The sequence below is a fragment of the Pseudomonas sp. TH04 genome, assembly GCF_016651355.1.
GTDB lineage: Bacteria > Pseudomonadota > Gammaproteobacteria > Pseudomonadales > Pseudomonadaceae > Aquipseudomonas > Aquipseudomonas fluorescens.
Map to the genome: position 1 here is coordinate 3,785,996 of NZ_JAEKEA010000001.1, position 55,837 is coordinate 3,841,832.

Here is a 55,837-nt window from a genome sequence, read left to right on the forward strand (position 1 = left end):
GCAGGCGCGTGATTTCGGCGAGGATCAGGTCGATTTCATCGCGCAGCCACAGGCGAATATCGGTGGCCACCTGGTCGTTACGGCTGCGACCGGTATGCAGTTTTTTGCCGGTCACACCAATACGATCGGTGAGGCGGGCCTCGATGTTCATGTGCACGTCTTCCAGGTCGACGCGCCAGTCGAACGTGCCGGCCTCGATCTCACCGCGAATGGTGGTCAGGCCATCGATGATGCTGTCGCGCTCGGCGTCGGTCAGCACGCCGACCTTGGCCAGCATCGTGGCGTGGGCGATCGAGCCCATGATGTCGTGGCGGTACAGGCGCTGGTCGAAGGTGACGGAGGCGGTGAAGCGGGCGACGAAGGCGTCGACGGGTTCACTGAAGCGGCCGCCCCAGGACTGGTTGGTCTTGTCGGTGCTCATGGATTCGCTCGTGATCTGCTTAAAAGAGGCGTGGAGGTGTGCCGCCGATAATAACAGGGTTGCCCGTGGAGGCGGTGCTGCGGGTGGTCGGCATTTTTATTTGTGCGAAGGATGGCTAAGTGCCTTGCCGCCGAACGCATCCGGGACGAGACTGAAGGCAGGCGTTAATTGAAAGGATATTTGACGATCGAACAATATCGTCTCAGCGAGCGTCTACAGTTGCACTGATAGAGCATGAATGCACCAAAGTTTGGTGATGTGGTCATATCCCAGACTATCCATTAAAAAAGGGGGGTATTCGGATTGTGTATCAGCAAACCCTACGGCAATGCCCATAGGCAGCAGGTTTTGGGCGCAACTGAACAGGTCCGGGTGAATTTGGGTGCCGCTCTCGGGGCACTTTTTACCGCTCGCGCTAGTCTTAGCGTGGATCGCTGTGACGCAAGTCACCGCACCTGTCTACGCTATCCTTGTGCGAGACTCACGCAGGAATCCAGCGCAATATGAATGTCCTGATCGTTGATGACGAACCCCAAGCCCGCGAGCGACTGAGCCGTTTGGTCAATGAGCTCGAGGGTTATACAGTCCTTGAACCGAGCGCCACCAGTGGTGAGGAGGCGTTGACGCTGATCGACAGCCTCAAGCCTGACGTGGTGCTGCTCGATATCCGCATGCCGGGCCTTGATGGCCTGCAAGTCGCCGCCCGCCTGAGTGAGCGAGAATCGCCGCCTGCCGTGGTGTTGTGTGCTGCGCAGGAAGAGTTTTCTGCGGAAACGCTGGAAGCCAGTGGTGTCAGTTTTCTCGCCAAGCCGGCGACTGGCGAAGCGTTGCTCAAGGCCCTGAAAAAGGCCGAGCGCCCCAACCGCGTCCAACTGGCTGCGCTGACCCAGCCAGCTGCCCAGAGCGGCAATGGGCCGCGCAGCCACATCAGCGCGCGGACCCGCAAAGGCATTGAGCTGATACCGCTGGGCCAGGTGGTCTATTTTATTGCCGACCACAAGTACGTGACCCTGCGTCACGAGGCAGGCGAAGTATTGCTCGATGAACCGCTCAAGGCGTTGGAGGATGAGTTTGGCGACCGCTTCGTGCGCATTCACCGCAACGCACTGGTGGCTCGCGAGCGAATTGAGCGTTTGCAGCGCACGCCGCTGGGCCATTTTCAGCTATTCCTGAAAGGGCTCAATGGCGATGCCTTGATCGTCAGCCGCCGTCATGTCGCTGGCGTACGCAAGATGATGCAGCAGCTGTAGCCCGAGGGCTGTGGCGAGGTCTGCAGACCTTATCCCGGTGCGATGTGGCCAGGGAGGCCCCGCACTTGCTGATTCAAATCAAAGCGTGTTTGCCTGAGCTGTTATTATCTGCCGTATCTATTCAGTACGGATTGATCCATGTCCTCTCGCGAAATCCGCATCGCCACCCGTAAAAGCGCCTTGGCCTTGTGGCAGGCCGAATACGTCAAAGCACGCCTTGAGCTGGCCCACCCGGGCCTCAAAGTGACCCTCGTGCCCATGGTCAGTCGCGGCGACAAGCTGCTGGACTCGCCACTGTCGAAGATCGGCGGCAAGGGCTTGTTCGTCAAAGAGCTGGAAACCGCGCTGCTGGAAAACGAAGCCGACATCGCCGTGCACTCGATGAAAGACGTGCCGATGGACTTTCCTGAAGGCCTCGGCCTGTATTGCATCTGCGAGCGTGAAGACCCGCGCGATGCCTTCGTTTCCAACACCTACGCGTCCCTGGATGATTTGCCACTGGGCAGTGTCGTCGGCACCTCCAGCCTGCGTCGTCAGGCGCAGTTGCTGACTCGGCGCCCGGATCTGCAGATCCGTTTCCTGCGTGGCAACGTCAACACGCGTCTGGCCAAGCTGGATGCCGGTGACTATGACGCGATCATTCTCGCAGCGGCCGGTCTGATCCGGCTCGGTTTCGAAGACCGTATCACCTCGGCCATCAGCGTCGAAGACAGCTTGCCCGCAGGCGGGCAGGGCGCAGTGGGCATCGAATGCCGCACGGCCGACAGTGAAATTCACGCCTTGCTCAAACCTTTGGATCACCCTGACACCGAAGTGCGTGTCACCGCCGAGCGCGCGCTGAACAAGCACCTCAACGGTGGCTGCCAGGTGCCAATTGCCTGCTACGCCGTGCTTGAAGGTGAAAACCTTTGGCTGCGTGGCCTGGTAGGCGATCCTGAAGGCGGTACGCTGCTCACTGCCGACGTGCGTGGGCCACAGCGTGATGCGACCGCCTTGGGTATCCAGGTCGCTGAAGAGCTGCTGGGCAAGGGCGCCGGCGCCATTCTGGAAAAAGTCTACGGCGAGGCCGGTCCGCAGTGACTGGCTGGCGTTTGCTGCTGACGCGGCCTGCCGAAGAGTCGGCTGCCCTGGCGGCATCGCTGTCTGACGCCGGCATTTTCAGCAGCAGCCTGCCTTTGCTCGACATCGAAGCCCTGCCGGTAACGCCTGAGCAACAGTCTGTGCTGCGTGACCTGGGCCGTTATTGCGCGGTGATTGTGGTCAGCAAACCGGCTGCACGCCTTGCTGTGCAGCAGTTGAATCAGCCTTGGCCGCAGTTGCCCTGGTTCAGCGTCGGGGCTGCCACTGCGCAGGTACTGGCCGATCACGGGCTCAACGTTCACTATCCGCAAACCGGCGACGACAGCGAAGCCTTGCTTGAATTGCCCGCCTTGCGCGAGGCTATCGCACGGCCCGATGCCCGGGTACTGATCCTGCGTGGCGAGGGTGGGCGCGAGTTGCTGGCTGAGCGTTTGCGTGAGCAAGGTGCTAGTGTCGATTATCTGGAGTTGTATCGCCGCTTGCTCCCGGCTTACGAGGCCGGGGTGTTGACGCAGCGCATCCAGTTGGAACGCTTGAACGGCCTGGTGGTCAGCAGTGGGCAGGGTTTTTTGCACCTGCAAGCCCTGGCCGGCCTCGATTGGCCGAAAGTGGCGCAGCTGCCGTTGTTCGTGCCCAGCCCGCGCGTTTATGAAATGGCGCGGGCCGCTGGCGCAGAAAAAGTTGTGGATTGTCGCGGCGCGAGTGCCGCGGCTTTGTTAGTGGCGTTGCGCAGCGCTGCCTCGTGAGGCATGCGGCGCCCACTCTCTGATACGCAAAGGACGGATACGTGAGCGAAACAGCCTTGCCTAAAGATGAAGCCCAGCCAGCACTTGATGCGCCGGTTGCACCGGCCACCGCGCCACGCCGCGGCAATGGCCTGGCTATTGTGGCCCTGTTGCTCGGTGCCGCAGGTGTTGCCGCCGGCGGTTGGGGGATATGGCAGGTCCGTGCCCTGCAAGCCAGTAGCCAGCAACAGCTGGGCCAGGTGCAGACCCTTGATGACCAATCCCAATCACTCAAGCAGAGTCAGCAGCAGCTGGCTGCGCGCCTGGCACAATTGCCAGCAGCCGATGAGCTGGAAGAGCGCCGCCGCCTGGTCTCGCAGTTGCAGGGTGATCAGCAGCGCTTGAGCCAACGTCTGGAAACCGTGCTGGGTGCCAGCCGCCAGGACTGGCGCCTGGCCGAAGCCGAGCACCTGATCCGTCTGGCCAGCTTGCGCTTGTCTGCCCTGCAGGACATCAACAGTGCCCAGTCGCTGGTCCAGGGCGCTGACGAAATTCTTCGCGAACAGAGCGATCCAGGTGCCTACGCTGCCCGTGAGCAATTGGCCAAAAGCCTGACCGCGCTGCGCAGCACTGAACAGCCAGACCGCACCGGGCTTTACCTGCAACTGGCGGCCCTGCGTGACCAGGTCGTGCAACTGGCGGCTATTGCCCCTGAATATCAACTCACCGAGCCCACTTCCGAGGGGCGCCCGACGACCGACACGGAAGGTCGCCTGCGCCAGTGGTGGGAGCAGATATCGCGTTACTTCCGCATCGACTTCAACCCGGATGACAACATTCGTCCGTTGCTGGCCGGTCAAGGTTTGAACCAGGTGCGCCTGGCACTGAGCCTGGCCCTGGAGCAGGCACAATGGGCCGCGCTCAACGGTGAGACGGCGGTGTACAGCCGCTCCCTGGGTGAAGCACGCAGCGTGCTGCAGGACAACTTCAACCAGGACAACCCGCAGAGCAAAGCGATGCTGGCACGTATTGCCGAACTCGAGCCCAAGGCCGTCTCCGTGGTGACCCCGGACCTGGCCGCCAGCCTGGCTGCCGTGCAGGCTTATCTTGAACGCCGCCATCTGTCTGCCGGTGAAGCCAAGGCGGCGGCGGGCACGCCGGCCAAGCAGGAGTAGAGCCGATGAAGCGTTTCTATGTGATCCTGGTACTGGCGATTGCAATTGCCTTGGCACTGGGTGTGGGTATTTCGAAACACACCGGCTACGTGCTGATTACCTATCCTCATCTGCTGCACTACGAGTCGAGCCTGTGGGCCACGCTGGTGGCAGTGTTTGTCGTCGGCCTGGCGATCTACCTGGTTCGCGTGCTGCTGAGCCTGATCACTACCTCCGGCGGTGTGGTCAACCCGTGGTCGCGACGCAACCGCAGCCGCCGCATACAGATTGCGATTGAGCAGGGCCAGTTGGACCTCGCCGAGGGCCGCTGGGCCAGCGCCGAACGCCACCTGCACCGTGCCGCCGAGGCCGAGCGCCAACCTTTGCTGTATTACCTTGGGGCTGCCCGTGCCGCCAATGAGCAGGGCCGTTATGAAGAGTCCGACGGCCTGCTGGAGCGCGCCATGGAGCGCCAGCCACAGGCAGAACTTGCCGTCGCCTTGAGCCACGCGCAGTTGCAGATGGATCGCGGCGATACTGAGGGGGCGCTGGTTACCTTGCAGGCGATGTACGAGCGCCATCCCCATAACGCACAGGTCTTGCGCCAGTTGCAGCGCTTGCATCAGCAGCGAGGCGATTGGGCATCGGTGATTCGCTTGTTGCCGGAACTGCGCAAAGACAAAGTGCTTCCTGCCTCCGAATTGGCAGAGCTTGAGCGACGCGCATGGGGCGAGAACCTTGGCCTTGCCGTGCAGCGTGAAGAGCAAGGCGAAGCGGGCTTGCAATCATTGGAGCGCGCGTGGGAGCAACTGACTTCAGCCCAGCGCCAGGAGCCGCAACTGGTCTTGGCTTATGCTGAGCAACTGCGTCGGCTGGGTGCTGATGCCAAGGCTGAGGAAGTGCTGCGCGGCGCCATCAAGCGCGGCTATGACAGCCATCTGATCCGGCTTTATGGGTTGCTGCGCGGCAGCGATCCAGGCCGACAGTTGAAGTTTGCTGAAGGTTGGCTCAAGGATCATCCCGGTGACGCCAGCCTGCTGCTGACCCTGGGCCGCCTGTGTCTGCAAAACAGCTTGTGGGGCAAGGCGCGGGACTATTTGGAAAGCAGTCTGCAGGTACAGCGAAACCCCGAAGCCTGTGCTGAGCTGGCACGTTTACTGGCCCAGTTGGGTGACACCGAGCGCAGTAACCAATTGTTCCAGGAAGGCCTGGGCCTGTTGGACAGCCGTTTGCTGGCCTCACCGTTGCCAGTGCCTGCGCGGATTTGAAGTAGGAAAGAGTGAGAGGGTTGGCTCAGAAGTTTCTTAGGGCCAACCCTTTTTTATCGTGTAAAGGCTGGGTCTAAAGCGCGATGTAGCAAATTCCTACCGCTAACAGCTTGAAGTCATCCAGGTTCTGACGGTATATCCCCAGGCTCTCGCAGAATTGTCTGCTCTAGCACGTATTGAAAGGGGTCAGGCCTTTACTCTACCGTAACGACCTATCTTTTGCGGTACGGATAACAATGTCTTTGGCCTCTTCACGCTCCTTGTTTCTCCTGGCGTTCATGGCTGGTGCGATGACGTTGGGTGCGTCGTTCTATCTTGAGTTCGGCGCGCTTTTGCGGCCTTGCTTCCTTTGCCAGGTGCAACGCATCTTTTTGGCCGCCTTTACGCTGATCAATCTGGTTGCCGTGATTCACGGCCCAAGCCGCTTTGCGGCTTATCTTTACGGGTTGGCCAGCATGGGGTGCGCGTTGCTGGGCGCTATCACCGCCGTGCGCCAAGTACTGCTACAAAATGCCGCACTGGAGCAGGCCAGCGATTGCTGGCCCAGTCTGCAATACATGATTGAGAACCTGTCGCTTTGGCAATCACTGCAATTGACGATCAGAGGCACCGTCGATTGTGTGGAACTCAACTGGACGCTGTTCGACCTGAGCCTGCCCGAGTGGAGTTTGCTGTTCTTCGTGGCGATGCTGGTCCTGGGCATCATGCAGTTTTCGCGGCTGCTACTGAGCCGTCGTGTGGACCTTGTGAGGTACTGAAGGGCAGTCGCAGTTTGTACGACGGGATTAAACACTTGTATGAACTTTCTCTCCTGCGTACCTTGAAGCCATAGTCATGCGGGCATAATCTGGCCCGCATGCATTACTGAAACCGTTTGTCAGATGCGGCCTTGTCCGGCTGCCGCTTTTATCCTTGAAGTGTTGCGCGGGCACAGAGCGGCAGCGCCCCCTATAGGGAAGAGAGATCACCATGCTGGAAAGTTGTCAGAATGCTCAGGAACGCTGGGGTGGGGTGCACAAGCTGATCGACAGCTGGTTGAAAGCACGTCACGAACTGGTTCGGGCCTTTGATGCTCTTGGCGCCAAGCCCGAAGCATTGGCTCAGAATTGCGAGTCGCTGCAAGATTTCTGCGGTGTATTGGTGGACTATGTTTCTACCGGTCATTTCGAGATCTACGAGCAACTGACCAGCGAGGCGAAAGCGTTTAACGATAAGCGTGGTCTGGAGCTGGCCGAGACTATTTACCCGCGCATCGACGTCATCACTGAAAAGCTGCTGGCCTTTAACGACCTGTGTGACGCCGGCAAGTGTGTTGCTGAAAAATTTAAAGAGTTGGGTGGTCTGCTCCACGAGCGTTTCGAGCTGGAAGACTGCTTGATCGAAGTGTTGCACAACGCCCATAAGGAAGAGCCTGTCGCGCAGGTTTGATCCTGGGTGATACGTAAAAAACGGTGCGCATGGCGCACCGTTTTTTATTGGGTCAGTGGCGAGTACCGAGCAACTCGATCTCAAATACCAGCGGTGTATACGGCGGTATCAACTCGCCGGCACCGTCGGCGCCATAGGCCTGGGCCGATGGAATCACCAGGCGCCATTTTGCACCTGTCGGCATCTGTTGAAGTGCTTTGCTCCAGCCGCTGATCACACTGTCCAGACGAAACCATTGGGGCTGTGTGCTCTGATCGAAGATTGTCCCGTCGGGCAACTTCCCGATGTATTTCACCTGCACCTCATCACTGGCCAACGGCTTGCTGCCAGTACCAGGCTTCAGCTCGGTGAGCAGAATGCCATCCGACAATTCACGCACGCCGCTTGAAGTTTTTTCCTGGGTTAAAAACTGCTGTTCGGCAGCGAGCGCTTTTTCGCTTTTTGGCGCCTCAGCGTCGGCCGCACTCTGTGCTTCGTGTTGGGCGAGGATCTGTTCGATACGAGCATTGTCCAGCGCCAGTGGTTTGCCTTGGTAGGCTTGCTTGAGGCCGTCAACCAGCGCCTGGATCTGCAGGTCGGGGACTTCCTGGCGCAAGCGCTCGCCGAGGCTTGCGCCCAAGCTGTACGCGAGATCGTGCGGGTCTTGAGCAGTGCTGCTGGACGGCGATTGCTCACCTGCATTGGCCACGCCAATCGCCAAGCCAAGCACTAAAAAAAGGTAACGCGACATGGGGTAGTCTCCCGCCGAAAGTGCGACGGATTATGCCAGCCTGAATGCGTAAAAAGTGCCGTGGTTTTTTGTTATATCGATAAGAATTTTCTCACCGTGCAACGCAAGGCCAACGATACTGTCAACATGCCCTAGCGGCGGTAAGAGCAGAGGGCTAGTATGAGCCGCACCCACGTCAGCCAGGAGGTAAACCATGTCGGCCAAACAGAAGCCTGTAAATACCCCGTTGCACTTACTCCAACAACTTTCGGGCAGCCTGCTCGAACATCTGGAAAGCGCATGTTCCCAAGCCTTGGCTGATGCAGAAAAACTGCTCGCCAAACTGGAAAAACAACGCGGTAAAGCGCAAGAGAAGCTGCACAAGTCCCGCACCAAACTGCAAGACGCCGCGACTGCCGGCAAGGCCAAGGCACAAGCCAAAGCCAAAGACGCTGTTAAAGAACTTGAGGACCTGCTGGATGCCCTCAAGGATCGCCAAGCTGAAACCCGCACTTACATTTCCCAACTCAAGCGCGATGCCCAGGAAAGCCTGAAGCTGGCCCAGGGCGTAGGTCGTGTGAAAGAAGCCGTGGCCAAAGTGCTGGGCGCTCGCACACCAGCAAAAGCTGTTGCGTCGAAAGCTTCGGCTAAGACTGCTGCCAAGCCAGCGGCTAAAACCGCTGCTGCAAAACCAGCCGCCAAGCCAGTTGCTAAAACCGCTGCTGCGAAACCAGCCGCCAAGCCAGCGGCTAAAACCGCTGCTGCGAAACCAGCCGCCAAGCCAGCGGCTAAAACCGCCGCTGCGAAACCAGCCGCCAAGCCAGCGGCTAAAACCGCTGCTGCGAAACCAGCCGCCAAGCCAGTTGCTAAAACGGCTGCTGCAAAACCGGCCGCCAAGCCAGCGGCTAAAACCGCTGCTGCGAAACCAGCCGCCAAGCCAGCTGCTAAAACGGCTGCTGCAAAACCGGCCGCCAAGCCAGTTGCTAAAACTGCCGCTGCAAAACCAGCCGCCAAGCCAGCGGCTAAAACCGCTGCTGCAAAACCGGCCGCCAAGCCAGCAGCTAAAACCGCTGCTGCGAAACCAGCCGCTAAGCCAGCTGCTAAAGCGGCTGCTGCAAAACCGGCCGCCAAGCCGGTTGCTAAAACTGCCGCTGCAAAACCAGCCGCTAAGCCAGCTGCCAAGCCTGCTGCTGCGAAACCAGCCGCTAAGCCAGCCGCAAAACCTGCTGCTGCCAAACCTGCACCGGCCAAGCCAACTGCCCCGGCAGCTTCGCCTGCTACGCCGACGGCGTCCGCCGCGCCAACGGCATCGGCCAGCAGCACGTCTGCACCCGTAGCGCCAAGCACTACCCCAACCAGCGCTTCCTAAGTGCCGGAGGCCACGACGCGCAACTGCTGCAGCGCGTCGTGGTCAAGGTTGGCGGCTCCGGCCGCCAAGCTTTCAAGCCATCCCCGTTGATCCCCTTCTTCAGTCGGCCATGCCTGCGTCAACACTTCCAGGCGCGCCAACAGCTCCCGTTCGGCTTCCAGTTCCAGGGTTTTGACCCGCTCGCGTAACGCCGCCAAAGGCAAATCCAGTTGAGCCATGGCTCGCCATTGCAGGCGCACCTGTCGCAACGGTTCGACCACGTTTTTTTGCCAGGGCAGGGCAACCTGCTGCAGCGCATGAATGCGCTCGGGCGCAAGCGCCACACCTCGCCGCTCCAGCCAGGCAGCGCAGAGCAACAGGCACACATCCGCGCCTTGCTCCTGCAAGCGCAGGCAGGCGGCTTGGACGCCCGGTCGGGCGTAAGTCGAGAGGGCAAAGCTCCACAGGTCAGCGCACATATTCACACCCAAGCCAGCGGGCAACGAAGCTGGTAGACTCCGCCGCCATTATGATCCGACTTCAAAGCCTAACATTACAGCGTGGCCCGCAACGTCTTCTCGAAGACGCCGAGCTGACCCTGCACGCCGGTCACAAAGCCGGCCTGATCGGTGCCAACGGTGCCGGTAAATCCACGTTGTTCGCCCTGTTGCTGGGTGAGCTGACCCCGGATTCCGGGGACTGCTTGCTGCCGGCCGACTGGCGCATCGCCCATATGCGCCAGGAGATCGACACCCTCGACCGCATTGCGATCGACTACGTGCTCGATGGCGACCTGCGCCTGCGCCAGGTGCAACACGACCTGGCCGAGGCCGAGAAAGCCCAGGACGGTGCGGCTCAGGCCCGCCTGCACTCGGAACTCGACAGCGCCGACGGCTACACCGCCGACGCCCGTGCCCGCAAGATGCTGGCCGGTCTCGGCTTTACCAATGAGCAGATGGACCGCCCGGTCGCCGACTTCTCCGGTGGTTGGCGCATGCGCCTGAACCTGGCTCAGGCGCTGATGTGCCCGTCGGACCTGTTACTGCTCGACGAACCGACCAACCACTTGGACCTCGATGCGATCCTGTGGCTGGAAGACTTCCTCAAGAGCTACCCAGGTACTTTGCTGCTGATTTCCCACGACCGGGATTTCCTCGATGCCGTGGTCGACAACATCGCCCACGTCGAACAGAAGAAAATCACCCTCTACCGTGGCGGCTACACCGCGTTCGAACGCGCGCGTGCCGAGCGTTTGGCGCAGCAGCAGCAAGCTTTCGAGAAGCAGCAGGTGCAACGCGCGCACATGGAAAGCTACATCGCCCGGTTCAAGGCCCAGGCCACCAAGGCCCGTCAGGCCCAGAGCCGGATCAAGGCGCTGGAGCGCATGGAAGAGCTGTCGGCGGCCCATGTTGATTCGCCGTTCGACTTCGTATTTCGTGAGTCGGTGAAGATCTCCAGCCCGTTGCTGGACCTGTCGGATGCGCGTCTGGGGTATGGCGACAAAACCATTCTGGAGAAGGTCAAGCTGCAGCTCACGCCGGGCGCACGTATTGGTTTGCTCGGCCCTAACGGCGCCGGCAAGTCGACACTGATCAAGAACCTGTCGGGTGAACTGCAACCGCTGGCCGGCCGTCTGACCCGTGGCGAGAACCTGGTGGTGGGCTACTTTGCCCAGCATCAGCTGGACTCCCTCGATTCCAAGGCCAGCCCGTTGCTGCACCTGCAGCGTCTGGCGCCGACCGAGCGTGAGCAGACCCTGCGCGACTTCCTCGGTGGCTTTGACTTCCGTGGTGCGCGCATCGATGAGCCGGTATTGAATTTCTCCGGTGGCGAAAAAGCGCGTCTGGCCCTGGCATTGATCGCCTGGGACCGACCGAACCTGTTGCTGCTCGACGAACCCACCAACCACCTGGACCTGGAAATGCGCCTGGCGCTGACCATGGCTCTGCAGGAGTTCAGTGGTGCGGTATTGGTGGTGTCTCACGATCGCCACTTGCTCAAGAGCACCACCGACAACTTCCTGCTGGTGGCGGATGGCAAAGTCGAAGAGTTCGACGGCGATCTGGATGACTACGCACGCTGGCTGACGGATTATCGTCTGCGCAACGCGCCGGTCAGCAACACGCCGGTCAACCCGGATAAAACCGACAAAAAAGCCCAGCGCCAGGCCGCCGCCGCACTGCGTCAGCAGTTGGCGCCGCACAAGCGTGAAGCCGACAAGCTGGAAGCCGAGTTGGGCAAGGTGCATGAGCGCCTGGCCAAGATCGAAACCAGCCTGGGCGACAGCGCCGTCTACGAGGCGGCGCGCAAGGACGAGCTGCGCGACCTGCTGGCCGAACAGGCCAAGCTCAAGGTGCGTGAAGGGCAGTTGGAGGAAACCTGGATGGAGGCCCTCGAGCTGCTGGAAAGTCTGCAAGCGGAGCTGGAGGCGCTGTCCTGATGGAAGCGTTGCACCTGCCGTTACCGACGCAATGGGTGGAACCGGCCTGGATTGGCGTGCAAATCCTGCTGATTCTACTGGCCGGTTATCTGGCCCAGCGTTTTGTTGCCAAAGGTCTCACCCGCTTGGGTGAGCGCTACCCGTTCCCGCCGCAATTGCTGATGCCTCTACGTGGCTGCCTGCGCTGGCTGATCATGGGCAGTGCGTTGATTTTCGTGCTGGGCCGCCTGGGCGTGTCCGCCACGGTGTTGTGGACGGCGCTGTCAGGGTTTGTCGCGGTTGCCGCTGTGGCGTTCTTCGCCATGTGGTCGGTATTGTCCAACCTGCTGTGCGCTATCTTGATATTCACCGTCGGGCCGTTCCGCCTCGGTGATATCGTCGAGTTGGTGGACACCGTCGATAAGCCCGGCGTGAAGGGTCGGGTAGTGGCGATCAACCTGCTCTACACCACGCTGATCGAAGTGGAAGATGCCGGTACCGGCAGCGCGATGGTCCAAGTGCCTAACAGCTTGTTCTTCCAGCGCTCTGTGCGGCGTTGGCCGGGCACTCATGTGTTCCCGGGCGACCGCTAGCGCTCAGATCTTTTAAAAATCTATAGCCAGCCTCCGGTCGGCGGAGTTAGCTTAAGGCCTGACCGCAAACTCCCTTCTGAGGTGTGTAATGGCACTCGATACATGGCTGGCCTTTTTCCTGGCCAGTTGGATCATCTCCCTTTCCCCCGGTGCTGGCGCAATCGCGTCGATGTCCAGCGGCTTGCAATACGGTTTCCTGCGCGGGTACTGGAATGCCATTGGCCTGCAACTGGGCCTGGCGATGCAGATTGCCGTGGTAGCGGGCGGGCTGGGTGCCATTCTTGCGGCGTCTTCCACTGCGTTCTATGCGATCAAATGGTTTGGTGTGGCGTACCTGGTGTACCTGGCCATCAAGCAATGGCGTGCCCTGCCCATGGACATGAGTGATGACGCGGCGATACGCCCGATCGGCAAGCCGATGGCGATGATGTTCCGTGGGTTTCTGGTCAACGCGAGCAACCCCAAGGCCCTGGTGTTCATGCTGGCGGTGCTGCCGCAGTTCGTGAACCCGCAGGCGCCTTTGCTGATCCAGTATCTGATCCTCGGCGCGACCATGATCAGCGTCGATATGATTGTGATGGCGGGTTATACGGGGTTGGCGTCGAAAGTCTTGCGTGTGTTGCGCACGCCCAAGCAGCAAAAACGCATGAACCGCACGTTTGCCGGGTTATTCGTGGGGGCTGCGGGGTTCTTGGCCAGCTTGCATCGCGCAACGGCGTAAGGGAAGAAACGCAATTACAACGGTGGGAGCAGCAAACCTGCTCCCACATGGTTTATGGGTTGGCTTTGAAGTGGGGGCTCAGCGCAGAATCTTTGGCGCTTCATCCCTTGGCAGGTTATTGCGCAACGCAGGCTTGCCCGGGTCTTGATGCCCGCCGCCCAACTGTTCCGCCAACTGTCTGGCCACATCCTCACCCAGTGCTTTCGAGACTTCCTTCACCACACGTGGCCGGTTCAGGCTGACGCGTACGTCACGGCTGTTCACCAGCTTGGTGTCCTGGCCTTCACCCATGGCGGTAAATGCCGAGGTGATTTCGAAAGTTCGGGTGTTGATCAGGCTGAAATCGGCCACCAGCGTCAGGCCCAGCACCGCCGAATAGCTGTTGGTGTGGTCCAGGGCATTGATGTCCTGGGTGAAGTCGATGTCTGACAGTGTGCCGAACAGCACGTAGTCAGCCCCCTTGAAGTTACCGGCCTTGATGCGTTTGATCACGTCATAGACGTCGCCCTTGGCGTCGGCGGTGTAGGGCGTTCCCTGTACCAGTTGGAACTGGTGCGACTTGAGGATTTCGCCCTTGATATCACCGCTGAATTTACGCAGTTCGGTCTGTTCGATGTAGCTGGTACGGCTCTCGTACTCGCTGTAGTTCGACGCACCGCTGGCCTGATACGCGCTGGCCTGGAAGTTATTGCTGGCCGACACCGCGTGGATGTACTCCTCGACCCGCGCCTCGTAGGCCAGGTCGGTTACCGCGATCTTCGGGGCGGCCGAGGCGCCAAAGGCGCACAGCAGGCCGATCATGCCGATCCATGCACGCATTGTTCAGCGCTCCGTGGTTTTGCGGATTTCTTTTTCGTCCATCCATTCGGCCAGGCCGCTCTCGACGTCGATCAACTGCAGGCTGAACTTGTAGAACACGTCCTTGTAGTCCGAGCTGCGCTTGACGATGGAGCTGATGGAGCCTTCCAGGCGGTACTTGGCGGCCACCATATTGCCGGTCTTGCTCACTGTGGATTTTTTATACAGGCCGCTCTGGTTCTGCAGCTTGAGCTGGTCGACCTGGCTTTGCATTTCAGTGTTGTCGCTGGCGAAGCGCGCGGTGCCGGTCTTCATCAACTGGGTCTTGATCGACGTGGTGATCTCGCGGGTATCGATGTACTCGCTGGTCTTGTTCTTCACGTCATACACCTGCACCACCGGACGGCCTTGCAGAATGCCGGACTGCGCCAGAGAGCGGGTCATGCTTTCGGCGATCATCTGCAGGTCGGTGGAGCCGAACTCGTTGGTCACCAATTCCACGGCCTTGGTGTCGCCGTAGCTGATGTTCTTGCCGCCGAGTACCGGCGAGGTGTTGGAGCAACCGCTGGCCAGCAGGGCGACCACGGCGAGGAGCGAGAAGCGTACGAACATGGGGAAATCTCTCTGAAACAGGCTGTTAAGTTGAAGAGCAGGGGCGCGACTTAAGGCGTCTTCACTTCAAGACGGAAGTCCGCGGCCTGGGGCAAATTGGCAATGGCGGGCAGGAAGGTCGCCTGGTTGGCGTACAGGTTCAGCACTTTCCAGGTTTCTTCATCGCCCACGGGGAAGCCGTCGGCGCCCAGCCAGGCAAAGCGGTAATACATCATCTGGTTGCTGCTGGTGATGTTGCTCAGTTGCACCTTGGCCGTGAGGAAGCCGTTTTCACGGGCAACGCGAATGGCACCGACGGCGATGCCTTTGAATTTACCCATCACGACGATTTTGCTGGCGGCGCTGCCGGGCTCTGGTGGCGGTGGCGTGGCGCAGCCGGCGAGCAGGATCAGCGCGAGGGCGCCGAGGATGAAATGACGCATAACGTGCTCCTTAAGGTTGTTTGAGGGCGATGGCCTGGGTGGAGGTGCCTGGCACCACATGCGCGGCAAGGCCGCCGGCGAACACCTGGTTGCCGACTACGCGCAGAGTGATCACCTGATAGCGCTGGTCGGCCTTGACCGTCACCAGCGTCCCACCCAAGGCGTTGGGCAGGCTGACGTGGTGTTCGCCATGCTTGAGGCGCAGGCGCGTCACTTGGGTCATGTCCGGCAGGGTGCGCCAGGTGCGAGTGTCGGCGCCTTCGGTCACCGCCGAGGCGATGCCCAGCACCAGGCCTGCCATGGGGTTGGTCTTGTTCAGATTGTTTTGCGTCACGCCGCGGCTGACTGCACGCACGGTGGTGCGCAGGATGATCCCCGGCATGTCGTCACGCAGGGCGCGGCGGGACATGGCGGTGGTGCTATTGAGTGCGGTGAGGTTCTGCTGCTTGCCGTCGACGCCGATCTGGCCGAAGGTCGCGGTCGAGGTGTCTGCCTTGATGACCGGGAAGGACAACGGGGTGATGACCAAGTGGCCGTCGATCGGGATCGGCAGCGGTAGGCGGATCGAGTCACGCGCCGGGGCCAGGCCGCTCTGCACCACGATCAGCACATCGGTCTCGTCGGCGCCGACCCTGGATTTGTCCAGGTCCATCAACGCTTGCTCCAGCAACGGCGTGTTGGGGCGCAACTCGGCGGCTTTGCGATAACCCGGTGCGGCCAGGTCTTTCTCTCCCAGGGCCTCGTAGACAAAGCCTGCCAGGTAGTGGCTGAACGCACTCTGGTAGCTGTTCTTCAGGCCGACCACCTCCGGTGCGTCCAGTGCCTCTACCGGGTAGCCGCGCAGGTCTTTGATCTGGGTGGTTACGCCCTGGCGCTCGGCCTCGTTTTCGCGCTTGAGGTATTCCTTGTCGCGCAGGTCGGCGATAACGGCTTCGCGCTCGTGGGTCTTCTTGATTTCGGTGCGGGCGCCGTCGAAGTCATTCACGGCCAGCAGGTTCAGGGCCATCTGGGTGGTCAGCATGACCTTTTCGTAGTCGTAGCCTTCGTAGCGGCGCACCTTGTCGTTGACCAGGAAGCTGCCGAACTGGGCAAGGTACTTTTCGCTGTCGAACTTGACCGACTCTTCCCACTTGTAGACCTGCAGGTCGGCGCTGCGCCAGGCGGTCTGGCTGCCGGTGAGGTCACCCTTGGCGCGCAACAGCTCACCCTTTTCGAAGAAGTAGAGCAGGTCCTTGTCTTCGCCGGCATTGTTCTTTTCCAGCAGGGTCAGGGCGCCGTCGACGTTACCGGTGGCCAACTGCTGGTTAGTGGCTTGCAGCTCAGTGTCGTAGCTGCGAAACATCGAACAACCCGAGAGCAAGGTAACCGCCGCCAGCGTGAGCGGGGTCAAGGCGCGAAATGCCATGCAAACTTCTTCCTTGAAAGTGATAAGCAGATGTGCAAATTCCTCATAAAAACGAGGAAATAAATACCCTTTAGAAATAACAGGGCGCGGCATTATAGGCGCCATTACTGGCAAAACAATGGCTTTTTGTTATGGCTTTAAGCGCTGAATGCCATCAATCCGCGGGTGGTTTCCTAGCGCCAGATCACGAACGCCTTGAGTCAGAGCCTTTAAAGTTAAACAATGTGTTACTTCGTATTTACCTTTGAGATTCATTCATGATTGCCCCCATCCGTTTTCTCGCCTGGCTGGTGTTGCCGGCCTTGATGTCGTGCAGCTTCAATCTGCTGGCCGCGAATGCCGAGGGCGCCCCACAAGCCTTGCATTTGCTGGACTACATTGGCGCTGATTACCCACCGACGGTGGAGGCGGGCAAGGTTATCGATGAATCCGAATATCGCGAACAACTAGAGTTCCTCGGCGTGTTGCAAGGCCTGGTGGCTGAACTGCCGCAAAGGCCCGAGCGCGCGGAGTTGGTCAAAGGCGTCGACGAATTGCTAGCGGCCGTGACCGCCCACCAGGACGGCGCAGCTGTCGCTCGCCTGGCCCGTCAATTGGGCGCCAAGTTGGCGGTGGCGTATGAAGTCAGCCAAGCCCCGGTCATCACTCCCGACCCCGCGCGTGGCGCACCGCTTTACGCCCAGCATTGCTCGGTATGCCACGGCACTGCCGGTGCGGGTGATGGCCCAGCCAGTACGGGAATGACGCCGCCACCGGCCAACCTGCGAGATGCGGTGCGCCTGGACCGCCTGAGCCTCTATGCGATCTACAATACCCTCGGCCTGGGTGTTGAAGGCACTGACATGCCGTCCTTTGCCGATCAACTGGATGACCGTCAGCGCTGGGACCTGGCCACTTACATCGCGGGCTTCACGGCAGACCCGGCTGCGGCAAAAAGTGAACAACCCTTCAACCTCGCCGACCTGGCCCGCCAAACGCCTAATGAAGTGCTGGCTGCCAACGGTCCAGGCGCCGCCGCGACTTTCCGGGCCCAGCGCGCACAACCGCCACAGGTCAAGCGTGGCCCGGCACAGTTGCTCGATTACACCGCCACCACCCTGGACAAGAGCCTCGCCGCATTCCGTAACGGTGACCACGAGCAGGCTTATGACCTGTCGGTCGCCGCTTACCTTGAGGGCTTCGAGCTGGTGGAAAGCTCCCTCGATAACGTTGACGCCAACGTGCGCAAGGACACCGAGAAAGCGCTGATGGCCTACCGGCAGTCGTTGCAGGACGGCCTGCCGCTTGAGCAAGTGCAGCAGCGTCTGGACGTCGCCAAAGGCAAGCTCACCGAATCAGCTGGCTTGTTGGGCAGCGATGGCTTGAGCTGGTCGCTGAGCTATATCTCCGGGCTGTTGATTCTGTTGCGTGAAGGCCTGGAAGCCATCCTGGTGCTGGCGGCGATCCTGGCGTTCCTGCGTAACACTGGCCAGCAATCGGCGGTGCGCAGTGTGAACGTCGGCTGGGGCCTGGCGCTGTTGGCCGGTCTGGCAACGTGGGCGTTGGCGGCGTATGTGATTGACGTCAGCGGTGCCCAGCGCGAATTGCTGGAAGGCTGCACGGCGCTGTTCGCCAGTGTGATGGTGCTGTGGCTTGGCGTGTGGATGCATGACCGGCGCCATGCGGCAGCCTGGCAGGATTACATCAAGAGCAGCCTGGTCGGCGGCGGAGGGCGCTTTGGTTTTGCGCTGCTGGCGTTTTTCTCGGTATACCGTGAGCTATTCGAAGTGATCCTGTTCTACGAAACCCTGTGGCTGCAAGCCGGCCCGGCCGGGCACAACGCCGTACTGGCGGGTGGTGCTACGGCGCTGGTGCTGCTGGTGGGTCTGGCGTGGGTGATCCTGCGGGGTTCGGCGAAGCTGCCGTTGGCGCTGTTCTTCGGCATCAACGCGGCGTTGCTGTGTGCACTGTCGGTGGTGTTCGCCGGGCACGGCGTGAAGGCGTTGCAGGAAGCCGGCGTCTTCGGTACGCGGCCGGTGGCGTTTTTTGACTTCGACTGGCTGGGCATCCATGCCGATGCGTACTCGTTGAGTGCGCAGGCGTTGGCGGTGCTGGCGATTGTGGTGCTGTACGGCCGCAGCCGGCTGGCCGAAAAACGCCGTGTGGTCGCCTGATCGTGCGCGTCTGGATTGATGCAGACGCCTGCCCGCGGGCGGCCAAGGACCAAGTGGTGAAGTTCGCCCTCAAGCGCCAGTTCGAAGTGGTGCTGGTGGCAGGGCAGAGCCAGATCAAGCCGAGCTTTGCCTGTGTGAAGCTGATCGTTGTACCCAGCGGCCCGGATGCAGCGGATGACTACCTGGTGGAGCACGCGGTGCCCGGCGAGCTGGTGATCTGCAGCGATGTACCGTTGGCCGATCGCCTGGTGAAGAAGGGCGTCACCGCCCTCGACCCGCGGGGCAAGGAGTTCAGCCCGGCGAACATGAGTGAGCGGCTGGCGGTGCGCAACCTGTTCACGGATCTGCGCGAACAAGGCCAAATGGGCGGCGGCCCGCCGCCCCACGGTGATAAGGAAAAGCAGGCGTTCGCCAACTCGCTGGATCGCATCCTCACGCGGTTGATGCGAGCGGGTTAGTCGTTCTCGTGGGTCAGTTCCAGCACGCGATCCACGAGTTTGTTGATGCCTGAGGCGACCTCGCTGATGCTTTTGCCGAGCATGTAGGCAGGGGTGCTCACCAGCTTGCGAGCCTTGTCCTCGACGATATCCTCCACCGCGCAGTCGCGGTGGGTGGCGCCCATTTTATCCAGGGCGGCAGCGGTGGCGGCGTCGTTGCCGATGGTGCAGGTAACGCCGGGGCCATAGATCTTCGCGGCCAGGGCCGGCGAGATACAGATCAGACCCACCGGTTTGCCCGCTTCGGCAAAGGCTTCGGCCAGCGCCAGAACCTGCGGGTTGATGCTGCAACCGGCGCCTTCCACGGCAAAGGTCGAGAGGTTCTTCGCCGCGCCAAAACCGCCGGGAACGATCAGTGCGTCGAAGTCTTCGGCATTGGCCTCACGGATGTCCTTCACTTCACCCCGGGCGATACGCGCCGACTCCACCAGCACATTGCGCGACTCAGGCATCTCTTCGCCGGTGAGGTGGTTGATCACGTGATGTTGCGCGATATCGGGTGCAAAACATTGGACCTGAGCGCCACGCTGGTCCAGGCGCAGCAAAGTGATGACGCTTTCGTGGATTTCTGCACCGTCGTACACGCCACAGCCCGAAAGGATCACTGCAATCTTTTTGCTCATGAGTATTTCTCCCTATTTCGTGGCGTTAAATGTCTACTAATTTGTCACCTGTTGCCAATGGGATCTGGCGTTGCTACACCTAATCTTGATGTAACAAAAATAGACCGGACTAGCCCATGGACTTCGTGCCTTACGCGGTACCGTTTTTCATTGCCTTGATCGTGGTTGAGCTGTTGGCCGATCACTGGCGCGGCGAGCGCAACTATCGAGTGGCAGATGCCATCAACAGCCTCAGCACGGGTGTGCTGTCCACGACTACGGGGCTGTTGACCAAAGGCGTGGGGTTGCTGACCTACGCGTTTGCGCTCAAGCACTTGGCCCTGATCGAACTGTCGGCCCAGAGTGTCTGGACCTGGGTGTTCGCCTTTGTGTTTTATGACTTCTGCTACTACTGGCTGCATCGCTGCGGGCATGAGCGCAACATCCTGTGGGCCGCGCACTCGGTGCATCATCAAAGCGAGGACTACAACCTCACCACCGCCCTGCGCCAGACCAGTACCGGCTTTCTGCTGAGCTGGATCTTCTACCTGCCCCTGGCCGTGCTGGGCGTGCCGCTGGTGGTGTTTATCAGCGTGGCCTCGCTCAATCTTCTGTATCAATTCTGGGTGCACACCCGCCACGTGCCCAAGCTCGGCTGGGTCGAGTGGTTCTTCGTTACACCGTCCAATCATCGGGCCCACCATGCACAGAACGCTCTCTACATGGATCGCAACTACGGCGGGGTGTTCATTATTTGGGACCGGCTGTTCGGCAGCTTCCAGGAAGAAGACGACAACGAGCCGGTGATTTTTGGCGTGACCACGCCTTTGGCCAGCTGGAACCCGCTATGGGCCAACCTGCAGTTTTATGCGCAGCTGTGGAATGACGCACGACGTACCGAAAGCGGGTGGGACAAGCTGCGCATCTGGTTCATGCGCACCGGCTGGCGCCCGGCGGACGTGAAGGCCAAGTACCCGATGGCCAAACCCGATTTGAGCCAGTTCCGCAAATTCGACGTGCCGCTGGATGCGCGTCAGCAGGTCTATATCTCGCTGCAATTTGCCGCGTATGTGGGCTTTGGCAGCTATTTGATGAATTTCGCCGAGGGGCTGCCCACGGCGGCGCTGATCCTGGGATGGAGTGCGATGGCGGTGGGGCTGTTTACGTTGGGCGTCGCCCTGGAGAATCGCCCGTGGGCGCTGAAAGCTGAGCTGGTACGCCTGGGGCTGAATGTGCCACTGGTGTGGCTGGCGCCGCTGGTCGGGTTATGGCCGGCCAGCAGTTTGGGCTGGCTGGGTCTGTTGAGTTACAGCTTGCTCAGCGTGATCGGCCTCTACTGTTGCAGAAGCCGGCTTACTCGGCTGGTGTCTTAGGCGTGTCGACGGGAGCCGGCTCGGCGGCGAGCCGGGCCCTTGCGTCCTCGCAGGCCTGGCGGGCAATACGGGCGTTCTTGAAGCGGCGGCGCAACCACAGGCCGAAGCCCAATAGCACCAACGCGCCCAGCACCCACAGCTCGTATTTCTTGACGCTGCCGAGCATGCCTTCCAGCACCGCGCCGAAGTGGTAAGCCGCAGCGCCCAGGGCTGCCGCCCAGACTGCAGCGCCAATCCCGTTAAGAATCAGGTAGCGCGCCGGCGGGTAGCCTGACAAACCAATCGCCACGGGCATCACAGTGCGCAGGCCGTAGACAAACCGGAAGCTCAGCACCCAGATATCCGGATGCTTACGGATATGTTCCAGGGCCTTGTCGCCCATCAATTGCCAGCGCGGCTTGCGCGCCAACAGTTTGCGGCCGTGCTTGCGCCCCAGGAAGTACCACAGCTGGTCGCCGGCGTAGCTGCCAAAGAAGGCAACGACCACCACCAGGTTGATATCCATGTAGCCACGGAACGCCAGGAAGCCTGCGAGAACCAAGATGGTCTCGCCTTCGAAGAACGTGCCTAGGAAGAGGGCAAAGTAGCCGAAGTCATGCAGAAATTGTTGAAGCATGGTCTGGGGTGCTGGCGAAATGAACGCGCAGCCTACGCCTTCGTGAACATTCATGAAAGTATCGAGATGTGTCACGAAGTGAACAATTCCTACATAAACGACGAATGCGACTGCAGGTCGCATCGATAAGCACAACTGTCATTCCTTCGTCATAATGGCCGCTTATAACTGCAACGCTCGCCCGTAAACGCGGGCTCAGGAGTCTGTCGTGAGCTTTACCCCTGCCAATCGCCTGTTCCCCGCCACTCGCCTGCGTCGCAATCGTCGTGATGATTTTTCTCGCCGCCTGGTGCGTGAAAACGTGCTGACGACGAACGATCTGATCCTGCCGGTGTTTGTGCTGGACGGTGAAAATCGCCGGGAAGCGGTGGCGTCGATGCCGGGTGTGGAGCGCTTGACCATTGATTTGCTGCTCGAAGAAGCGGCCAATTGGGTTGAGCTGGGGATTCCGGCGCTGGCGCTGTTTCCCGTGACACCCTCCGAACTCAAGTCGCTCGACGCTGCCGAAGCCTGGAACCCGCAAGGGATCGCCCAGCGCGCCACCCGTGCCCTGCGCGAGCGTTTCCCGCAGCTGGGTGTGATCACCGACGTGGCGCTGGACCCGTTCACCACCCACGGCCAGGATGGCATTCTCGACGAAGACGGCTATGTGCAGAACGACATCACCGTCGATGCACTGGTCAAGCAGGCGTTGTCCCACGCGGCAGCGGGTGCCCAGGTCGTGGCGCCGTCGGACATGATGGACGGCCGCATCCAGGCGATTCGCGAAGCCCTGGAGCTGGCGGGCCACGTCAATGTGCGGATCATGGCCTATTCGGCCAAGTACGCCAGCGCCTATTACGGCCCGTTCCGCGATGCGGTCGGTTCGGCGCTGAACCTGGGCAAGGCCAACAAGGCTTCCTATCAGATGGACCCGGCCAACAGCCATGAAGCCCTGCACGAAGTGGCGGCCGACCTGGCCGAAGGCGCCGACATGGTGATGGTCAAACCCGGGATGCCGTACCTGGACATCCTTTACCGGGTCAAAGAGGAATTCAAGGTGCCGACCTTTGTCTATCAGGTCAGCGGTGAATACGCCATGCACATGGCCGCGATCCAGAATGGTTGGTTGAGTGAAGGGGTGATCCTCGAATCCCTGACAGCCTTTAAACGTGCAGGCGCTGATGGCATTCTGACCTACTTCGCCGCCCGCGCTGCCCAATTGCTTAGAGAGCAACAATAGCCCTCACAGGAACACTCGATGAATACCGAAGGACTCTCAGAAGTTGCCGTAAAAGACGCTCACCCGGTGGTCGAACAAGTCACCGAGACCCCGCCGGAAATGGAGCCGGCTCCACCTGTCGTGGTGGCCGAGACGCCTGCGCCGGCCCCGGTGGCGGCGGTGACCAACCTGGATGACAGCAGCCTGTACATCCACCGCGAGCTGTCACAACTGCAATTCAACATCCGCGTGCTGGAGCAGGCGCTGGACGAGTCCTATCCGCTGCTGGAGCGGCTCAAGTTCCTGCTGATTTTCTCCAGCAACCTGGACGAGTTCTTCGAGATCCGCGTCGCCGGCCTCAAGAAGCAAATTACCTTCGCCCGCGAACAAGCCGGTGCCGACGGTCTGCAGCCGCATCAGGCCCTGGCGCGTATCAGTGAGCTGGTGCATGGCCACGTGGACCGCCAATACGCGATCCTCAACGATATTCTGTTGCCGGAGCTGGAAAAACATCAGGTCCGCTTCATTCGTCGCCGCCACTGGACCACCAAGATCAAGACCTGGGTGCGCCGGTACTTCCGTGACGAGATTTCACCGATCATCACCCCGATCGGCCTCGACCCTACGCACCCGTTCCCGCTGCTGGTAAACAAGAGCCTGAACTTCATCGTTGAACTGGAAGGTATCGACGCCTTCGGTCGCGATTCTGGCCTGGCCATCATCCCGGCACCGCGTCTGTTGCCACGGATCATCAAGGTACCGGAAGAGGTGGGGGGCGCTGGCGACAATTATGTATTCCTCTCGTCTATGATCCACGCGCATGCCGACGACCTGTTCCAGGGCATGAAGGTAAAAGGCTGCTACCAGTTCCGCCTGACCCGTAACGCCGACCTGGCGCTGGATTCCGAAGACGTCGAAGACTTGGCCCGAGCCCTGCGCGGCGAGCTGTTCTCGCGTCGCTACGGTGACGCGGTGCGCCTGGAAGTGGCTGATACTTGCCCGAAACACCTGTCGGACTACCTGCTCAAGCAGTTCAACCTCAGCGAGAGCGAGCTGTATCAGGTCAATGGCCCGGTGAACCTGACGCGCCTGTTCAGTATCACCGGCCTGGACAGCCATCCGGAGCTGCAATACACGCCGTTCACGCCGCAGATCCCGAAGTTGCTGCAAAACAGCGAGAACATCTTCAGTGTGGTGAGCAAGCAGGACATTCTGCTGCTGCACCCGTTCGAGTCCTTTACCCCGGTGGTCGACCTGCTGCGCCAGGCCGCCAAGGACCCGCATGTATTGGCGGTGCGCCAGACCCTGTACCGCAGCGGCGCCAACTCGGAAATCGTCGATGCGCTGGTAGACGCCGCGCGTAACGGCAAGGAAGTCACCGCGGTGATCGAGCTGCGTGCGCGGTTCGATGAAGAGTCCAACCTGCAACTGGCGAGCCGCCTGCAAGCGGCCGGTGCGGTGGTGATCTACGGCGTGGTGGGCTTCAAAACTCACGCCAAGATGATGCTGATCCTGCGCCGCGAAGCTGGCGAGATTGTGCGCTACGCCCACCTGGGCACCGGTAACTACCACGCCGGCAACGCCAAGCTCTACACCGACTACAGCTTGCTGACGTCCGACGACGCCTTGTGTGAAGACGTCGGCAAATTGTTCAGCCAGTTGATCGGCATGGGCAAGACCTTGCGCATGAAGAAGCTGCTGCACGCGCCGTTCACCCTGAAGAAGGGCATGCTCGACATGATTGCCCGGGAGACCCAGTTCGCCCTCGACGGCAAGCCGGCGCACATCATTGCCAAGTTCAACTCGCTGACTGATCCGAAGATCATCCGCGCGCTGTACAAGGCCAGCCAGTCCGGTGTGCGCATCGACCTGGTGGTGCGTGGCATGTGCTGCCTGCGTCCGGGCATTGTCGGCGTGTCGCATAACATCCATGTGCGCTCGATCATCGGCCGCTTCCTGGAGCACACGCGGGTGTTCTACTTCCTCAACGGCGGCGAGGAGCAGATGTTCCTTTCCAGTGCGGACTGGATGGAGCGCAACCTCGACAAGCGTGTGGAGACCTGCTTCCCGGTGGAAGGCAAGAAGCTGATCATGCGGGTCAAGAAGGAGCTGGAAAGCTACCTCACCGACAACACTCACAGCTGGAGCCTGCAGTCGGACGGCCGATACGTGCGCAACACGCCGACCGGCAACCAGAACCCGCGCAGCGCGCAGGCGACGTTGCTGGAGAAGCTGGGTAGCCCGATTCTGGCGGTGAATTAATAGTCAATACGGACTAACAATGTGGGAGGGGGCTTGCTCCCGATTGCAGTGGGTCAGTTGATGAATAGGTCAACTGACACTTCGCTATCGGGAGCAAGAAGCCCCCTCCCACATTTGTTTTGCAGTGCGCTTTAGCGCAGGTTCAGGCTGAACCCAACCCGCGTCAGCCACTCCGCTTCCTGGGCGAAGTCCGCCTGGGTCAGCTGGTTTTCGTCCAGCCAGCCTTTGGGGAACACCACGTCGAGGCTGTCGCCGTTGGCGCGCAGGGTGACCTGGGGCATTTCCTGTGTGCCACGGATGTGGTGGAACAGGATCGCAAAGCGCAGCAGCACGCACAGGCGGATCAGCTTGATGCCTTCATCGCCGAACTCGGCAAACTTGTCCTTTGGAATGTTGCGGCGATGGCCACGCACCAGCAGCGCGAGCATCTGTTGGTCTTCGCGGGAGAAACCGGCGAGGTCCGAGTGCTCGATCAGGTAGGCGCCATGTTTGTGGTAATGGTAGTGGGCGATGTCCAGGCCCACTTCATGCACCTTGGCTGCCCAGCCGAGCAGTTCGCGCCAGACGCCGTCTTCCAGGTCCCAGTCCTCGGCCACCTGGTCGAAGGCGTGCAGCGCTTTGCGCTCCACGCGGGCTGCCTGTTCCAGATCGACGTGATAACGCTCCATCAATGAGGTAAGGGTGCGCTCACGCACGTCTTCGTGATGATGGCGGCCCAGCAGGTCGTACAGCACGCCTTCACGCAGGGCGCCATCGCAGTGGTCCATGCGTTGCAGTTCGAGGGCGTCGAAGATCGCTTCGAGAATCGCCAGGCCTGCCGGGAAGATGGTGCGGCGATCAGGCTTGATGCCATCGAAGTCGATTTTCTCGGCATCGCCCAGTTTGAACAGCTTGCGCTTGAGCCACGCGAGACCTTCGGCGTTGACCTCGCCGGTGCCATGGCCGCCGGCCTTCAGCGCCAGGCCGATGGCACGGATGGTGCCGGATGAGCCGATGGCCTCATCCCAGGTCAGGCGGTGCAGGGCGTGCTCGATGCTCATGATCTCCAGTCGCGCGGCCGTGTAGGCCTGGGCATAGCGTGCCGGAGTGATCTTGCCGTCCTTGAAATAGCGCTGGGTAAAGCTGACGCAGCCCATTTGCAGGCTCTCGCGCAGCAGCGGCTCGAAACGCTGGCCGATAATGAACTCGGTACTGCCACCGCCGATATCCGCCACCAGGCGCTTGCCAGGCGTGTCAGCCAGGGTGTGGGAGACACCCAGGTAGATCAGGCGTGCTTCTTCACGGCCGGAAATGACTTCTACCGGGTGGCCGAGGATTTCCTCGGCGCGGCGGATGAATTCACCGCGGTTGCGCGCTTCACGCAGGGCGTTGGTCCCAACGATTCGCACGGCGCCCAAAGGCATGCCATTGATCAGCTGGGCAAAGCGCTTGAGGCAATCGAGCCCGCGTTGCATGGATTCTTCATTGAGCTGGCGCTCGTCGTCGATCCCGGCAGCCAGTTGTACTTTTTCGCCGAGCCGCTCGAGGATGCGGATTTCGCCGTTCTGGGCCTTGGCCACGACCATGTGAAAGCTGTTGGAGCCCAGGTCGATGGCGGCGATCAGGGACAGATTCTTGGCTTGGGATTGCGGCATGGTTTGGGGGTCTCGGTCGATAACCTCACCATCGTGCCACGATCGACCGCTGGCGCCAACGCGTTGTGCTTCAGTAATTTTCCTGAGGCTGTCTGTGGGGAATTCCTTTAGTAAAGGTAGGGCGGTTTTATAAGTGCGTGCCGACTAAGTTCTTCGACGTTGTAGTCGTGTTTTTATTATCGGCGGTCATAAGGTGGTTTGTGAAATTTCCGACAGTGAGCGATTCGATATCTCCTTCGTTATTTTATTTGGAACTACATTGTGGTCGGTCTAATGGAAGGTGTTTGTTTTTATCATTCCCACAGTTATTGTCGTGTTATCTGATTCTTTAATGAAGTGCCAAAGCGACACACTGTCATCCGGCAATTCTGCCGAGGTGGCATTTATTTATCGTTGTGCACGTCCCGGAAGATAAATCGTTGGGCGATGGAGTCGCCAAGGCACAAATAAAGAACACCTGATAACTTTTTAGTGACAGGATGAACATGAAAAAAATTGTTGGTTTGACTCTCGGTATTGCGTGCCTGGCTGCGGCCTTAACTGCCCAGGCGACTACCAATACCAGCGCCCAGCTGGTCGTCAGGGGGACGATCACACCGGCAGCCTGTAACCTCAGCCTGGCCGGCAGCGGTATCATCGATTACGGCACGATTCGTTCGGGCGAATTGTCCCAGACTGCATTCAATCCGCGCGAAGAGAGGAGCACTTCCCTGATCGTCAATTGTGGCACGACGCCCGCCAGGTTCGGCATCACCTTTACCGATCTGCAAGCAGGCAGCAAAGTGCCGGGCATCCTGGGTGCCGGCTTTACTGAAGCGCAGAATTTCGGGTTGGGGGCTGTAGGCGCCCGTCGCACCGGTGGCTATTCGGTCACCCTCAGGGATCTGCGGTCGTCCAGCATAGCGCTGTATCCGATCATGCGTATCGGCGCTGGCGCCTGGAATAACAGCGATGGCAAGGTTGCCCAATCGCCCGCCCAGTACTCCTGGCGCAACGGCGCTACCTTTACACCCACCGCCGTTAACCAATTGACGGGCACACTTGCAGTCAAGGCTGTCATCAACCGAGCCCAGGACCTGGACCTGAGTCGAGACGTCTCTATTGATGGGCGCGCCACGCTTGTATTGAGTTACATCTAAGTAACGTTAAACAGCCAGCCAAGAAGCTTATTGTTTCTTGTTGGCTGTTTTTCTGTGGGCGCTTGACGGCCAATGGTCAACTTTATTAGTTGCGGGGAATATAGAGTGCGTGGTTTTTTAGTGATGTGCAGTGCGCTATTGCGGGGTGCAAGCATTTGCCTGTTGTTTACCACTGCTGCTGTGGCGGATGGCATGTATCCGGAAACAACTGTGGTGGTGCTTTATGAGGAAGACGGCGAAGCCACAATCAACATCAAAAATACCGATGCAGGGCCGGCGCTGCTTCATTCGGTCGTGGAGAACGTGCCGGAGGACCTGGAGCCGCTATTGATCGTCACACCGCCCATCGCTCGTGTGGAGGCGGGCGACACGCAACTGGTGCGGTTCATCGCCACCTTGAAGGCGCCGCTTAAGACCCAACGGCTCAAGCGCGTGTCCTTCGAAGGTATTCCCCAAGCGCGCGCGGCGCAGGGGGCGACCATCGGTATCACCCTTCGACAGAATTTGCCGCTGATCCTGCACCCACAAGGCTTGCCTCGGCACCACACGCCTTGGGAATTGCTGAAGTGGAAGCGGGCGGGAGAACGTCTCACCGTCCATAACGACAGTGCCTATGTCGTGCGTCTGGCGCCGGATGTGCAAGTGTTTCCACAGGGTGTTCCGGCCATATTGCCGCGCACCTACATATTGCCGGGTGAGGTGCTGGCGGCAGAGGTCGGCAGTCCCTTGGGCAGCGTGACCGAGGTCGAGATACAGCCGGCGACGGTCTACGGGTTTACGGTCGACCACTACCGGGCTCCGATCGTTACCGACGGGGGGTGACCGACTCATGTCGAACCCTTCGAGTCAAAGCATCGCAGCGTATTTTTGGCCCTGCAGACCCACCCTGATCATAGGGTTTGCGACCCTGTGGAGTCTGCCCGTTCTTGTGTCGGCACTGGAGCTCGGGGAGGGTTTCGACCTCGCGTCACTCACCGCCCACGGTATCGACCCGAAGGTCTCCGACTACTTTCGCAACGCGGCGCGCTTTCGCGAAGGCGTCCAGGTGGTGGGGTTGCGGGTCAATGGAAACCCGCTGGGGCTGGTGGATGCACGCTTCGATCACGAGGGCCGCTTGTGCTTCACCCCGGGGTTACTGGAGAAAGCGGGGTTAGTGACGCCCGGCACCATCATTCAGGAAGGCGCTACGCCCGACCAGTCTTGCCATGATTTCTTGGGGGCATTTCCGACGACGATGGTGAAGCTGCGTCCCGGCACGGACGAGGTGACGCTGGTGGTGCCCACCCAGTCATTGCGTGATCCCCAGTGGGACGCCGGGCATTTTTCCAAAGGCGGGGCAGCGGCGTTGTTCAACTACGACGTGCTGGGTTTCGACAGCCGTTCGCGCAGCGCGCCCAGCCGGTTCGTTTCGGCTTATACCGAGGCAGGCTTCAACCTTGAGGACTGGATTGTTCGCAGTCGTCAATTCTATGTGTCCGATAACGGCAAGGCCCGTACCGAGCATGTATACGCCTATGCACAGCGGGACATTGCCGCGCTGCAATCGACTTTCCAGGTGGGGCAGATATCCAGCCATAACCCGCTGTTTGGTGGCGTCCAGTTATCTGGCCTGCAGTTTTTCCCCGATGGTCAATCACGCGTCGCTGTGGGCAGCAACAATGCCGTGGTCGAAGGGCTTGCCCAGAGCCAATCACGGATCGAAGTTCGCCAGTCCGGCGTGTTGATTCACAGCACGCTGGTGCCGGAAGGTCCCTTCCGGCTAACGGGATTGCCATTGCTCAATGGCACCAGTGACCTGGAGGTCAGCGTGATCGACGTGCGGGGTGCCAGGCGCAGCTTTGTGGTGCCGGCGGCCTCGTTTGCGGGGGCTGCCCCGGCGGCTCCGGGTTACTATTTCTCGGTTGGCAAGCTGCGCAAGAGTGCGGGTGAAGAGGGGCCGTCACCGGTGGTCGCCATGGGGAGCGGCACCTGGGGTTTGGGGCGCAACTCGTCTGCGGGCTTTGGCTTGTTGAGTACGGATGAATACTGGTCGGCAGGTGGCACCCTGAGCAGTGTGTTTTTTCAGCGAGTTTCTGTGGCTGCGCGGCAAAACCTTTCTCGAGACGGCAAAAGTGCAGTGTCCGGGGCGCGCAGCAGCGTGTCTGTCAGCAGCCCGGTCTACGCCAATATCGACGTCAACCTCAGCGCAACCAGCCAAACCCGGGAGTATCGTGAGGTGCTTGAGGCCGGCCGCTCATACACGGCCGATGAATTGGGTTCGCGCTTCAAAAACCAATACACGGCAAGCCTGAGCTGGGCCGATCCCACGCTGGGCGTATTTTCTGCGGGCTATACCCACGGGTCTCAATTTGACGGCCGAACGACCGAGCATGTGTCTGCCTCCTGGAACAAGTCATTCAGCCACGCCGATGTCGCGTTGATTGCGGATTCGCAGGTGGGCGGTTCTCGGATGGGCCGTGATGCCACGCTTGCCGGCGAGCGAAATGAAAGAGCTGTGGAGCATGACCTGTCCTTGCGTCTGCAGGTCAGTGTGCCCCTTGGGCGAGATCGTCGGCTTAATAGCTACGCCAGCCGGCGCGGGGACCGATTCACCGCTGGCACAGCGCTTAGCGAGCGGGTCAACGAGTCTGTGAATTACGAAGTGGGGGTCGAGCGCGACCTCAATGCCCGAGAGCAATCGGTGCGTGGCAATGTGGATCTATTGCCGCGTTATACCCGCGTTGGCCTGGGTGTCAGCCGTGACCCCCTGGGCACCAGCTACACAGGGCAGTTGCAGGGCGGCGTGGTGGCTCACGCGGGTGGCCTGACGTTCTCACCGTATGCCGTGCAAGACACGTTCGGCATCGTCTCGGTAGGGCAGATCGGCGCGGCAAAAGTCGAGACGCCCCAAGGCCCTGTGTGGACGGACTACCGCGGGCAAGCGGTGATCGCAGGCTTGCCGGCCTACACCAACAGCCGAGTCGAGGTGCAAACCCAGTCCTTGCCCAAACGCGTCGACCTGAAAAACGGCACCCAGATGCTCACCGCAGGCCGTGGGTCCTTCAATGCCGTGAATTTCGATGTGGTGAACGTGCGCCGCATGTTGCTTACCGCGCATGATCAGCACGGCCGGCCATTGCCTCAAGGCGCCACGGTATTCGGCAAGGGTGATCGCTTCCTGACCAGCGTGGTGGGTGACGGCATGATTTTCCTCAACGACGTCGATGAGGCGCAAAGCCTGCGGGTTTCATTGCCTGACTCTTCCAGCTGCGTGTTGCGTATTGATCTTGAGACCCAACCAGACAATGACAAATTCTATACAACGACCTCGGCGGTGTGCCATGGTCGTTAAGTTTGAAAGGCTGCGTTTGGTGTTGCTCTGCACGGTACTGGCAGCACCTGACGTCCTGGCCGACAACTGTCGGTTATCGGTGAGCCAGCCACGCATCGACTATGGCGCCATCCGCACAGAGGCGCGTGTTGAAAGGGCCGCCTTGGTGCTTGCGACGCGTAGGTTGCGCGTGAACGTTTTTTGCACTGAGCCTGCAGCAATGGCATTGCGGTTTGTTGGTGTTGCAGCAGATGGGCAGGGGTTTGTGTTGGGTCGCCAAGGGCGATTTCGCTTGAGCCTCAAACACGCCCAAGTGGATGGGCGGGCTGTGGAGTGGGCGGCGAGCGACTTGGCCGGCGAGCCTGCCAGCGGGCAATTGCTGCCCGGCCAGACCTTGGTGGCGCGGGCGGCAGGGTTACCGATAGCAGGGCGCCGGCTGACAGCCCAGGTCGATATCGACACCGAACTGCCCGCTGAGGCCTTGGAGGTACGCGACGAGACGCACCTTGAGGGGCACGGCCGTTTCGAGCTGATCAGCCCGGCTGTTCCACCGAACCAATGAAGTTGGCGAACTCGGGTGTCTTGGGGTTGGCGAACAATGTTTTGGGGTCGCCTACTTCATGCACCTTGCCTTGGTGCATAAACACCAGTTTGTCCCCGACTTCCCGGGCAAAGCGCATTTCGTGGGTCACCATGATCAAGGTCATGCCGTCCTTGGCCAGTTGGCGCACGACGCTGAGCACTTCATTGACCAGCTCCGGGTCCAGGGCGGAGGTGATTTCGTCGCACAGCAGCACTTTGGGCGACATGGCCAATGCCCGCGCAATGGCGACGCGCTGCTGTTGCCCGCCGGACAGGCGATCAGGGAAAGCGTCGAACTTCTCGCCCAGCCCGACTCGCTCCAGCATCTGCCTGGCAAGCTGTGCGGCTTTGGCCTTGGGGACTTTCTGCACCACTTGTGGTGCGAGCATGACGTTTTCGCCCACGGTCAGGTGCGGGAACAAGTTGAACTGCTGGAACACCATGCCGACTTTCTGCCGCAAACTGCGCAGGTCGGCGCGGGCGGCGTCGAGGTATTCGCCATCGACCTCGATCACGCCATCATTGATCGACTCCAGGCCATTGAGGGTACGCAGCAAGGTTGATTTGCCCGAGCCGCTGCGGCCGATGATCGCCACCACCTGGCCTTCTTCAACCGTCAGGTCGATGCCCTTGAGTACATGGTGATCGCCGTAATACTTATGCAGGGCGGAAATTCTAAGCAGAGGCATGCAGTCTCCTTTCCAGGTAGCGCGCACTGAGGGACAAGGGGTAGCAGAGCAGGAAGTAACCGAGGGCCACCAAGCCATAAACCATAAAGGGCTCGAAGGTGGCGTTGGCGAGCATGCCGCCGGTTTTGGTCAGTTCGGTAAAACCGATGATCGAGGTCACGGCGGTGCCTTTGACCACTTGCACCGAGAAGCCAACCGTAGGTGCTACGGCAATCCGCAGGGCCTGGGGCAGAATCACGTAACGCAGTTGTTCAAGCGGGTTAAGGGCCAGGCTGGCCGACGCTTCCCACTGCCCGTGGGCGATGGACTCGACGCAGCCGCGCCAGATCTCGGCCAGGTAGGCACTGGTAAACAAAGTCAGGGCAATCGCCGCTGCCAGCCAGGGCGAGATATCCACCCCCAGCAGGGCAATGCCGAAAAACACCAGAAACAGCTGCATCAGCAGCGGCGTACCCTGAAACAGTTCAATGTAGGTGCGCGCGACATGGCGCGGGAAGGCTTTGCGGCTGATGCGCATCGTCATCACCAGCAAGCCGATCAGGCCACCGCCGACAAAGGCCACCAGCGACAGCAACAGGGTCCATTGCAGGCCGACAGCCAGGTTGCGCACGATGTCCCAGAACGAAAAATCACTCATCGGCTGTTCCTCATCACAAACCGTCGGCCAATCCAGTTGAGCAACTGGCGAATCATCAGCGCCATGCACAGGTACACCAGGGTGGTCAGTGCGTAGGTTTCAAAGGCGCGGAAGTTACGTGACTGAATGAAGTTGGCGGCAAAGCTCAGCTCTTCGGTGGCGATTTGCGAACACACCGCCGAACCCAGCATCACGATGATGATCTGGCTGCTCAGGGCCGGCCACACCTTGCCCAGAGCGGGCAGCAGCACCACATGGCGGAACGCTTCAAAACGCGTCATCGCTAATGCTGCCGCCGCTTCCAGCTGACCACGAGGGATCGCCTGGATGCCGGCCCGGATGATCTCGGTGGAGTAAGCCCCCAGGTTGATGACCATCGCCAGCACGGCCGCTTGCCACTCGGTGATTTTCAGCCCCAGTGACGGCAAGCCGAAAAAGATGAAAAACAACTGCACCAGAAACGGCGTGTTGCGGATCAACTCGACATACACGCCGAAGAACCAGGCGAACGGCTGGATCTTCCACGCCCGCACCACGGCACCGACGGTGCCCAGGGCAACCCCCAGAATCGCGCCGATGGCCGTCAGTTCAAGCGTGAACAAGGCGCCGCGCAACAGCAGGTCGGTATTGGCCAGTACGGGCACAAAGTCGAATTGATAGGCCATGAATCAGCTCCGTCGCGTCAAAGGTCGGCGGGCAGCGGCTCTTTGAGCCACTGCATCGCGTTCTTTTCCAGGCTGCCGTCGGCCTTGGCCGCCACCAGAATCTGGTTAACCTTCTCCAGCAATGCCGGCTCGTTCTTGTTCACGCCCACGTAGACCGGCGAGTCCTTGAGTTTCACTTTCAGGGCCGGTACACGTTTGGGGTTGCGCTCGCTGATCGCCACCATCACGACGTTGCCGCTGGCAATCAGGTCGACCTGGCCAGCCAGGTAGGCGGCGATGGTCGAGTTGTTGTCTTCGAAACGCTTGATGGTCGCTTCTTTGGGCGCCACGGCGGTCAGCTCGATGTCTTCGATGGCGCCGCGCGTCACGCTGATGGTTTTGCCCTTGAGGTCGTCGGTGGTGCTGATGGCTGCGTCAGGCGGACCGAACACCGCCAGGTAGAACGGCGCGTAAGCCCTGGAGAAGTCGATGACCTTTTCCCGCTCGGGGTTCTTGCCCAGGCTGGAAATCACCAGGTCGACCTTGCCGGTGGTAAGGAACGGGATGCGGTTGGTGCTGTTGACCGGCGTCAACTCCAGCTTGACCTTGAGTTGGTCGGCCAGCAGCTTGGCGGTGTCGATGTCCAGGCCGCGAGGTTTCATGTCAGGGCCGACCGAGCCGAATGGCGGGAAGTCTTGAGGGACGGCGACCTTCAGGGTGCCCCGGGCGACGATATCCTCCAGACCATTGGCCTGGGCGGGTGCCTGGCTCAGCATCAGGCTGGCAAACAGGGCAGTGAGCAGGGCGCTGTAGCGCTTGGTCATGGCAACTCTCCGAAAAGGGCGAAGGGGTTTTCTGAGTTTGCTCAGTGCACAGCCCATGCCATCACCTCTCTGATCGTCTGTAACGCTGGAATTTGTTGAGGTTCGGTGGTCTTACTGGTCTGAACAGTGATGGCGCTTTTCGCACCTTTTTCGAGCGTCGACAAAACCGCGCGAGCCCCTTTGGGGCGTGGCTTGCCGACGGGCGCGAATAGCTTTACAACTAGCCGCTCAGTTGTCTGGAACCTTGAGTTTTTTATGAATTCCATCGCCCAAGCCGTACCGGAAGCGGCCCTGCAGGCCATCCGCAAACTGATCAAGGAACAGGGCTTCGCAGCGGGCGATGCATTGCCGTCCCAGCGCGACCTGGCGGTGCAGTTGGGCGTGAGCCGGGCGTCGTTGCGCGAGGCTTTGTCGTCCTTGAGTGCCTTGGGTGTGGTCAGTGTGCAGCCCGGCAAAGGCGTGTTTGTGCAGGCGGCGGAAGATCCGCCGGGGTTTGCCTGGCCCTTTGCAGCCCAGGCCTCGCCGCTGGATATCTTCCAGTTGCGCTATGCCCTGGAAGGATTTGCAGCGGGGTTGGCGGCGGTGACGCTGACTATCGATGAGTTGGACCGCCTGCAAGACAATGTCGAGGCAATGCATAAGGTATTGAAGGCCGGCGACTTTGAAACCGCCGCCCGGCTGGACTTCGAATTTCACCAACGGATTCTGTTGGCCAGCGGTAACCAGGCGATGGTGAGCATTTTGAGTGCCAGCGCCGAGGTGTTCCTGGAGAGTCAGAAACTACCGTTCATCCGACCGGAGCGGGCCATGGAAACGTGGCAGGAGCATCGCAAGATCCTGCGTGCACTGGCCCGGCGTTCCAGTGCGGCGGCGCAGAAAACCATGCAGGAACACGTACGCAATGCGGCGTTGCGCACGGGCATAGCGTTCGTGACGCCCGTAACGCCCTGAGTGGCTATACCCAAACTCATGCATCGTCATAGCAAGAGTCAATCAGAGGCGGCTTCCTGAACGAGGGAAGGGCGGCTATGATGGGCAACGTTTTTTTTGCTTACAATCCGGAGACATCCATGAGCAACGATCTTATCAAGCACGTCACCGACGCGACCTTTGAGGCCGAAGTACTCAAGGCTGCTGGCCCGGTGCTGGTTGACTATTGGGCTGAATGGTGCGGCCCTTGCAAAATGATCGCTCCTGTCCTGGACGACATTGCAACGACCTACGAAGGCAAACTGACCATTGCCAAACTGAACATCGACGACAACCAGGAAACCCCGGCCAAGCACGGCGTGCGCGGTATCCCGACCTTGATGCTGTTCAAGAACGGTAACGTCGAGGCCACTAAAGTGGGCGCGCTGTCGAAGTCGCAACTGCAAGCTTTCCTCGACGCGAACATCTAAGCGTCGTCAAAAAAGCCCCGCAAATCGCGGGGCTTTTTCGTGAAACAGGGCTAGACGCTCCGAAACTCAGGTGGTACATTCGGCCCCGCACTGGTTTCTCCACTGCCCCCTGCAAGCCGTCGCCGACGCATTCCTTTTCGATTAGTACGCGATCCTGTCGCCTTCTCTGCGGCGCGGCCTCATTAAGCCAAAAGCTTAATTTCCCCCCTCCATAAATGATTACGTCATTCCTATATGAATCTGACTGAACTCAAGCAAAAGCCGATTACCGACCTGCTCCAATTGGCCGAAGAAATGGGCATAGAAAATATGGCCCGTTCGCGCAAGCAGGACGTGATTTTCTCCCTGCTCAAAAAGCACGCGAAAAGCGGCGAGGAAATCTCCGGTGATGGCGTGCTGGAGATTCTCCAGGACGGCTTCGGCTTCCTCCGCTCTGCAGACGCTTCCTATCTCGCCGGCCCCGATGACATCTATGTCTCGCCGAGCCAGATCCGTCGCTTCAACTTGCGTACCGGTGACACCATCGTTGGCAAGATCCGCCCTCCGAAGGAAGGCGAGCGTTATTTTGCCCTGCTCAAGGTCGACACGATCAACTTCGATCGTCCCGAGAACGCGAAAAACAAGATTCTCTTCGAGAACCTGACCCCGCTGTTCCCGACCGTGCGCATGAAGATGGAAGCCGGTAACGGTTCCACCGAAGACTTGACCGGTCGTGTTATCGACCTGTGCGCCCCGATCGGCAAAGGCCAGCGCGGCCTGATCGTCGCACCGCCGAAAGCCGGTAAGACCATCATGCTGCAGAACATTGCAGCGAACATCGCACGTAACAACCCTGAAGTTCACCTGATCGTGCTGCTGATCGATGAGCGTCCGGAAGAAGTAACCGAAATGCAGCGCACCGTGCGCGGCGAAGTGGTTGCCTCGACGTTCGATGAGCCGCCAACCCGCCACGTGCAGGTTGCCGAAATGGTGATCGAGAAGGCCAAGCGCCTGGTCGAACACAAGAAAGACGTGGTGATCCTGCTCGACTCCATCACCCGTCTGGCCCGTGCCTACAACACCGTGATCCCGAGCTCCGGCAAGGTACTCACCGGTGGTGTCGATGCTCACGCCCTGGAGAAACCAAAGCGTTTCTTTGGCGCCGCGCGGAACATCGAAGAAGGCGGCTCGCTGACCATTATCGCCACCGCGCTGGTTGAAACCGGCTCGAAGATGGACGAAGTGATCTACGAAGAGTTCAAGGGTACCGGCAACATGGAACTGCCTCTGGACCGCCGTATCGCGGAAAAGCGTGTGTTCCCTGCGATCAACATCAACCGTTCCGGCACCCGCCGCGAAGAGTTGCTGACCGCCGATGACGAACTGCAGCGCATGTGGATTTTGCGCAAGCTGCTGCACCCGATGGACGAAGTAGCCGCCATCGAGTTCCTGATCGACAAGCTGAAAACCACCAAGACCAACGATGAGTTCTTCTTGTCGATGAAGCGTAAGTAATACGACGCTTCAGGTCCAAAAAATGGCGCCCTTTGTGGCGCCATTTTTTTTGCATCGAAAAAGAGAGATTTGTGCGCTAATAGTGTCAGTTAAGAAACAAAAAGGTGGGTGCGGATACACTCACCTCCATCCGAATCAGGCTGATCGACGATTTATGACCGCTCTTGCTTACCGAAGGGACATTGATGGCTTGCGCGCCATCGCTGTCCTGGCTGTTGTGCTGTTTCATTTTGGAGTACCTGGCGTTACTGGCGGTTTTGTCGGCGTTGACGTGTTCTTCGTGATTTCAGGGTTCCTGATCACCTCGATCATCTGGCGCGAACGTCAAGCCGGGCATTTCAGTTTTGTGGAATTTTGGGCGCGGCGGGCCCGGCGTATCCTGCCGGCGTTGATTGTGATGATGTCCGCATCATTGGTCGTCGGCTGGTTTTTGATGGCGCCCAAAGACTACTCAGAGTTGGGGCGGTCGATACACAACCAGGTGATCTTCATCTCCAATCTGTTCTTCATGCGTCAGGACGGTTACTTCGACACGGCCTCCGACATGAAGCCCATGTTGCACACCTGGTCGCTGTCGGTTGAAGAGCAGTTCTACATTGCCTTTCCACTCTTGCTGGCGTTGCTGTCGAGCCGGCTGAAGCAATGGCGTGGCGCCTTGTTTGTGTTGCTGCTGGTGTCATTTGCGGCGAGCGTATGGGCGGTGTCTCGGGAACCGGACAAGGCGTTCTTCCTGCTGCCCATGCGAGCCTGGGAATTGTTGGCCGGTTCCATGCTGGCCGTCATGCCGGTGCCCGCTCGGCGGGCAAGCCCGATGCTGGCGCAAGGCGTCAGCCTGCTCAGCCTTGGCCTGATTATGGTGGCGGTATTTGGTTACGACGACCGCACCGCTTTCCCAGGGGCGGCCGCTTTGTTGCCCGTATTGGGGGTGGTGGGGCTGATTTGGGCCAACGGCCAGCAACCAACGTGGGCAGGGCGGTTGCTGGGCAGTCGCGTGCTGGTGGGTATTGGGCTGATTTCCTATTCCTGGTACCTGTGGCACTGGCCGGTGCTGGTGTTTGGCAAGTACGCCAGTATCTTTGGCCTGTCGTCCTGGGAGCTTGTGGCTCTGTTCGTTGTGAGCCTGGTGTTGGGTTATGCCTCCTGGCGGTTTGTCGAAGGGCCGTTCCGTGAGCGGCGCCTGCTGGCAGGCCGCAGGTCGATTCTGGTCGCGGGTTTCCTTGGGCTTGCCAGCCTGGGCCTGGTCGGCAAAAGCCTGGTTTGGTCGGATGGTTTTGCATCGCGGCTGCCGCCCCAGGCATTGCAATACGCCCAGGCGCGTACCTGGAGCCCCACACTCATGAGTTGCCTGTCGGACGACAAGAAAGACCCGCACCGTAAGCTGTGCCATTTTGGTCCACCGGCGAACTCGGCCCGTGCAATCGTCTGGGGTGACAGCCATGCCTCGGCGCTGATTCCGGCGTTGAAAGATGGGGCCAGCAAGTACGACTTCAGCATCACCCAGGCCGGTTATGCTGGCTGTCTGCCTTTTTACAGGAAAGAAAATACCCCAGGCTGCAGTGCGTTCAACGAGCGCGTCACCCGGTTGTTGAGCCAGGAACAGTTCAGTGATGTGGTGTTGGTCGCGCGCTGGAGCCTCTACGTTTATGGCCAGCACTCCGGTGATACAGGCGCGTCGATCCATGACCCGGAGACGGGCAAGTATGACCGTGCTATTGCCGAGCGATTGTTCTCCGAGGGGTTGAGGGCGTTGGTGCAGCAACTCCGTGCCGGCGGCCACCGAGTCTGGTTGGTCAAGGAGGTGCCGCTGCAGGATTTCAATGTGCCTTATCGACTCAGTCGCCTGGCGATGTTGGGTCGCCCGACCGACCGAGAAGGCTTGCCACTGGCCGAACACGTCCAGCGACAGGCCTATATCAGCAGCGTTTTTGCGCAAATCGCCGCGGCTGACTCGGGAATCCAGCTCCTGGACCCGGCGCCGACGCTGTGTGCTGCCAACGGTTGGTGTCGGGTCGAACTGGGGGGCCAGTCGCTGTATACCGATGACAATCACCTTTCAAGCGTGGGCACGCGGTATGTGGAGGGGTTCCTTGAACCCCTCTTCCGCAGCTTGCGCCATGCATCCGTTGAGTCGGATGTGAGTCGCAATGACGTGCAATAAGCTGCCAGCGCTCGTAAGAGCAGGTAGGATGTACGCCTATTTTACGGGTGGCATGGTTAATGAAATTCAAGGATCTTCGGGATTTCGTGCAGCAACTTGAGCAGCGCGGAGAGTTGAAACGTATCCAGGTGCCGATTTCCCCGGTGCTGGAAATGACTGAGATTTGCGACCGTACCTTGCGTAACAAGGGCCCGGCGCTGCTCTTCGAAAACCCGACCGGCTTTGATATCCCGGTGCTCGGCAACCTGTTCGGCACCCCCGACCGCGTGGCCTTTGGCATGGGCGCCGAGTCGGTCAGCGAACTGCGCGAGATCGGCAAGCTGCTGGCCTTCCTCAAGGAGCCCGAGCCACCCAAGGGCTTGAAGGATGCCTGGTCGAAACTGCCGATCTTCCGCAAGATCATTGCCATGGCCCCTAAAGTGGTCAAGGACGCGGTGTGCCAGGAAGTGGTCATCGAGGGTGATGATGTCGACCTCGCCATGCTGCCGGTGCAGACCTGCTGGCCCGGCGATGTCGGCCCGCTGATCACCTGGGGCCTGACCGTCACCAAGGGCCCGAACAAAGATCGCCAGAACCTGGGCATCTACCGTCAGCAAGTGATCGGCCGTAACAAAGTGATCATGCGTTGGCTGAGCCACCGTGGCGGCGCACTGGACTTCCGTGAGTGGTGCGAAAAACATCCTGGCAAGCCGTTCCCGGTGTCCGTAGCCTTGGGCGCCGACCCGGCGACCATCCTCGGCGCCGTGACCCCGGTGCCCGATAGCCTGTCCGAATATGCCTTCGCCGGCCTGCTGCGTGGCAACCGCACCGAGCTGGTGAAGTGCCGTGGCAACGACCTGCAAGTGCCAGCCACCGCTGAAATCATCCTCGAAGGCGTGATTCATCCGGGCGAAATGGCCGATGAAGGCCCTTACGGCGACCACACCGGCTACTACAACGAAGTCGACAGCTTCCCGGTGTTCACCGTCGAGCGCATCACCCACCGGATCAAACCGATCTACCACAGCACCTACACCGGCCGTCCGCCGGATGAGCCGGCCATTCTCGGTGTGGCGCTGAACGAAGTGTTCGTGCCGATCCTGCAAAAGCAGTTCCCGGAAATTACCGACTTCTACCTGCCGCCCGAGGGCTGCTCGTACCGCATGGCCATCGTGACCATGAAGAAGTCGTACCCAGGCCATGCCAAGCGGGTAATGCTCGGCGTGTGGTCGTTTTTGCGACAGTTCATGTACACCAAGTTCGTTATTGTCACCGACGACGACATCAATGCCCGGGACTGGAACGACGTGATCTGGGCCATTACCACGCGCATGGACCCCAAGCGCGACACGGTGATGATCGACAACACGCCGATCGACTACCTGGACTTTGCTTCGCCGGTGTCGGGCCTGGGCTCGAAGATGGGCCTGGATGCCACGCACAAATGGCCGGGTGAAACCACCCGCGAGTGGGGTCGGGTGATCGTCAAGGATGAAGCCGTGACCGCGCGCGTCGATGCGATCTGGAAAGAATTGGGAATAGATTGATGCGTGTAACCCTGCAACCTTCCGGCGCGGTACTGGAGCTGGTCCCTGGCGAACGAATCCTCGAAGGCGCTCGCCGCCTGGGCTACGAGTGCCCGCAGGCGTGCCGTAATGGCGTGTGCCATGTGTGCGCTGCGCTGCTGGTGGAGGGCCGGGTGCAGCAAGCCGGCGAAGTGCGCGACCATGGTGAGTTCTACACCTGTATCGCCGAACCGCTGGAAGATTGCGTTGTGCTGTGGGATGGCGTGTTGGCGCCGGGAGAGTTGCCGTTGCGCAAGTTGTCGTGCCAATTGAGTGAGTGCGTGGAAGTCGGTGGCGATGTGTGGCGCGTGCGCCTGCGCGCGCCGGCCGGTAAAGCGCTGCGTTACCACGCCGGGCAATACTTGATGATCGAACGGGACAACGGCGAGAAGTCGGCGTTTTCGCTGGCGTCGGCGCCCCACGCCGGGCGCGAGCTGGAACTGCATGTGCTGGTGCGCGAGGACAGTGCGCGCAACCTTATCGAGCAGTTGCAGCGCAACCAGATGGCCCGTATTGAACTGCCGTTTGGTGATACGCACTTGGCTGAACTGCCGGACGGGCCGCTGGTGCTGATCGCCGCCGGTACGGGCATGGCGCAGATGCACAGCCTGATCGAGCATTGCCGCGCCTCGGGCTTCAAGCACCCGGTGCACCTGTATTGGGGCGTGCGCCGCCCGGAAGACTTCTACGAAATCGAACACTGGGACCAATGGCAGCAACTGCCCAACCTGTTCCTGCACAAAGTGGTCAGCGACCTGTGCGGTTGGGAAGGGCGTTGCGGGCTGCTGCATGAGGCTGTGTGTGAAGACATCAGCGACCTCAAGGCCGTGCATGTCTACGCCAGTGGTTCGCCGGCGATGATCTACGGCACGCTGGACGCATTGGTCGACGCCGGCATGGATGCGCATCAGATGCGCGCTGATGTGTTTGCCTACGCGCCGCGCCCTTGAACCCTTGAGCTGAACCCGTGCGGGAGCAGGCAAGCCCGCTCCCACATAGGTAGGCGGCGTTCTTAGAAACGAACGCCTGCCGTCAGCATTGCCGCATTGAAGCCCAGCAACACCAGCTCGCTGGTCACCGGGCCGAAGTGGACTCCCACAGACGGAATGATCGCCGGTGCCACGCCGTAACGGTTGAGCGGGATTTTGTCCCGATACTTGCCGCGATAGCCCTGCAGTGCGCCTGCGGTCACTTTCACGTAAAACGGCGAATCGACAATATCGAAGCGCTTGCCGGCGTAGACGTAGTACGAACGCTGGCTGAACGAGTTGCGAAACGTCGCCCCGCCATACACCAGCCCTGACGCCTCGTTGCGCTCCAGGTTGATCAAATCCTGATTGTTATTGTGTTGTGAGTCCGGTGAAAAGTGCCGGGTGTAGAGGCTTGTCTGGGCGTACCAGAAGCCTTTGTCGTTTTCGGTGACAGCCTCAGAGGCCAAGGCGCTGGCGGCGTGTGCCAACAGCAGCAGGCCGCAATAAAAGTATTTCATGGTTCGACCTCGATAGTCGTTCGGATAGGCGGCTAATGTGGGGTCGCTAACGTCGTCAGTTTGGCGGTAAACGTCCTGCATGGCCTGAACCTGCGCTGAAAGCTCGGGCGCCTATGCTTATTCATTTACGGTATTACTGATGTAGGGAAAATCTCATTAAGCTATAAGCAACGGACTACCGACTATCTGCCGATAACCACTCACTGACCGCCACCGCCCGCCAGCCGGATCGATCGTACGAACTCAGAGCATTGAAGTTCTGATTGTTGATTCTTAGGGGAGCGGTATGGGGAGCAATCAAAAACACACGCTGTACTCAGCGATTTTGTCGGCCAATTTGCTGACCGCTGTGGGATTCAATCCAGTGCTTGCGAGCGAAACTGTTACCGCCGACGCACCAAAACTCGACACCGTGATCGTCACCGGCACCCGCACCCAAGAGCGCACCGCCAGTGCTTCGCTGTCACCCATCGACGTGATATCCGGCGATACCCTGCGCAGCACTGGCTCGGATGAACTGGGTGCGGTGTTGGCACGCCTGATTCCGTCGATCAATTTCCCGCGCCCAAGCCTGGTGGATGGCGCCGAACTGGTGCGCCCGGCGCAGTTGCGCGGCTTGTCGCCGGACCAGGTGTTGGTGCTGGTCAACGGCAAACGCCGCCACACCAGTGCTTTCGTCAACCTGGGCGGGGCGGTGGGGCGCGGTTCGGCGCCGGCGGATTTGAATGCCATCCCGCTGTCGGCGGTCGACCATATCGAAGTGCTGCGCGATGGCGCGTCGGCGCGTTATGGCTCGGACGCGATTGCCGGGGTGATCAACGTGATCCTCAAGCACGACGACCACGGCGGCTCAGTCTCGACCAAGTTCGGCGAGTACAAGAAGGGCGACGGCATCCAGCGCAACGTCAGCGGCAATACCGGGTTTGCCTTGGGTGACAACGGCTTTATCAACGTCTCGGGCGAGGGTGCCGACAACGACTACACCAACCGCGCCGGTGACGATTTCCGTCCTGGCAGCGTGGGTTCCACCACCTATGGCCAGCGCGTGTTCCGTCAGGGCGAGCCGGCCACCAATGAAGGCAAATTCCAGTTCAACTCCGAATATTCCTTCAACGATGCGGCCGAGTTCTACACCTTCGGCGGCTACAGCAAGCGCCGTGGCGAGACAGCAGCGTTCTATCGGGCGAGCAACGCGTCCAACAACATCCCGGCGCTGAACCCCAATGGCTATCTGCCGCTGATCAAGGGCAACCTGGAAGACACGTCCTTGGTGGTCGGTCTGCGCGGCTTGCTGGCCTACGATTGGCATTACGACCTGTCGGCCAACTACGGCAAGAACCAGTACGAACTGGGCACCGAAACCATCAACACCTCACTCGGCCTGGCCACGCCGCGCAAATTTAACAACGGCACCTTGAGCAACGATCAGCGCCAGGTCAGCCTGGACCTGTCCCGTGAGTTCGACGTGGGCTTCCTGCCTTACCCGGTGTCGGTGGCTTTTGGCGGCGAATACCTGCGCCAGGGTTATGAAATCGACGCCGGCGACCCGGCGTCCTACTACCAGACCGGCAGCTCGGGCCTGGGTGGTTTCCGTGATGCCGATGCCGGCAGCAGTTCACGGCATAACTGGGCCCAGTACCTGGACCTGGAAACCAACTTCACCGAAAAGCTCAGCGCGTCGGCCGCCGTGCGTCATGAGGACTACAGCGACTTTGGCTCCAATGTCAGCGGCTCGCTGTCGGCCCGCTATGACTTCACCCCGCAAGTGGCCTTGCGCGGCAGCATCTCCAACGGCTTTCGTGCGCCTTCCCTGGCCCAGCAGAACTTTGCCTACACCTCGTCACAGTTGATCGGCAGCACCATTCAGGAGGCCGGCACCTTCCCGGCGAACAGCCAGGTGGCCCGCTTGCTGGGCGCCGAAGACCTGAAAGCCGAGAAGTCGCGTAACTACAGCCTTGGCCTGGTGCTCGAACCTGCCGATGACCTGACCGTGACACTCGACGTGTACCGCATCGACATCCGCGACCGCATCAGCCTGTCGTCCAACCTCAATCTCAACCCGGCCACCATTGCCTACCTGCAAGCCAACGGTGTCGGCAACATCAACTACACCAGTGCCCGCTATTTCACCAACGCCACCGACACCCGTACCGACGGCGTCGATCTGGTGGCCAACTACCGTTACTCGTTCGACAATGGCATCCGCTGGAACAGCACGGTTGGCTACAACTACAACCACACGAAGGTGACGGACGTGAAGGCCAACCCGGCCATTCTCGACAGCCTGGGCGCCAACCTGGTGCGGGTGGACCGCCGCGAGCGTATCGGTTTGCTCGGCGACACCACTCCTCAGCACAAGCTGAGCCTGGGTAACGATTTCACCTATGGCCGCTGGGCACTGCACAGCAATCTGGTGCGCTACGGCGAATTCACCAGTTACCAGGCGGACACAATCAACGACCAGACCTTCAAGGCGGCCTGGGTACTGGACCTGTCGGCGGACTACACGCTCAAGAGCTGGACCTTCACCCTGGGCGGCGACAACGTCACCGATAAATACCCGGAGAAGGTCAATGCCTACGCCAGCAGCGGTGGCAACCTCGCCTATAGCACTTTTTCGCCGTACGGTTACAGCGGCGCGTTTTATTACGGTAAAGTTGCTTACAACTGGTAACACGCAGGAGACCTAAGCGATCCGCCATGACCGTTATTGAAACCGATCTGTTGCAATTGGCTTACCCTCCGCGGCTCGATCTGGGGCCGCAACTGACTCACGAGCAATTAATGAGTTCGATGCAGGCCACCATGGCCAAGCATAAGGGGGGGCCGGTCTGGCTATTCGCTTATGGTTCGCTGATCTGGCGTCCGGAATGCTCGTCGACCCAGCGCATGCGTGCACGGGTTCACGGTTATCACCGGGGCTTGTACCTGTGGTCACACGAGCATCGAGGCACGCCGGAGTCACCGGGGTTGGTGTTCGGCCTGGATCGCGGCGGTTCTTGCAGCGGGTTTGCCTACCGTTTGCCGGAAGACCAGCTTGAGGCCTCGCTGTATGCCTTGTGGCAGCGTGAGATGCCTTACCCGTCGTACCGGCCGCACTGGCTCAGTTGCCGCTTGGAAGATGGCAGCCAGGTACAGGCGTTGGGGTTTGTGCTGGAGCGGCACTTGCCCAGCTATGCCGGCAACCTGCCCGATATCGTGCTTAATCACGTGTTGGAAAGCGCTTGCGGGCGTTACGGCACCACTCGCGATTATGTCGAGCAGACCGTGAACGCCCTGCGTAGCCACGCCATGCCAGATAAAAACCTGGAGGCGCGGCTCAAGCGTTGTGCCAAAGACTGCGGCGGGAATTAACGCGCCGAGCTTACGCTGTTGGTGTGCCACAGCGTTGGGATCAGGAACGCAATCGCCAGCAGGCATGCGCCCACCAGCAACACAAAACCACCGTCCCAGCCGAAGTGGTCCACGGTGTAGCCCATGGCCGCACTGGCTGCCACCGAACCACCCAGATAACCGAACAGGCCTGTGAAGCCCGCAGCGGTGCCCGCCGCTTTTTTCGGTGCCAACTCCAGCGCCTGCAGGCCGATCAGCATCACCGGGCCGTAGATCAGGAAGCCGATGGAGAACAACGCGATCATGTCGACCATCGGGTTGCCTGGCGGGTTGAGCCAGTAAACCAGGGTCGCCACGGTGACCAACGCCATGAACACGATGCCGGTCAGGCCTCGGTTGCCACGGAAGATCTTGTCCGACATCCAGCCGCACAGCAGCGTGCCCGGAATGCCCGCCCACTCGTAGAAGAAGTACGCCCACGAGGTTTTATCCACGTCGAAGTGCTTGGCTTCCTTAAGGTAAGTCGGCGCCCAGTCCAATACGCCGTAGCGCAGCAGGTAAACGAAGACGTTGGCGAAGGCGATGTACCAGAGCATTTTGTTGCGCAGCACGTACTTGACGAAGATTTCCTTGGCGCTGAATTCGTCTTCGTGGCTGGCGTTGTAGCCTTCCGGGTAGTCGTTCTTGTATTGCTCGATAGGCGGCAGGCCGACCGATTGCGGGGTGTCGCGCATGGTGATGAAGGCAAACGCCGCCACTGCCAATGCCACGGTCGCCGGCACATAGAACGCTGCGTGCCAGTCGTTGAACCACGCCATGCCCAGCAGGAACAGCGGGCCGATCAGGCCGCCGCCGACGTTGTGCGCCACGTTCCACACCGACACCACACCGCCGCGTTCTTTCTGCGACCACCAGTGCACCATGGTGCGTCCACTTGGCGGCCAGCCCATGCCCTGAGCCCAGCCGTTGATGAACAGCAGAATGAACATCATGGTCACGCTGGACGTTGCCCAAGGTGCGAAACCGAAAATGAACATCACGCCCGCCGATATCAGCAGGCCGAAGGGCAGGAAATAGCGTGGGTTGGAGCGGTCGGACACCAGGCCCATCAAGAACTTGGACAAGCCGTAGGCGATCGCAATGGCCGACATCGCCAGGCCCAGCTCACCCCGGGTGTAACCCTCGTCGATCAAGTACGGCATGGCCAGCGAGAAGTTTTTGCGCAGCAGGTAATACCCGGCGTAACCGAAGAAAATACCGGCGAAGATCTGCCAGCGCAGTCGTCGGTAGGTACTGTCTATTTTTTCTTCAGGCAGGGGCGCCTGGTGTGCGGCAGGACGAAAGAAAGCAAACATTCAAGAGCTCCAAATTTCTTGTTTTGACTGCGGATGCGAATGTTACAGTTTCGTTACCGAAAATAGCATTGCCTCTTATCCGCAAACACAGGAAATTCGAGCGATTGCATGTTCTCTTACGAACATGTCGCGAATAGATAAGTGTGGGCCGTAATCAGCTTCTTCGAAGCACTGGAGATCAAAATGTGGGAGCTGGCTTGCCTGCGATTGCGGTCTGCCAGCTGCATTTGTTGGAGCTGACTCACCGCAATCGCAGGCAAGCCAGCTCCCACATTGACCGCGTTTCAAATCATTACCGGATCTGAACGACGACCTTACCCACCGCCTTGCGCTGCCCCAGGTCGTTGATCGCGTGGGCAGCCTGCTCCAGCGGATACACCTGCGACACCAACGGCTTCAACTTGCCCTCGGCGTACCACGTGAACAACTGCTGGAAGTTCGCCGCATTGTCCTGCGGCTGGCGCTGGGCGAACGAACCCCAGAACACTCCGACCACGGACGCACCCTTGAGCAGCGCCAGGTTCACCGGCAGCTCGGGAATGCGCCCGCTGGCAAAGCCCACCACCAACAGACGGCCGTTCCAGGCGATGCCACGCACCGCTTGGTCAAACAGATCGCCGCCGACCGGGTCGTAGATCACATCGACACCGTTGCCGTCGGTCAGGCGCTTGATTTCGTCCTTCAGGCTGGCTTCGCTGTAGTTGATCAACTCGTCCGCACCGGCGGCCTTGGCCACGGCCAGTTTGTCCGCACTGCTGGCAGCGGCGATTACCCGGGCGCCCATGGCTTTGCCGATTTCCACGGCCGCCAGGCCCACGCCACCGGAGGCACCGAGTACCAACAGGGTTTCGCCCGGTTGCAGGTTGGCCCTTTGTTTCAAGGCGTGCATCGAGGTGCCGTAGGTCATGCTGAAAGCTGCGGCGGTGTTGAAATCCATGCTCGGCGGGATTGGCAGCACGTTGTAGCCCGGCACGGCGACCTGCTCGGCAAAGCTGCCCCAGCCGGTCAGGGCCATGACCCGGTCGCCGACTTTCAAGTGGCTGACTTTTTCCCCGACTTCACTGACCACCCCGGCTGCTTCGCCACCCGGCGAGAACGGGAAGGGCGGTTTGAACTGGTATTTGCCCTCGATGATCAGGGTGTCCGGGAAATTGACCCCGGCCGCATGCACGTCCAACAGGATTTCGTTCTTCTTGATCGCCGGGCTGGCGATCTCTTCCAGCACCAGGGTTTCGGCGGGGCCGAAGGCTTTGCACAGCACAGCTTTCATCGGACTATTCCTTTTGGCGTCGTGGCCGATAAGTGTAGGAGGGTACGCCCGTGGGTCAACGAGCATGCCCGGGCCTGATAAGTCGCCATAAGCTTGTGCTCAGCCTTGCTAGCGTTATGCTACCCGGCAACCGAATTTGAGGAATGAACTGTGAAAGCGTGGATCCTGTTGATGCTCGCCCTGACCTTGCCGATGGCAGCCCAGGCCGAAGAAGCGAAAGAAGGCGAGGCACCCAAGGTCAGCTATTACAGCTTGAACCCGCCCTTCGTGGGCAACTACGGCCTGGATGGCACAACAAAACTCAAGGTGTTCAAGGCCGATATCGCCTTGCGTGTGACCGGCCCCGAAGCCCTGGCCGCGGTCAAAGCCAACGAGCCATTGATTCGTAACCAACTGGTGGGGCTGTTCACCCAGCAGACCAACGAAGCGATGAGTACGGTCGAAGGCAAAGAAAAACTGCGCCAGCAAGCCCTGAAGCAAACCCAGCAAGTCATGAACGACGAAACCGGCAAGCCGGTGGTGGAAGACCTGTTGTTCAACAACTTGATCATCCAGTAACGGGTCCTTGTGGCGAGCGGGCTTGCCCCGCGTTGGGTGGCGAAGCCGCCCGAAAACCATGCGCCTCGGTACACCTGAAACACTGTGGTGAAGTTGAAGGGGGCTGCTGCGCAGCCCAACGCGGGGCAAGCCCGTTCGCCACCGTTAAGAAGCCAGGCTTTTGCGAAACCTGGCCAATGCCACCGCAAAAAACACCAGGCCAATCGCCGCCAGCGCGAGCAAATCCGGCCACACCACACTCACGCCCGCATCCCGGAACAGAATCGCGGCGCTCAGGCTCACAAAGTGGGTCGACGGTGAGCCCTGCATCACCCACTGTAACCACTCGGGCATGCTGTCCAGCGGCGTGCTGCCACCGGAAAGCAACAGCATTGGGATGATCACCGGAATCGCCAGCAAACCGAATTGCGGCGTCGAGCGAGCAAGGGTGGCGAGGAAGATCCCCAGTGCGGTACTCGCAAACAGATACAGCGCGGTCACGAACAGGAACAGGCTCATGGACCCGGCCAGCGGCACGCCGAGCAAACCCTTGACCACCAGCTCCAGAGACAGCCACGTGCACAGCACCACCACCAGCATGTTGCTCCAGATTTTCGCCAGCATGATTTCCAGTGCGGTCAGGGGCAGTACCAATAAATGGTCGAGCGTGCCGTGCTCGCGCTCGCGCAGCAGTGCGGTGCCGGTCAGCACGATGGCCAGGATGGTGATGTTGTTGACGATCTGGATTACCGCCAGGAACCAACCGCCTTCCAGGTTGGTGTTGAACAGCGCCCGGGTGGTCAGCTGCGCGGGTAACGTCTGGCTGGACTCGGCCTGGCCGCTGTAGCTGAGCAACTCACGCTGGAAAATCCTGCCGATGTAGCCGGCCCCCATGAACGCCTGGCTCATCGCCGTGGCATCGACGTTCACCTGCACGCCCGGCTGACGCCCGGCCAACAGGTCGGCCTGGAAATTTGCCGGCACGTTGATCACGAAGGTGTACTCGCCGCTGTCCATGACCTTATCCAGTTGGTCATAGGCCAGCGGCGCGGGTGGTTGAAATTCCGGTGGCAGTAATGCTTCGGCCATCTGCCGGGACAGCGCGCTGTGGTCTTCATCGACAAAGGCCACGCTGGCGTTGTGCACGCCAATCACCGAGCCGGCGGCGGGCATGTAGATCGCGACGGTAAAGGCGTAGGCCAGAAACAGCAGCAGCACGCTGTCGTGGCGCAGGCTGGTGAGTTCCTTGATCCCCAGGCGCAGGATGTGAGCGAGCTTGTGCATCAGGCCTCCTGCTTTTTGAGCATGATTAAACTCAGCCCGGTGAACCCGATAAAAAACCCGAACAGCGCCAGGCACTGCGGCCACAACTGGCGCAGGTCGAGGGCTTTGGTGAAGGTGCCTACGGCGATATCCAGAAAGTGGCCAGCGGGGAACAGCGTGCCCATCACTGCGGCCGCACCGTCCAGGGACGAGCGCGGCACGATCAGCCCGGAGAATTGGATGGTCGGCAGGCTGGTGATGATCATGGTGCCGAGGATCGCCGCAATCTGAGTGCGGGTGAACGCTGAGATCAGCAGGCCCATGCTGGTGGTGGCCAGCACGTACAGCAGGCCGCCAAATGCCAGGGTCAACGCGCTGCCTTTAAACGGTACACCGAACAGCCAGCGGTTCATCGCCACCAGCAGCGCGAGGTTCACGAGGCTCACGGCCAGGTACGGCGCCTGTTTGCCGAGCAGGAATTCCAGGCGGGTCAGGGGTGTGGCGTAGAAGTTGGTGATCGAGCCCAGCTCTTTCTCGCGCACGATGCCCAGCGCGGTGAGCATCGCGGGGATAAATGCCAGGATCAGCGCCATCACGCCCGGGCCGATGGCATTCACGCTGACCACGTCCTGGTTGTAGCGAAAGCGCGTTTCGAGCTTGGCGGCGGCTTGGGTGTTCACGGGCAGGCTGCTCAGCGCGGCCAGTTGCTGGAGGTTGCCCTGATGCACGGCTTCCACGTAGTTACGGCTGGTTTCCGCGCGAAACGGCATGCCGCCGTCGAGCCACGCGGCGACGGTGGGTTGGCGGCCGGCGTAGAGGTCGCGGCCAAAACCGGGCGGGATTTGCAGCGCCAGTTTGATTTCCGAACGCTGCAGGCGACGGTGCAGTTCGTTTGCGTCGCGGATGGGCGCTTGTTCGGCGAAGTAGCGCGAGCTGCGAAAGGCTTCCAGGTAGGCACGGCTTTGCGGCGTCTGGTCCTGGTCGTAGACGGCGAAGGCGAGGTTTTCCACATCCAGGGAAATCCCGTAGCCGAAGATCACCATCATGAACATCGCCCCCAGCAGGGCGAAGGCCATGCGCACTTTGTCGCGCAGCAGCTCCTTGCCTTCGCGGCTGGCCACGGCCAACAGCCGAGCCGGGCTGAACCCGTGTTTGCTGACCGGCGGCGCGCTGGTTTCGCTGACGGTCGCGGCGGGCGCGGCGGGTTCGGGCTCGCCTTGGGCTTGCTGCAGGCAGGTGACGAAGGCCGCTTCCAGCGTGTCGCCGTGGAATTGTTGTTGCAGGGCTGCGGGTGTGTCGCAGGCCAGTACTCGGCCGGCGTGCATCAGCGAGATGCGGTCGCAGCGCTCGGCCTCGTTCATGAAGTGGGTGGACAGGAAAATGGTCACGCCCTGTTCGCGGGACAGCTCGATCAGCAATCGCCAGAAATCATCCCGCGCCGCCGGGTCGACGCCCGAGGTGGGCTCATCAAGGATCAGCACTTCGGGGCGATGCAACACGGCCACGGCCAATGAGAGGCGCTGACGCAGGCCAAGGGGCAGCTCGCCTGACGGCTGCTCGGCCACGTCGCCCAGATCGAAACGCTGAATCAACTCATCTATTCGCGGGCCGCTGTCGGCCTTGGGCAAATCGAACAGTTGCGCATGCAGCACCAGGTTCTGGCGCACGCTGAGTTCGCCGTACAGCGAGAAACTTTGCGACATGAAACCCACGCGCTTACGGGTCGCGAGGTCCTTGGCATTCACCGGGTTGCCGAGCAGCGTGGCGCTGCCCTCGGTGGCCGGCATCAGCCCGGTGAGGACTTTCATGGTGGTGGTTTTGCCGCAGCCGTTAGAGCCGAGGAAGCCGAAAATCTCGCCCCGGCCGATGGCAAAGCTGACCTTATCCACCGCCGTGAAATCACCAAAGCGCAGCGTCAGGTCGTGGGCTTCGATAGCGATATCAGTGTTGCCGCTTTCACGCGGTGGAATCACCAGCGGTTGATTGTTGTGGGCGCTGTCGCCCTGGAAGTGGGTGAAGGCCTCGTCCAGTTTGCCGCTGGGTGTGGCGGCCGCCAGCTCGCGGCTCAAGCCGTCGGCGATCAGTTTGCCGCGATCCAGCATCAGGCAATGTTCGAACTGTTCGGCCTCTTCCATGTAGGCCGTGGCCACCAGCAGCGTGAGCTGCGGGCGTTCGTGGCGTACGGTTTCGACCAGTTCCCAGAAGCGTCGACGCGACAGCGGGTCGACGCCGGTGGTGGGCTCGTCGAGGATCAGCAGGTCCGGGTCGTGGATCAGCGCGCAGCACAGGCCAAGTTTCTGCTTCATGCCACCGGACAGCTTGCCGGCCGGGCGCTCGGCGAAGCGTGCGAGGTCAGTGGCCAGCAGCAGGTTGTGCATGCGCTGCTCGCAATCGGCTTTCGACAGGCCGAACAGCGTGGCGAAGAAGCGGATGTTTTCGCTGATGGATAGCTCGGGATACAAGTTGCCGCCCAGGCCTTGGGGCATGAAGGCGATGCGTGGGTACAGGCTGTTGCGGTGGCGGCGGTCTTCGATAGAGCCACCGAGCACTTCCAGTTGCCCCGCCTGAAGCTTTTTAACCCCGGCGATCAACCCCAGCAGGCTGGACTTGCCCGCGCCATCCGGGCCGATCAAGCCGCAGCGGGTGCCGGCCGGCAAGCTGAAGGCGATGTCGATGAGTGCCTGTTGCTTGCCGTAACGGTGGTTGATCCCCGTGGCGTGCAGCGCCAGGGCGGTCATTTCAGGTTGGCCGGCCAGTCGATATCAGCCGTGCGCACGTAGCCGGCGCCGGGCATGCCCGGTTTGGCTTGCGGTACGGCACTGGGTTGAGTCAGGCGCAGCTTGACGCGGAACACCAGCTTCTGACGCTCGTCGCGGGTCTCGACCTCCTTGGGCGTGAACTGCGATTTGTCGGCGACAAAACTGATTTTCGCCGGCAGCGGTTGCTGGGGCAGGGCGTCGAGCAGGATGCGCGCGTCACTGCCGACGGTCAGGCGGCCGGTGATGGACGCGGGCAGGTACAGGTTCATGTACTGATCATTGGGATCAATCAGCAACAACACACGCCCGCCCGCGCCGAGCACTTCACCCGGCTCGGCCAGGCGTAACTGGATGATGCCGTCGATGGGCGCCCGCAGGCTGCTGTCGTCGATTTCGCTGGTGAGCTGGGCCACTTGGGCCTGGGCCGCGCCAATGGCGGCTTTCACCGCATTGACCTGAGCTTGCGCGGCAACCACGGCGGCGTTGCCGGTGTTCTGACGCGCTTGCTGCTGGTCGATCAACTGGCTGCTGGCGAAGCCGCGCTTATACAGTTCCTGGGTGCGCCTGAGTTCCTGGCCGGCCAGCAGTTGTTCACTCTGGCGCAGTTGCACGTTGGCCTCGGCGGCGGCGAAGTTTTCCTTGGCGCGCAGCACTTCGGCTTCGGCCTGGGCACGTTGGGCTTCGAGGGTGCGGGTGTCCATGCGCGCGAGCAATTGGCCCTTGAGCACCTTGTCACCTTCATCCACGCGCACCTCGGCCAGGCGCCCGGGGATCTTGGCGGCGATCTGCACTTCGGTGGATTCCAGGCGCCCATTGCCCATGCTCAAGCCTTCTGGCAGGCGGTCCTGGGTGGAACGCCAGTAACCGAAGCCACCGGCACCCAGCAACAGGGCGATCAGGGCAATAGCGAAAAGGCGCGACATATGGTGGTTCGTAGACATGGCTGCATCCTGCGGCATTAGCGTTCCAGTGTGACCGGTTTTCCCTCTGGGGGTCTTGATATCGATCAGTTAAAGCAAATGGATGATTGCGGCCCACTGCTCAGGCGTGACCGCCATGACCGAAAGCCGGCTGCCCTTTTGCACCAGGGGCAGTTCGGCAAGGGCGGTTTGTTGCTTCAGGTAGCCCAGGCCCAGCACGTTGGGGAAGGTTTTAACGTGTGCCACGTTGATCGCGCTCCATGGATTTTTTTCCGGGCTGGCCTTGGCGTCGAAATAATGGCTGTCCGGCTCCAGTGCGGTCGGGTCCGGGTAGGCAGCCTCGATGATTTTGCCGATACCGGCGATGCCGGGCTCGGGGCAGCTGGAGTGGTAAAAGAAGAACTCGTCACCCACCGCCATGGCGCGTAGAAAATTGCGCGCCTGGTAGTTACGAACCCCGTCCCAGCGCGCTTCGCCGAGCTTTTCCAGGCCGTTAATGGAGAGTTCGTCGGGCTCGGATTTCATCAGCCAGTAGGCCATTTTTACGCTCCAAAAAAAGGCATTGGATAAGTTGTCGGGCAATTCCATGACAAACCGACAGTCGGTTGGCGTCAAGGTTTGCGTGTTGGTTCACGTTACCGCAGAATGCCCGCTTTTAAGCTTGACGCAGCTGCAACGGACTACTTTGGAACGTTGTTGTCATCGTGTACGAGGTGCCTGAAGGGGGGCAATCGATGCAACGTAAACCGGATTTACTATGGATTTTGGTTATTTTGTTTGGTCTGGGCGTCGTGACCACCGGGTATGCGCAGAGCTTGTGGTCGAACAAGACCGATGCGCCCGTTGAACTGGCTCAGCAGCAGCCACACCCGTTCAAGCGTTAACACCTTTTCAAGGCGTCGTTGACTCCAGCGACGCTTCTGCGACATACCACTGCTTATCGGTGACGGTGCCCGCCAGTGGCACGTCCCAGCTCGCCTGCGCCAAGCGCTCGACTTTCTGACATTCATGGGCCAGCCCCAGCAGCGTCGGCTTGCGCCAGCTTTGGCGCCTGGCGAGGTAGGCCAGGCTGCGGTCATAAAACCCGCCGCCCATGCCCAGGCGCCCACCCACATCATCGAAGCCCACCAGCGGCAGCAGCACGAGATCGAGTGCCCATACCGGGCGCTGGCGATTGGCATTCACGCGCGGTTCAAGAATGCGAAAGCGGTTGGGCAACAACTTATCCCCAGGCCGAACACGCTGAAATACCATCTTGGTGCGCGGCCAGGCACTCAGCACCGGCAGGTAAGTGGCCTTGCCCCGGCGCTGAGCGGCGCGCAGCAGCAAGCGCGGATCGATTTCACCGTCCGTCGGTAGATACAAAGAGATATGTTTGGCGCGGCGAAACAGCGGTTGCTGTGCCAGTTGCCGATACAAGCCTTGGGCTGCCTTACGCTGTTCGCTCGGGGTCAGCTCGCGGCGGGCCTCGCGCAACATGCGTCGAAGTTGCGGGCGGGAAAGCGGCGCAGGTTCGGTCATGGTTTTTCGGCTCATAAAACAATGCCAGTCCTGGGACTGGCATTGAGTTTGGGAATTCAGGCTCCCCGACAGAGCCGCTGTCGACTTAGCCCTTGAACCCGAAAGTTCAAGGTGGAAGATGCAGTAGGCTTTAAGGCTTTCCGTCTAGCGGACATGCACACCAGCCCAACGTGCAACTTCCAGGGTAGTGCGAATCGGCTCAGGGACATCGCCGACTGGCAAACACGCCAGGGAGTGGGGCGAGTATACCTTAAACAGCGTTGGCAATCAGCCCTTGG

53 protein-coding genes and 1 other RNA gene (2 of these 54 cut by a window edge) are annotated in these 55,837 nt (G+C 60.4%); 30 read left to right on the forward strand and 24 right to left on the reverse strand.

What is annotated here, in order from left to right; translation table 11 throughout:
• Window positions 1-421, reverse strand: partial view of an argininosuccinate lyase gene (gene argH / locus JFT85_RS16885; protein WP_073636689.1) — the beginning only. It extends 974 nt beyond the left edge of the window; 421 of the gene's 1,395 nt are visible here — the first part of the coding sequence; its start codon is at window positions 419-421; the stop codon falls past the left edge of the window.
• A gap of 503 nt (window positions 422-924) precedes the next feature.
• On the opposite strand from argH, the gene JFT85_RS16890 reads away from it, so the two are divergent.
• The 7 genes from JFT85_RS16890 (at window position 925) to JFT85_RS16920 (ending at window position 7,326) form a co-directional block, all read left to right on the forward strand.
• Window positions 925-1,671, forward strand: coding sequence for a LytR/AlgR family response regulator transcription factor (locus tag JFT85_RS16890; RefSeq protein WP_053258620.1), 747 nt, complete (start codon window positions 925-927; stop codon window positions 1,669-1,671).
• A 138-nt stretch (window positions 1,672-1,809) separates the two neighbouring features.
• On the forward strand, window positions 1,810-2,751 hold the full coding sequence (gene hemC / locus JFT85_RS16895) for a hydroxymethylbilane synthase (protein WP_078827503.1): 942 nt from the start codon (window positions 1,810-1,812) through the stop codon (window positions 2,749-2,751).
• Entirely contained in the window at window positions 2,748-3,497 is a 750-nt protein-coding gene (locus tag JFT85_RS16900; RefSeq protein ID WP_053258618.1) for a uroporphyrinogen-III synthase, read from the forward strand. The genes hemC and JFT85_RS16900 overlap by 4 nt, the downstream gene beginning before the upstream one ends.
• Window positions 3,498-3,538: 41 nt before the next feature.
• Window positions 3,539-4,651 carry a uroporphyrinogen-III C-methyltransferase gene (locus tag JFT85_RS16905; RefSeq protein WP_069551141.1) on the forward strand — a complete coding sequence of 371 codons (1,113 nt, stop codon included), beginning with the start codon at window positions 3,539-3,541 and terminating at the stop codon, window positions 4,649-4,651.
• A 5-nt stretch (window positions 4,652-4,656) separates the two neighbouring features.
• Complete coding sequence (locus JFT85_RS16910) at window positions 4,657-5,898, forward strand: heme biosynthesis protein HemY (RefSeq protein ID WP_053258616.1); 1,242 nt, start codon at window positions 4,657-4,659, stop codon at window positions 5,896-5,898.
• A gap of 236 nt (window positions 5,899-6,134) precedes the next feature.
• Window positions 6,135-6,656: a disulfide bond formation protein B gene (locus tag JFT85_RS16915; RefSeq protein ID WP_078827501.1), complete on the forward strand. Its 522-nt coding sequence runs from the start codon at window positions 6,135-6,137 to the stop codon at window positions 6,654-6,656.
• A gap of 211 nt (window positions 6,657-6,867) precedes the next feature.
• Window positions 6,868-7,326, forward strand: coding sequence for an Rsd/AlgQ family anti-sigma factor (locus JFT85_RS16920; RefSeq protein WP_053258614.1), 459 nt, complete (start codon window positions 6,868-6,870; stop codon window positions 7,324-7,326).
• 52 nt (window positions 7,327-7,378) lie between these two features.
• Here JFT85_RS16920 and JFT85_RS16925 read toward each other — a convergent pair whose 3' ends face one another.
• Window positions 7,379-8,056: an FKBP-type peptidyl-prolyl cis-trans isomerase gene (locus JFT85_RS16925; RefSeq protein WP_078827500.1), complete on the reverse strand. Its 678-nt coding sequence runs from the start codon at window positions 8,054-8,056 to the stop codon at window positions 7,379-7,381.
• A gap of 193 nt (window positions 8,057-8,249) precedes the next feature.
• On the opposite strand from JFT85_RS16925, the gene JFT85_RS16930 reads away from it, so the two are divergent.
• Complete coding sequence (locus JFT85_RS16930) at window positions 8,250-9,404, forward strand: AlgP family protein (protein ID WP_069551140.1); 1,155 nt, start codon at window positions 8,250-8,252, stop codon at window positions 9,402-9,404.
• On the opposite strand, the gene JFT85_RS16935 is transcribed toward JFT85_RS16930, so the two are convergent.
• Window positions 9,401-9,862, reverse strand: a complete 462-nt coding sequence (locus JFT85_RS16935; protein WP_201230167.1) for a TIGR02444 family protein — start codon at window positions 9,860-9,862, stop codon at window positions 9,401-9,403. The genes JFT85_RS16930 and JFT85_RS16935 overlap by 4 nt on opposite strands.
• Window positions 9,863-9,912: 50 nt before the next feature.
• Here JFT85_RS16935 and JFT85_RS16940 point away from each other — a divergent pair, with 50 nt between their 5' ends.
• The 3 genes from JFT85_RS16940 to JFT85_RS16950 all read left to right on the forward strand — a co-directional run bounded on the left by JFT85_RS16940 (window position 9,913) and on the right by JFT85_RS16950 (window position 13,116).
• Entirely contained in the window at window positions 9,913-11,823 is a 1,911-nt protein-coding gene (locus JFT85_RS16940) for an ATP-binding cassette domain-containing protein (protein WP_078827497.1), read from the forward strand.
• Complete coding sequence (locus JFT85_RS16945) at window positions 11,823-12,395, forward strand: mechanosensitive ion channel family protein (RefSeq protein WP_201230169.1); 573 nt, start codon at window positions 11,823-11,825, stop codon at window positions 12,393-12,395. The genes JFT85_RS16940 and JFT85_RS16945 overlap by 1 nt, the downstream gene beginning before the upstream one ends.
• An 88-nt stretch (window positions 12,396-12,483) precedes the next feature.
• Entirely contained in the window at window positions 12,484-13,116 is a 633-nt protein-coding gene (locus tag JFT85_RS16950) for a LysE family transporter (RefSeq protein WP_053258608.1), read from the forward strand.
• A 78-nt stretch (window positions 13,117-13,194) separates the two neighbouring features.
• On the opposite strand, the gene JFT85_RS16955 is transcribed toward JFT85_RS16950, so the two are convergent.
• The 4 genes from JFT85_RS16955 to JFT85_RS16970 are packed head-to-tail and all read right to left on the reverse strand — an operon-like array spanning window position 13,195 to window position 16,353.
• Window positions 13,195-13,935, reverse strand: coding sequence for a penicillin-binding protein activator LpoB (locus JFT85_RS16955; protein ID WP_201230171.1), 741 nt, complete (start codon window positions 13,933-13,935; stop codon window positions 13,195-13,197).
• Between the two features lie 3 nt (window positions 13,936-13,938).
• Entirely contained in the window at window positions 13,939-14,526 is a 588-nt protein-coding gene (lpoB, locus tag JFT85_RS16960) for a penicillin-binding protein activator LpoB (RefSeq protein ID WP_053258606.1), read from the reverse strand.
• A gap of 50 nt (window positions 14,527-14,576) precedes the next feature.
• On the reverse strand, window positions 14,577-14,948 hold the full coding sequence (locus JFT85_RS16965; protein ID WP_003214024.1) for a YcfL family protein: 372 nt from the start codon (window positions 14,946-14,948) through the stop codon (window positions 14,577-14,579).
• A 10-nt stretch (window positions 14,949-14,958) separates the two neighbouring features.
• A complete protein-coding gene (locus JFT85_RS16970) occupies window positions 14,959-16,353 on the reverse strand; it encodes a COG3014 family protein (RefSeq protein WP_201230179.1) in 1,395 nt (464 codons plus the stop codon).
• Between the two features lie 257 nt (window positions 16,354-16,610).
• Between JFT85_RS16970 and JFT85_RS16975 the strand changes: the two genes are divergently transcribed.
• Together JFT85_RS16975 and JFT85_RS16980 are read left to right on the forward strand one after the other, a co-directional pair.
• Window positions 16,611-18,506, forward strand: a complete 1,896-nt coding sequence (locus JFT85_RS16975) for an FTR1 family protein (protein ID WP_053258604.1) — start codon at window positions 16,611-16,613, stop codon at window positions 18,504-18,506.
• A 2-nt stretch (window positions 18,507-18,508) separates the two neighbouring features.
• Window positions 18,509-18,964 (forward strand): YaiI/YqxD family protein, encoded by a 456-nt coding sequence (locus JFT85_RS16980; protein ID WP_073636696.1) that lies wholly within the window; start codon window positions 18,509-18,511, stop codon window positions 18,962-18,964.
• Here JFT85_RS16980 and elbB read toward each other — a convergent pair.
• Window positions 18,961-19,626, reverse strand: a complete 666-nt coding sequence (elbB, locus tag JFT85_RS16985; protein ID WP_053258602.1) for an isoprenoid biosynthesis glyoxalase ElbB — start codon at window positions 19,624-19,626, stop codon at window positions 18,961-18,963. The two genes, JFT85_RS16980 and elbB, sit on opposite strands and share 4 nt — an antisense overlap.
• Window positions 19,627-19,742: 116 nt before the next feature.
• On the opposite strand from elbB, the gene JFT85_RS16990 reads away from it, so the two are divergent.
• On the forward strand, window positions 19,743-20,978 hold the full coding sequence (locus JFT85_RS16990) for a sterol desaturase family protein (RefSeq protein ID WP_201230181.1): 1,236 nt from the start codon (window positions 19,743-19,745) through the stop codon (window positions 20,976-20,978).
• Here the strand turns inward: JFT85_RS16990 and JFT85_RS16995 are convergent.
• Complete coding sequence (locus JFT85_RS16995; protein WP_053258814.1) at window positions 20,959-21,594, reverse strand: DedA family protein; 636 nt, start codon at window positions 21,592-21,594, stop codon at window positions 20,959-20,961. The genes JFT85_RS16990 and JFT85_RS16995 overlap by 20 nt on opposite strands.
• A 208-nt stretch (window positions 21,595-21,802) precedes the next feature.
• Between JFT85_RS16995 and hemB the strand changes: the two genes are divergently transcribed.
• Window positions 21,803-22,816, forward strand: coding sequence for a porphobilinogen synthase (hemB, locus tag JFT85_RS17000; RefSeq protein ID WP_064454667.1), 1,014 nt, complete (start codon window positions 21,803-21,805; stop codon window positions 22,814-22,816).
• A gap of 18 nt (window positions 22,817-22,834) precedes the next feature.
• Window positions 22,835-25,057, forward strand: coding sequence for a polyphosphate kinase 1 (ppk1, locus tag JFT85_RS17005; RefSeq protein ID WP_201230183.1), 2,223 nt, complete (start codon window positions 22,835-22,837; stop codon window positions 25,055-25,057).
• Between the two features lie 131 nt (window positions 25,058-25,188).
• Here ppk1 and ppx read toward each other — a convergent pair whose 3' ends face one another.
• Window positions 25,189-26,691: an exopolyphosphatase gene (gene ppx, locus JFT85_RS17010; RefSeq protein WP_016978945.1), complete on the reverse strand. Its 1,503-nt coding sequence runs from the start codon at window positions 26,689-26,691 to the stop codon at window positions 25,189-25,191.
• A gap of 485 nt (window positions 26,692-27,176) precedes the next feature.
• Here ppx and JFT85_RS17015 point away from each other — a divergent pair, with 485 nt between their 5' ends.
• From JFT85_RS17015 to JFT85_RS17030, 4 genes are all read left to right on the forward strand, one after another.
• Window positions 27,177-27,830: a DUF1120 domain-containing protein gene (locus JFT85_RS17015; protein WP_053258598.1), complete on the forward strand. Its 654-nt coding sequence runs from the start codon at window positions 27,177-27,179 to the stop codon at window positions 27,828-27,830.
• Window positions 27,831-27,953: 123 nt separating this feature from the next.
• Window positions 27,954-28,652 (forward strand): fimbria/pilus chaperone family protein, encoded by a 699-nt coding sequence (locus JFT85_RS17020; RefSeq protein ID WP_073636697.1) that lies wholly within the window; start codon window positions 27,954-27,956, stop codon window positions 28,650-28,652.
• Window positions 28,653-28,659: 7 nt separating this feature from the next.
• On the forward strand, window positions 28,660-31,161 hold the full coding sequence (locus JFT85_RS17025) for a fimbria/pilus outer membrane usher protein (RefSeq protein WP_201230193.1): 2,502 nt from the start codon (window positions 28,660-28,662) through the stop codon (window positions 31,159-31,161).
• Window positions 31,151-31,702, forward strand: a complete 552-nt coding sequence (locus tag JFT85_RS17030) for a hypothetical protein (protein ID WP_201230195.1) — start codon at window positions 31,151-31,153, stop codon at window positions 31,700-31,702. The genes JFT85_RS17025 and JFT85_RS17030 overlap by 11 nt, the downstream gene beginning before the upstream one ends.
• Here JFT85_RS17030 and JFT85_RS17035 read toward each other — a convergent pair.
• The 4 genes from JFT85_RS17035 to JFT85_RS17050 are packed head-to-tail and all read right to left on the reverse strand — an operon-like array spanning window position 31,674 to window position 34,516.
• Entirely contained in the window at window positions 31,674-32,411 is a 738-nt protein-coding gene (locus tag JFT85_RS17035) for an amino acid ABC transporter ATP-binding protein (RefSeq protein ID WP_017135248.1), read from the reverse strand. The two genes, JFT85_RS17030 and JFT85_RS17035, sit on opposite strands and share 29 nt — an antisense overlap.
• Window positions 32,398-33,048: an amino acid ABC transporter permease gene (locus JFT85_RS17040; protein ID WP_053258595.1), complete on the reverse strand. Its 651-nt coding sequence runs from the start codon at window positions 33,046-33,048 to the stop codon at window positions 32,398-32,400. The genes JFT85_RS17035 and JFT85_RS17040 overlap by 14 nt, the downstream gene beginning before the upstream one ends.
• Complete coding sequence (locus tag JFT85_RS17045; RefSeq protein WP_017736949.1) at window positions 33,045-33,713, reverse strand: amino acid ABC transporter permease; 669 nt, start codon at window positions 33,711-33,713, stop codon at window positions 33,045-33,047. The genes JFT85_RS17040 and JFT85_RS17045 overlap by 4 nt, the downstream gene beginning before the upstream one ends.
• A gap of 17 nt (window positions 33,714-33,730) precedes the next feature.
• Window positions 33,731-34,516 carry a transporter substrate-binding domain-containing protein gene (locus JFT85_RS17050; protein ID WP_053258594.1) on the reverse strand — a complete coding sequence of 262 codons (786 nt, stop codon included), beginning with the start codon at window positions 34,514-34,516 and terminating at the stop codon, window positions 33,731-33,733.
• A 255-nt stretch (window positions 34,517-34,771) separates the two neighbouring features.
• On the opposite strand from JFT85_RS17050, the gene JFT85_RS17055 reads away from it, so the two are divergent.
• The 6 genes from JFT85_RS17055 (at window position 34,772) to JFT85_RS17080 (ending at window position 42,062) form a co-directional block, all read left to right on the forward strand.
• Window positions 34,772-35,467, forward strand: a complete 696-nt coding sequence (locus JFT85_RS17055; protein WP_073636700.1) for a FadR/GntR family transcriptional regulator — start codon at window positions 34,772-34,774, stop codon at window positions 35,465-35,467.
• A gap of 119 nt (window positions 35,468-35,586) precedes the next feature.
• Window positions 35,587-35,916, forward strand: a complete 330-nt coding sequence (gene trxA, locus JFT85_RS17060) for a thioredoxin TrxA (protein ID WP_015886460.1) — start codon at window positions 35,587-35,589, stop codon at window positions 35,914-35,916.
• A gap of 234 nt (window positions 35,917-36,150) precedes the next feature.
• On the forward strand, window positions 36,151-37,410 hold the full coding sequence (gene rho / locus JFT85_RS17065; protein ID WP_003176825.1) for a transcription termination factor Rho: 1,260 nt from the start codon (window positions 36,151-36,153) through the stop codon (window positions 37,408-37,410).
• Window positions 37,411-37,564: 154 nt separating this feature from the next.
• Window positions 37,565-39,568, forward strand: coding sequence for an acyltransferase family protein (locus JFT85_RS17070; RefSeq protein ID WP_201230197.1), 2,004 nt, complete (start codon window positions 37,565-37,567; stop codon window positions 39,566-39,568).
• A 59-nt stretch (window positions 39,569-39,627) separates the two neighbouring features.
• Window positions 39,628-41,094: a 4-hydroxy-3-polyprenylbenzoate decarboxylase gene (ubiD, locus tag JFT85_RS17075; RefSeq protein ID WP_053258591.1), complete on the forward strand. Its 1,467-nt coding sequence runs from the start codon at window positions 39,628-39,630 to the stop codon at window positions 41,092-41,094.
• Window positions 41,094-42,062 carry a CDP-6-deoxy-delta-3,4-glucoseen reductase gene (locus tag JFT85_RS17080; protein ID WP_053258590.1) on the forward strand — a complete coding sequence of 323 codons (969 nt, stop codon included), beginning with the start codon at window positions 41,094-41,096 and terminating at the stop codon, window positions 42,060-42,062. The genes ubiD and JFT85_RS17080 overlap by 1 nt, the downstream gene beginning before the upstream one ends.
• Window positions 42,063-42,124: 62 nt before the next feature.
• Here the strand turns inward: JFT85_RS17080 and JFT85_RS17085 are convergent, their stop codons facing one another.
• Window positions 42,125-42,601 carry a hypothetical protein gene (locus JFT85_RS17085; RefSeq protein WP_053258589.1) on the reverse strand — a complete coding sequence of 159 codons (477 nt, stop codon included), beginning with the start codon at window positions 42,599-42,601 and terminating at the stop codon, window positions 42,125-42,127.
• A 286-nt stretch (window positions 42,602-42,887) separates the two neighbouring features.
• Here JFT85_RS17085 and JFT85_RS17090 point away from each other — a divergent pair, with 286 nt between their 5' ends.
• Both JFT85_RS17090 and JFT85_RS17095 read left to right on the forward strand, forming a co-directional pair.
• Window positions 42,888-45,275: a TonB-dependent receptor plug domain-containing protein gene (locus JFT85_RS17090; RefSeq protein ID WP_053258588.1), complete on the forward strand. Its 2,388-nt coding sequence runs from the start codon at window positions 42,888-42,890 to the stop codon at window positions 45,273-45,275.
• Between the two features lie 26 nt (window positions 45,276-45,301).
• The gene (locus JFT85_RS17095; protein WP_053258587.1) at window positions 45,302-45,955 is read left to right on the forward strand and encodes a gamma-glutamylcyclotransferase; all 654 of its coding nucleotides are present in this window, start codon (window positions 45,302-45,304) and stop codon (window positions 45,953-45,955) included.
• Here JFT85_RS17095 and glpT read toward each other — a convergent pair.
• Together glpT and JFT85_RS17105 are read right to left on the reverse strand one after the other, a co-directional pair.
• Window positions 45,952-47,289: a glycerol-3-phosphate transporter gene (glpT, locus tag JFT85_RS17100; RefSeq protein ID WP_053258586.1), complete on the reverse strand. Its 1,338-nt coding sequence runs from the start codon at window positions 47,287-47,289 to the stop codon at window positions 45,952-45,954. The two genes, JFT85_RS17095 and glpT, sit on opposite strands and share 4 nt — an antisense overlap.
• A gap of 292 nt (window positions 47,290-47,581) precedes the next feature.
• Window positions 47,582-48,559 (reverse strand): NADPH:quinone oxidoreductase family protein, encoded by a 978-nt coding sequence (locus tag JFT85_RS17105; RefSeq protein ID WP_073636702.1) that lies wholly within the window; start codon window positions 48,557-48,559, stop codon window positions 47,582-47,584.
• Between the two features lie 150 nt (window positions 48,560-48,709).
• On the opposite strand from JFT85_RS17105, the gene JFT85_RS17110 reads away from it, so the two are divergent.
• Window positions 48,710-49,117 (forward strand): flagellar basal body-associated protein FliL, encoded by a 408-nt coding sequence (locus JFT85_RS17110; protein WP_053258584.1) that lies wholly within the window; start codon window positions 48,710-48,712, stop codon window positions 49,115-49,117.
• Window positions 49,118-49,261: 144 nt separating this feature from the next.
• Here the strand turns inward: JFT85_RS17110 and JFT85_RS17115 are convergent, their stop codons facing one another.
• The 4 genes from JFT85_RS17115 to JFT85_RS17130 form a co-directional block, all read right to left on the reverse strand.
• The gene (locus JFT85_RS17115; RefSeq protein WP_053258583.1) at window positions 49,262-50,380 is read right to left on the reverse strand and encodes an ABC transporter permease; all 1,119 of its coding nucleotides are present in this window, start codon (window positions 50,378-50,380) and stop codon (window positions 49,262-49,264) included.
• The gene (gene rbbA, locus JFT85_RS17120) at window positions 50,380-53,097 is read right to left on the reverse strand and encodes a ribosome-associated ATPase/putative transporter RbbA (RefSeq protein ID WP_201230199.1); all 2,718 of its coding nucleotides are present in this window, start codon (window positions 53,095-53,097) and stop codon (window positions 50,380-50,382) included. Before rbbA ends, JFT85_RS17115 begins: the two co-directional genes overlap by 1 nt.
• Complete coding sequence (locus JFT85_RS17125; protein ID WP_201230201.1) at window positions 53,094-54,059, reverse strand: HlyD family secretion protein; 966 nt, start codon at window positions 54,057-54,059, stop codon at window positions 53,094-53,096. Before JFT85_RS17125 ends, rbbA begins: the two co-directional genes overlap by 4 nt.
• 69 nt (window positions 54,060-54,128) lie before the next feature.
• Window positions 54,129-54,578, reverse strand: coding sequence for an EVE domain-containing protein (locus JFT85_RS17130; protein ID WP_053258581.1), 450 nt, complete (start codon window positions 54,576-54,578; stop codon window positions 54,129-54,131).
• Between the two features lie 194 nt (window positions 54,579-54,772).
• Here JFT85_RS17130 and JFT85_RS17135 point away from each other — a divergent pair, with 194 nt between their 5' ends.
• Window positions 54,773-54,922, forward strand: coding sequence for a hypothetical protein (locus JFT85_RS17135; protein WP_096236759.1), 150 nt, complete (start codon window positions 54,773-54,775; stop codon window positions 54,920-54,922).
• A gap of 7 nt (window positions 54,923-54,929) precedes the next feature.
• Here the strand turns inward: JFT85_RS17135 and JFT85_RS17140 are convergent, their stop codons facing one another.
• The 3 genes from JFT85_RS17140 to JFT85_RS17150 all read right to left on the reverse strand — a co-directional run.
• Window positions 54,930-55,559: a 5-formyltetrahydrofolate cyclo-ligase gene (locus JFT85_RS17140; RefSeq protein WP_201230909.1), complete on the reverse strand. Its 630-nt coding sequence runs from the start codon at window positions 55,557-55,559 to the stop codon at window positions 54,930-54,932.
• Window positions 55,560-55,617: 58 nt separating this feature from the next.
• A non-coding RNA gene (gene ssrS / locus JFT85_RS17145) (6S RNA) lies at window positions 55,618-55,796 on the reverse strand.
• 30 nt (window positions 55,797-55,826) lie between these two features.
• Window positions 55,827-55,837: the 3' portion of a cell division protein ZapA gene (locus JFT85_RS17150; RefSeq protein WP_005792389.1), read on the reverse strand. Its footprint extends 307 nt past the window's final position; only the last 11 of its 318 coding nucleotides appear in the window; its start codon lies beyond the right edge, outside the window — the gene reads right to left on this strand; the stop codon is at window positions 55,827-55,829.

Coding starts and splice junctions, on each gene's coding strand:
- JFT85_RS16890 (WP_053258620.1), top strand. CDS start 925: ATGAATGTCCTGATCGTTGATGACGAACCCCAAGCCCGCGAGCGACTG.
- hemC (WP_078827503.1), top strand. CDS start 1,810: ATGTCCTCTCGCGAAATCCGCATCGCCACCCGTAAAAGCGCCTTGGCC.
- JFT85_RS16910 (WP_053258616.1), top strand. CDS start 4,657: ATGAAGCGTTTCTATGTGATCCTGGTACTGGCGATTGCAATTGCCTTG.
- JFT85_RS16915 (WP_078827501.1), top strand. CDS start 6,135: ATGTCTTTGGCCTCTTCACGCTCCTTGTTTCTCCTGGCGTTCATGGCT.
- JFT85_RS16920 (WP_053258614.1), top strand. CDS start 6,868: ATGCTGGAAAGTTGTCAGAATGCTCAGGAACGCTGGGGTGGGGTGCAC.
- JFT85_RS16925 (WP_078827500.1), bottom strand. CDS start 8,056: ATGTCGCGTTACCTTTTTTTAGTGCTTGGCTTGGCGATTGGCGTGGCC.
- JFT85_RS16930 (WP_069551140.1), top strand. CDS start 8,250: ATGTCGGCCAAACAGAAGCCTGTAAATACCCCGTTGCACTTACTCCAA.
- JFT85_RS16935 (WP_201230167.1), bottom strand. CDS start 9,862: ATGTGCGCTGACCTGTGGAGCTTTGCCCTCTCGACTTACGCCCGACCG.
- JFT85_RS16940 (WP_078827497.1), top strand. CDS start 9,913: ATGATCCGACTTCAAAGCCTAACATTACAGCGTGGCCCGCAACGTCTT.
- JFT85_RS16945 (WP_201230169.1), top strand. CDS start 11,823: ATGGAAGCGTTGCACCTGCCGTTACCGACGCAATGGGTGGAACCGGCC.
- JFT85_RS16950 (WP_053258608.1), top strand. CDS start 12,484: ATGGCACTCGATACATGGCTGGCCTTTTTCCTGGCCAGTTGGATCATC.
- JFT85_RS16955 (WP_201230171.1), bottom strand. CDS start 13,935: ATGCGTGCATGGATCGGCATGATCGGCCTGCTGTGCGCCTTTGGCGCC.
- lpoB (WP_053258606.1), bottom strand. CDS start 14,526: ATGTTCGTACGCTTCTCGCTCCTCGCCGTGGTCGCCCTGCTGGCCAGC.
- JFT85_RS16965 (WP_003214024.1), bottom strand. CDS start 14,948: ATGCGTCATTTCATCCTCGGCGCCCTCGCGCTGATCCTGCTCGCCGGC.
- JFT85_RS16970 (WP_201230179.1), bottom strand. CDS start 16,353: ATGGCATTTCGCGCCTTGACCCCGCTCACGCTGGCGGCGGTTACCTTG.
- JFT85_RS16975 (WP_053258604.1), top strand. CDS start 16,611: ATGATTGCCCCCATCCGTTTTCTCGCCTGGCTGGTGTTGCCGGCCTTG.
- elbB (WP_053258602.1), bottom strand. CDS start 19,626: ATGAGCAAAAAGATTGCAGTGATCCTTTCGGGCTGTGGCGTGTACGAC.
- JFT85_RS16990 (WP_201230181.1), top strand. CDS start 19,743: ATGGACTTCGTGCCTTACGCGGTACCGTTTTTCATTGCCTTGATCGTG.
- JFT85_RS16995 (WP_053258814.1), bottom strand. CDS start 21,594: ATGCTTCAACAATTTCTGCATGACTTCGGCTACTTTGCCCTCTTCCTA.
- ppk1 (WP_201230183.1), top strand. CDS start 22,835: ATGAATACCGAAGGACTCTCAGAAGTTGCCGTAAAAGACGCTCACCCG.
- ppx (WP_016978945.1), bottom strand. CDS start 26,691: ATGCCGCAATCCCAAGCCAAGAATCTGTCCCTGATCGCCGCCATCGAC.
- JFT85_RS17015 (WP_053258598.1), top strand. CDS start 27,177: ATGAAAAAAATTGTTGGTTTGACTCTCGGTATTGCGTGCCTGGCTGCG.
- JFT85_RS17020 (WP_073636697.1), top strand. CDS start 27,954: ATGTGCAGTGCGCTATTGCGGGGTGCAAGCATTTGCCTGTTGTTTACC.
- JFT85_RS17025 (WP_201230193.1), top strand. CDS start 28,660: ATGTCGAACCCTTCGAGTCAAAGCATCGCAGCGTATTTTTGGCCCTGC.
- JFT85_RS17030 (WP_201230195.1), top strand. CDS start 31,151: ATGGTCGTTAAGTTTGAAAGGCTGCGTTTGGTGTTGCTCTGCACGGTA.
- JFT85_RS17035 (WP_017135248.1), bottom strand. CDS start 32,411: ATGCCTCTGCTTAGAATTTCCGCCCTGCATAAGTATTACGGCGATCAC.
- JFT85_RS17040 (WP_053258595.1), bottom strand. CDS start 33,048: ATGAGTGATTTTTCGTTCTGGGACATCGTGCGCAACCTGGCTGTCGGC.
- JFT85_RS17045 (WP_017736949.1), bottom strand. CDS start 33,713: ATGGCCTATCAATTCGACTTTGTGCCCGTACTGGCCAATACCGACCTG.
- JFT85_RS17050 (WP_053258594.1), bottom strand. CDS start 34,516: ATGACCAAGCGCTACAGCGCCCTGCTCACTGCCCTGTTTGCCAGCCTG.
- JFT85_RS17055 (WP_073636700.1), top strand. CDS start 34,772: ATGAATTCCATCGCCCAAGCCGTACCGGAAGCGGCCCTGCAGGCCATC.
- trxA (WP_015886460.1), top strand. CDS start 35,587: ATGAGCAACGATCTTATCAAGCACGTCACCGACGCGACCTTTGAGGCC.
- rho (WP_003176825.1), top strand. CDS start 36,151: ATGAATCTGACTGAACTCAAGCAAAAGCCGATTACCGACCTGCTCCAA.
- JFT85_RS17070 (WP_201230197.1), top strand. CDS start 37,565: ATGACCGCTCTTGCTTACCGAAGGGACATTGATGGCTTGCGCGCCATC.
- ubiD (WP_053258591.1), top strand. CDS start 39,628: ATGAAATTCAAGGATCTTCGGGATTTCGTGCAGCAACTTGAGCAGCGC.
- JFT85_RS17080 (WP_053258590.1), top strand. CDS start 41,094: ATGCGTGTAACCCTGCAACCTTCCGGCGCGGTACTGGAGCTGGTCCCT.
- JFT85_RS17085 (WP_053258589.1), bottom strand. CDS start 42,601: ATGAAATACTTTTATTGCGGCCTGCTGCTGTTGGCACACGCCGCCAGC.
- JFT85_RS17090 (WP_053258588.1), top strand. CDS start 42,888: ATGGGGAGCAATCAAAAACACACGCTGTACTCAGCGATTTTGTCGGCC.
- JFT85_RS17095 (WP_053258587.1), top strand. CDS start 45,302: ATGACCGTTATTGAAACCGATCTGTTGCAATTGGCTTACCCTCCGCGG.
- glpT (WP_053258586.1), bottom strand. CDS start 47,289: ATGTTTGCTTTCTTTCGTCCTGCCGCACACCAGGCGCCCCTGCCTGAA.
- JFT85_RS17105 (WP_073636702.1), bottom strand. CDS start 48,559: ATGAAAGCTGTGCTGTGCAAAGCCTTCGGCCCCGCCGAAACCCTGGTG.
- JFT85_RS17115 (WP_053258583.1), bottom strand. CDS start 50,380: ATGCACAAGCTCGCTCACATCCTGCGCCTGGGGATCAAGGAACTCACC.
- rbbA (WP_201230199.1), bottom strand. CDS start 53,097: ATGACCGCCCTGGCGCTGCACGCCACGGGGATCAACCACCGTTACGGC.
- JFT85_RS17125 (WP_201230201.1), bottom strand. CDS start 54,059: ATGTCTACGAACCACCATATGTCGCGCCTTTTCGCTATTGCCCTGATC.
- JFT85_RS17130 (WP_053258581.1), bottom strand. CDS start 54,578: ATGGCCTACTGGCTGATGAAATCCGAGCCCGACGAACTCTCCATTAAC.
- JFT85_RS17135 (WP_096236759.1), top strand. CDS start 54,773: ATGCAACGTAAACCGGATTTACTATGGATTTTGGTTATTTTGTTTGGT.
- JFT85_RS17140 (WP_201230909.1), bottom strand. CDS start 55,559: ATGACCGAACCTGCGCCGCTTTCCCGCCCGCAACTTCGACGCATGTTG.